This is a genomic window from Staphylococcus massiliensis, from assembly GCF_043186315.1.
Lineage (GTDB): Bacteria > Bacillota > Bacilli > Staphylococcales > Staphylococcaceae > Staphylococcus > Staphylococcus massiliensis.
In genome coordinates this window covers 1,153,429-1,210,959 of the sequence record NZ_CP171119.1, presented here as the reverse complement: position 1 = coordinate 1,210,959, position 57,531 = coordinate 1,153,429, and the positions used below count along the sequence as shown (strand labels likewise).

At 37.4% G+C, this 57,531-nt stretch carries 62 protein-coding genes, 2 tRNA genes and 3 rRNA genes (2 of these 67 cut by a window edge); 21 read left to right on the top strand and 46 right to left on the bottom strand.

Annotation, left to right across the window (positions count from 1 at the left end; genetic code table 11):
- A protein-coding gene (locus ACF3N8_RS05815; protein WP_238102087.1) for an HAAS signaling domain-containing protein crosses the window boundary here: on the bottom strand, position 1 shows a 1-nt sliver of it. Its footprint begins 560 nt before the window's first position; only 1 of the gene's 561 nt is visible here; its start codon straddles the left edge of the window (only 1 of its three bases is visible, at position 1); its stop codon lies beyond the left edge, outside the window.
- Positions 2-465: 464 nt separating this feature from the next.
- Here ACF3N8_RS05815 and ACF3N8_RS05810 point away from each other — a divergent pair, with 464 nt between their 5' ends.
- Positions 466-1,023, top strand: a complete 558-nt coding sequence (locus tag ACF3N8_RS05810; RefSeq protein ID WP_009385033.1) for a thioredoxin family protein — start codon at positions 466-468, stop codon at positions 1,021-1,023.
- A gap of 90 nt (positions 1,024-1,113) precedes the next feature.
- Here the strand turns inward: ACF3N8_RS05810 and pmtD are convergent, their stop codons facing one another.
- The 8 genes from pmtD to ACF3N8_RS05770 form a co-directional block, all read right to left on the bottom strand.
- A complete protein-coding gene (pmtD, locus tag ACF3N8_RS05805; RefSeq protein ID WP_238094230.1) occupies positions 1,114-1,845 on the bottom strand; it encodes a phenol-soluble modulin export ABC transporter permease subunit PmtD in 732 nt (243 codons plus the stop codon).
- The gene (pmtC, locus tag ACF3N8_RS05800; RefSeq protein ID WP_009385030.1) at positions 1,842-2,717 is read right to left on the bottom strand and encodes a phenol-soluble modulin export ABC transporter ATP-binding protein PmtC; all 876 of its coding nucleotides are present in this window, start codon (positions 2,715-2,717) and stop codon (positions 1,842-1,844) included. Before pmtC ends, pmtD begins: the two co-directional genes overlap by 4 nt.
- 14 nt (positions 2,718-2,731) lie before the next feature.
- Positions 2,732-3,316, bottom strand: a complete 585-nt coding sequence (gene pmtB / locus ACF3N8_RS05795; protein ID WP_238101035.1) for a phenol-soluble modulin export ABC transporter permease subunit PmtB — start codon at positions 3,314-3,316, stop codon at positions 2,732-2,734.
- A gap of 40 nt (positions 3,317-3,356) precedes the next feature.
- Complete coding sequence (locus ACF3N8_RS05790) at positions 3,357-3,995, bottom strand: hypothetical protein (protein WP_238094228.1); 639 nt, start codon at positions 3,993-3,995, stop codon at positions 3,357-3,359.
- A complete protein-coding gene (pmtA, locus tag ACF3N8_RS05785) occupies positions 3,976-4,872 on the bottom strand; it encodes a phenol-soluble modulin export ABC transporter ATP-binding protein PmtA (RefSeq protein WP_009385025.1) in 897 nt (298 codons plus the stop codon). Before pmtA ends, ACF3N8_RS05790 begins: the two co-directional genes overlap by 20 nt.
- Entirely contained in the window at positions 4,869-5,249 is a 381-nt protein-coding gene (pmtR, locus tag ACF3N8_RS05780; protein ID WP_009385023.1) for a PSM export ABC transporter transcriptional regulator PmtR, read from the bottom strand. The genes pmtA and pmtR overlap by 4 nt, the downstream gene beginning before the upstream one ends.
- Before the next feature lie 212 nt (positions 5,250-5,461).
- Complete coding sequence (locus ACF3N8_RS05775) at positions 5,462-5,638, bottom strand: SE1626 family protein (protein ID WP_009385021.1); 177 nt, start codon at positions 5,636-5,638, stop codon at positions 5,462-5,464.
- Between the two features lie 173 nt (positions 5,639-5,811).
- Complete coding sequence (locus tag ACF3N8_RS05770) at positions 5,812-5,907, bottom strand: Trp-rich small protein (RefSeq protein WP_009385019.1); 96 nt, start codon at positions 5,905-5,907, stop codon at positions 5,812-5,814.
- 198 nt (positions 5,908-6,105) lie between these two features.
- Between ACF3N8_RS05770 and ACF3N8_RS05765 the strand changes: the two genes are divergently transcribed.
- Positions 6,106-7,395 carry an aminotransferase class I/II-fold pyridoxal phosphate-dependent enzyme gene (locus ACF3N8_RS05765; protein WP_009385018.1) on the top strand — a complete coding sequence of 430 codons (1,290 nt, stop codon included), beginning with the start codon at positions 6,106-6,108 and terminating at the stop codon, positions 7,393-7,395.
- A 334-nt stretch (positions 7,396-7,729) separates the two neighbouring features.
- Here the strand turns inward: ACF3N8_RS05765 and ACF3N8_RS05760 are convergent, their stop codons facing one another.
- Positions 7,730-8,197, bottom strand: coding sequence for a DinB family protein (locus ACF3N8_RS05760; RefSeq protein ID WP_009385016.1), 468 nt, complete (start codon positions 8,195-8,197; stop codon positions 7,730-7,732).
- 58 nt (positions 8,198-8,255) lie between these two features.
- Here ACF3N8_RS05760 and ACF3N8_RS05755 point away from each other — a divergent pair, with 58 nt between their 5' ends.
- The gene (locus ACF3N8_RS05755; RefSeq protein WP_009385014.1) at positions 8,256-8,762 is read left to right on the top strand and encodes a methylated-DNA--[protein]-cysteine S-methyltransferase; all 507 of its coding nucleotides are present in this window, start codon (positions 8,256-8,258) and stop codon (positions 8,760-8,762) included.
- 129 nt (positions 8,763-8,891) lie between these two features.
- Here the strand turns inward: ACF3N8_RS05755 and ACF3N8_RS05750 are convergent, their stop codons facing one another.
- The gene (locus tag ACF3N8_RS05750) at positions 8,892-9,005 is read right to left on the bottom strand and encodes a type I toxin-antitoxin system Fst family toxin (RefSeq protein ID WP_274515707.1); all 114 of its coding nucleotides are present in this window, start codon (positions 9,003-9,005) and stop codon (positions 8,892-8,894) included.
- A 94-nt stretch (positions 9,006-9,099) separates the two neighbouring features.
- On the opposite strand from ACF3N8_RS05750, the gene ACF3N8_RS05745 reads away from it, so the two are divergent.
- Positions 9,100-9,273: a hypothetical protein gene (locus tag ACF3N8_RS05745; RefSeq protein ID WP_156093042.1), complete on the top strand. Its 174-nt coding sequence runs from the start codon at positions 9,100-9,102 to the stop codon at positions 9,271-9,273.
- Between the two features lie 612 nt (positions 9,274-9,885).
- Here ACF3N8_RS05745 and ACF3N8_RS05740 read toward each other — a convergent pair.
- The 3 genes from ACF3N8_RS05740 to groES form a co-directional block, all read right to left on the bottom strand.
- Positions 9,886-10,962 (bottom strand): Fic family protein, encoded by a 1,077-nt coding sequence (locus tag ACF3N8_RS05740; RefSeq protein WP_392450406.1) that lies wholly within the window; start codon positions 10,960-10,962, stop codon positions 9,886-9,888.
- A gap of 481 nt (positions 10,963-11,443) precedes the next feature.
- Positions 11,444-13,066, bottom strand: a complete 1,623-nt coding sequence (gene groL / locus ACF3N8_RS05735; RefSeq protein ID WP_238094207.1) for a chaperonin GroEL — start codon at positions 13,064-13,066, stop codon at positions 11,444-11,446.
- 48 nt (positions 13,067-13,114) lie between these two features.
- Positions 13,115-13,399 (bottom strand): co-chaperone GroES, encoded by a 285-nt coding sequence (groES, locus tag ACF3N8_RS05730; RefSeq protein WP_392450404.1) that lies wholly within the window; start codon positions 13,397-13,399, stop codon positions 13,115-13,117.
- A 178-nt stretch (positions 13,400-13,577) separates the two neighbouring features.
- On the opposite strand from groES, the gene mroQ reads away from it, so the two are divergent.
- Both mroQ and ACF3N8_RS05720 read left to right on the top strand, forming a co-directional pair.
- The gene (mroQ, locus tag ACF3N8_RS05725; protein WP_009384245.1) at positions 13,578-14,324 is read left to right on the top strand and encodes an intramembrane glutamic endopeptidase MroQ; all 747 of its coding nucleotides are present in this window, start codon (positions 13,578-13,580) and stop codon (positions 14,322-14,324) included.
- Positions 14,325-14,500: 176 nt separating this feature from the next.
- A complete protein-coding gene (locus ACF3N8_RS05720; protein ID WP_017176855.1) occupies positions 14,501-15,280 on the top strand; it encodes a carbon-nitrogen family hydrolase in 780 nt (259 codons plus the stop codon).
- Positions 15,281-15,677: 397 nt separating this feature from the next.
- Here the strand turns inward: ACF3N8_RS05720 and ACF3N8_RS05715 are convergent, their stop codons facing one another.
- From ACF3N8_RS05715 to ACF3N8_RS05695, 5 genes are read right to left on the bottom strand one after another with little or no spacing between them, the layout of a single operon-like run.
- A complete protein-coding gene (locus ACF3N8_RS05715; protein WP_142382114.1) occupies positions 15,678-15,755 on the bottom strand; it encodes a delta-lysin family phenol-soluble modulin in 78 nt (25 codons plus the stop codon).
- A gap of 55 nt (positions 15,756-15,810) precedes the next feature.
- The gene (locus ACF3N8_RS05710) at positions 15,811-15,888 is read right to left on the bottom strand and encodes a delta-lysin family phenol-soluble modulin (protein ID WP_142382114.1); all 78 of its coding nucleotides are present in this window, start codon (positions 15,886-15,888) and stop codon (positions 15,811-15,813) included.
- A 56-nt stretch (positions 15,889-15,944) separates the two neighbouring features.
- Positions 15,945-16,022 carry a delta-lysin family phenol-soluble modulin gene (locus tag ACF3N8_RS05705; protein WP_142382114.1) on the bottom strand — a complete coding sequence of 26 codons (78 nt, stop codon included), beginning with the start codon at positions 16,020-16,022 and terminating at the stop codon, positions 15,945-15,947.
- Between the two features lie 56 nt (positions 16,023-16,078).
- Positions 16,079-16,156 (bottom strand): delta-lysin family phenol-soluble modulin, encoded by a 78-nt coding sequence (locus ACF3N8_RS05700; RefSeq protein WP_009384249.1) that lies wholly within the window; start codon positions 16,154-16,156, stop codon positions 16,079-16,081.
- Positions 16,157-16,213: 57 nt separating this feature from the next.
- Positions 16,214-16,291 (bottom strand): delta-lysin family phenol-soluble modulin, encoded by a 78-nt coding sequence (locus ACF3N8_RS05695; protein ID WP_100223791.1) that lies wholly within the window; start codon positions 16,289-16,291, stop codon positions 16,214-16,216.
- A 481-nt stretch (positions 16,292-16,772) separates the two neighbouring features.
- Here ACF3N8_RS05695 and ACF3N8_RS05690 point away from each other — a divergent pair, with 481 nt between their 5' ends.
- Genes ACF3N8_RS05690 through agrA form a run of 4 tightly spaced genes read left to right on the top strand, consistent with a single transcriptional unit; the run spans position 16,773 to position 19,531 of the window.
- Positions 16,773-17,342: an accessory gene regulator AgrB gene (locus ACF3N8_RS05690; protein ID WP_238101019.1), complete on the top strand. Its 570-nt coding sequence runs from the start codon at positions 16,773-16,775 to the stop codon at positions 17,340-17,342.
- 2 nt (positions 17,343-17,344) lie between these two features.
- Positions 17,345-17,485 carry a cyclic lactone autoinducer peptide AgrD gene (gene agrD, locus ACF3N8_RS05685; protein ID WP_009384253.1) on the top strand — a complete coding sequence of 47 codons (141 nt, stop codon included), beginning with the start codon at positions 17,345-17,347 and terminating at the stop codon, positions 17,483-17,485.
- 24 nt (positions 17,486-17,509) lie between these two features.
- Positions 17,510-18,802 carry a quorum-sensing sensor histidine kinase AgrC gene (gene agrC, locus ACF3N8_RS05680; protein WP_026049014.1) on the top strand — a complete coding sequence of 431 codons (1,293 nt, stop codon included), beginning with the start codon at positions 17,510-17,512 and terminating at the stop codon, positions 18,800-18,802.
- A 12-nt stretch (positions 18,803-18,814) separates the two neighbouring features.
- Positions 18,815-19,531, top strand: a complete 717-nt coding sequence (gene agrA / locus ACF3N8_RS05675) for a quorum-sensing response regulator AgrA (protein ID WP_009384258.1) — start codon at positions 18,815-18,817, stop codon at positions 19,529-19,531.
- Positions 19,532-19,574: 43 nt separating this feature from the next.
- Here the strand turns inward: agrA and ACF3N8_RS05670 are convergent, their stop codons facing one another.
- The 4 genes from ACF3N8_RS05670 to ACF3N8_RS05655 all read right to left on the bottom strand — a co-directional run bounded on the left by ACF3N8_RS05670 (position 19,575) and on the right by ACF3N8_RS05655 (position 23,658).
- Positions 19,575-21,068: a GH32 C-terminal domain-containing protein gene (locus ACF3N8_RS05670; protein WP_238101034.1), complete on the bottom strand. Its 1,494-nt coding sequence runs from the start codon at positions 21,066-21,068 to the stop codon at positions 19,575-19,577.
- A gap of 474 nt (positions 21,069-21,542) precedes the next feature.
- A complete protein-coding gene (locus tag ACF3N8_RS05665) occupies positions 21,543-21,767 on the bottom strand; it encodes a sulfurtransferase TusA family protein (protein WP_009384262.1) in 225 nt (74 codons plus the stop codon).
- Positions 21,768-21,781: 14 nt separating this feature from the next.
- A complete protein-coding gene (locus ACF3N8_RS05660; RefSeq protein WP_009384264.1) occupies positions 21,782-22,870 on the bottom strand; it encodes a YeeE/YedE family protein in 1,089 nt (362 codons plus the stop codon).
- Between the two features lie 131 nt (positions 22,871-23,001).
- Positions 23,002-23,658, bottom strand: coding sequence for a redox-sensing transcriptional repressor Rex (locus ACF3N8_RS05655; RefSeq protein ID WP_238101017.1), 657 nt, complete (start codon positions 23,656-23,658; stop codon positions 23,002-23,004).
- Between the two features lie 128 nt (positions 23,659-23,786).
- On the opposite strand from ACF3N8_RS05655, the gene ACF3N8_RS05650 reads away from it, so the two are divergent.
- Positions 23,787-25,724, top strand: a complete 1,938-nt coding sequence (locus ACF3N8_RS05650) for an ABC-F family ATP-binding cassette domain-containing protein (protein WP_238102084.1) — start codon at positions 23,787-23,789, stop codon at positions 25,722-25,724.
- A 320-nt stretch (positions 25,725-26,044) separates the two neighbouring features.
- Positions 26,045-27,628: a DNA mismatch repair protein MutS gene (locus ACF3N8_RS05645; RefSeq protein WP_009384269.1), complete on the top strand. Its 1,584-nt coding sequence runs from the start codon at positions 26,045-26,047 to the stop codon at positions 27,626-27,628.
- A gap of 204 nt (positions 27,629-27,832) precedes the next feature.
- On the opposite strand, the gene ACF3N8_RS05640 is transcribed toward ACF3N8_RS05645, so the two are convergent.
- Genes ACF3N8_RS05640 through tsaE form a run of 5 tightly spaced genes read right to left on the bottom strand, consistent with a single transcriptional unit; the run spans position 27,833 to position 30,861 of the window.
- Positions 27,833-28,258: a VOC family protein gene (locus ACF3N8_RS05640; RefSeq protein ID WP_009384271.1), complete on the bottom strand. Its 426-nt coding sequence runs from the start codon at positions 28,256-28,258 to the stop codon at positions 27,833-27,835.
- Between the two features lie 52 nt (positions 28,259-28,310).
- A complete protein-coding gene (gene tsaD / locus ACF3N8_RS05635; protein ID WP_009384273.1) occupies positions 28,311-29,324 on the bottom strand; it encodes a tRNA (adenosine(37)-N6)-threonylcarbamoyltransferase complex transferase subunit TsaD in 1,014 nt (337 codons plus the stop codon).
- A complete protein-coding gene (gene rimI, locus ACF3N8_RS05630; protein WP_392450432.1) occupies positions 29,317-29,745 on the bottom strand; it encodes a ribosomal protein S18-alanine N-acetyltransferase in 429 nt (142 codons plus the stop codon). Before rimI ends, tsaD begins: the two co-directional genes overlap by 8 nt.
- An 11-nt stretch (positions 29,746-29,756) precedes the next feature.
- The gene (gene tsaB / locus ACF3N8_RS05625; protein WP_009384277.1) at positions 29,757-30,419 is read right to left on the bottom strand and encodes a tRNA (adenosine(37)-N6)-threonylcarbamoyltransferase complex dimerization subunit type 1 TsaB; all 663 of its coding nucleotides are present in this window, start codon (positions 30,417-30,419) and stop codon (positions 29,757-29,759) included.
- Positions 30,400-30,861, bottom strand: a complete 462-nt coding sequence (tsaE, locus tag ACF3N8_RS05620; RefSeq protein ID WP_017176854.1) for a tRNA (adenosine(37)-N6)-threonylcarbamoyltransferase complex ATPase subunit type 1 TsaE — start codon at positions 30,859-30,861, stop codon at positions 30,400-30,402. The genes tsaB and tsaE overlap by 20 nt, the downstream gene beginning before the upstream one ends.
- 431 nt (positions 30,862-31,292) lie before the next feature.
- Here tsaE and ilvD point away from each other — a divergent pair, with 431 nt between their 5' ends.
- The 9 genes from ilvD to ilvA all read left to right on the top strand — a co-directional run bounded on the left by ilvD (position 31,293) and on the right by ilvA (position 42,078).
- On the top strand, positions 31,293-32,981 hold the full coding sequence (ilvD, locus tag ACF3N8_RS05615; RefSeq protein WP_238101015.1) for a dihydroxy-acid dehydratase: 1,689 nt from the start codon (positions 31,293-31,295) through the stop codon (positions 32,979-32,981).
- Between the two features lie 79 nt (positions 32,982-33,060).
- Positions 33,061-34,734 (top strand): biosynthetic-type acetolactate synthase large subunit, encoded by a 1,674-nt coding sequence (ilvB, locus tag ACF3N8_RS05610; protein ID WP_392450431.1) that lies wholly within the window; start codon positions 33,061-33,063, stop codon positions 34,732-34,734.
- Positions 34,731-35,201 carry an acetolactate synthase small subunit gene (ilvN, locus tag ACF3N8_RS05605; protein WP_009384285.1) on the top strand — a complete coding sequence of 157 codons (471 nt, stop codon included), beginning with the start codon at positions 34,731-34,733 and terminating at the stop codon, positions 35,199-35,201. The genes ilvB and ilvN overlap by 4 nt, the downstream gene beginning before the upstream one ends.
- 46 nt (positions 35,202-35,247) lie before the next feature.
- The gene (gene ilvC / locus ACF3N8_RS05600; RefSeq protein ID WP_238094307.1) at positions 35,248-36,252 is read left to right on the top strand and encodes a ketol-acid reductoisomerase; all 1,005 of its coding nucleotides are present in this window, start codon (positions 35,248-35,250) and stop codon (positions 36,250-36,252) included.
- A gap of 21 nt (positions 36,253-36,273) precedes the next feature.
- Positions 36,274-37,809 (top strand): 2-isopropylmalate synthase, encoded by a 1,536-nt coding sequence (locus tag ACF3N8_RS05595; RefSeq protein ID WP_392450397.1) that lies wholly within the window; start codon positions 36,274-36,276, stop codon positions 37,807-37,809.
- Positions 37,806-38,846 carry a 3-isopropylmalate dehydrogenase gene (gene leuB, locus ACF3N8_RS05590; protein ID WP_009384291.1) on the top strand — a complete coding sequence of 347 codons (1,041 nt, stop codon included), beginning with the start codon at positions 37,806-37,808 and terminating at the stop codon, positions 38,844-38,846. Before ACF3N8_RS05595 ends, leuB begins: the two co-directional genes overlap by 4 nt.
- A gap of 12 nt (positions 38,847-38,858) precedes the next feature.
- Positions 38,859-40,229, top strand: coding sequence for a 3-isopropylmalate dehydratase large subunit (leuC, locus tag ACF3N8_RS05585; RefSeq protein ID WP_238101012.1), 1,371 nt, complete (start codon positions 38,859-38,861; stop codon positions 40,227-40,229).
- Complete coding sequence (gene leuD / locus ACF3N8_RS05580; protein ID WP_238101011.1) at positions 40,230-40,799, top strand: 3-isopropylmalate dehydratase small subunit; 570 nt, start codon at positions 40,230-40,232, stop codon at positions 40,797-40,799.
- 13 nt (positions 40,800-40,812) lie between these two features.
- A complete protein-coding gene (gene ilvA, locus ACF3N8_RS05575; protein ID WP_238102080.1) occupies positions 40,813-42,078 on the top strand; it encodes a threonine ammonia-lyase IlvA in 1,266 nt (421 codons plus the stop codon).
- An 83-nt stretch (positions 42,079-42,161) separates the two neighbouring features.
- Here ilvA and rrf read toward each other — a convergent pair.
- The 18 genes from rrf to ACF3N8_RS05485 form a co-directional block, all read right to left on the bottom strand.
- Positions 42,162-42,276 (bottom strand): 5S ribosomal RNA (rrf, locus tag ACF3N8_RS05570).
- 116 nt (positions 42,277-42,392) lie between these two features.
- Positions 42,393-45,316, bottom strand: a 23S ribosomal RNA gene (locus ACF3N8_RS05565).
- Between the two features lie 236 nt (positions 45,317-45,552).
- A 16S ribosomal RNA gene (locus ACF3N8_RS05560) occupies positions 45,553-47,102 on the bottom strand.
- The 16S, 23S and 5S rRNA genes sit together here with 2 tRNA genes alongside, the layout of an rRNA operon.
- Before the next feature lie 138 nt (positions 47,103-47,240).
- Positions 47,241-47,314 (bottom strand) — tRNA-Gly (locus ACF3N8_RS05555).
- 16 nt (positions 47,315-47,330) lie between these two features.
- Positions 47,331-47,416: transfer RNA gene (locus ACF3N8_RS05550), tRNA-Leu, on the bottom strand.
- Between the two features lie 285 nt (positions 47,417-47,701).
- The gene (locus ACF3N8_RS05545) at positions 47,702-48,160 is read right to left on the bottom strand and encodes a SprT family protein (protein ID WP_026049021.1); all 459 of its coding nucleotides are present in this window, start codon (positions 48,158-48,160) and stop codon (positions 47,702-47,704) included.
- Positions 48,153-50,303 (bottom strand): Tex family protein, encoded by a 2,151-nt coding sequence (locus ACF3N8_RS05540; RefSeq protein ID WP_009383888.1) that lies wholly within the window; start codon positions 50,301-50,303, stop codon positions 48,153-48,155. Before ACF3N8_RS05540 ends, ACF3N8_RS05545 begins: the two co-directional genes overlap by 8 nt.
- A 113-nt stretch (positions 50,304-50,416) precedes the next feature.
- Complete coding sequence (gene sigB, locus ACF3N8_RS05535; protein WP_009383889.1) at positions 50,417-51,187, bottom strand: RNA polymerase sigma factor SigB; 771 nt, start codon at positions 51,185-51,187, stop codon at positions 50,417-50,419.
- On the bottom strand, positions 51,162-51,638 hold the full coding sequence (gene rsbW, locus ACF3N8_RS05530; protein WP_009383890.1) for an anti-sigma B factor RsbW: 477 nt from the start codon (positions 51,636-51,638) through the stop codon (positions 51,162-51,164). The genes sigB and rsbW overlap by 26 nt, the downstream gene beginning before the upstream one ends.
- Position 51,639: 1 nt before the next feature.
- Positions 51,640-51,966, bottom strand: coding sequence for an anti-sigma factor antagonist (locus ACF3N8_RS05525; RefSeq protein ID WP_009383891.1), 327 nt, complete (start codon positions 51,964-51,966; stop codon positions 51,640-51,642).
- A gap of 74 nt (positions 51,967-52,040) precedes the next feature.
- Positions 52,041-53,045, bottom strand: coding sequence for a PP2C family protein-serine/threonine phosphatase (locus ACF3N8_RS05520; RefSeq protein WP_009383892.1), 1,005 nt, complete (start codon positions 53,043-53,045; stop codon positions 52,041-52,043).
- Between the two features lie 59 nt (positions 53,046-53,104).
- Positions 53,105-53,458, bottom strand: a complete 354-nt coding sequence (locus ACF3N8_RS05515) for a type II toxin-antitoxin system PemK/MazF family toxin (RefSeq protein WP_193765466.1) — start codon at positions 53,456-53,458, stop codon at positions 53,105-53,107.
- The gene (gene mazE, locus ACF3N8_RS05510) at positions 53,455-53,625 is read right to left on the bottom strand and encodes a type II toxin-antitoxin system antitoxin MazE (protein ID WP_009383894.1); all 171 of its coding nucleotides are present in this window, start codon (positions 53,623-53,625) and stop codon (positions 53,455-53,457) included. Before mazE ends, ACF3N8_RS05515 begins: the two co-directional genes overlap by 4 nt.
- An 86-nt stretch (positions 53,626-53,711) precedes the next feature.
- Positions 53,712-54,860 carry an alanine racemase gene (alr, locus tag ACF3N8_RS05505; protein WP_238094255.1) on the bottom strand — a complete coding sequence of 383 codons (1,149 nt, stop codon included), beginning with the start codon at positions 54,858-54,860 and terminating at the stop codon, positions 53,712-53,714.
- Positions 54,861-54,908: 48 nt separating this feature from the next.
- Positions 54,909-55,259, bottom strand: a complete 351-nt coding sequence (acpS, locus tag ACF3N8_RS05500; RefSeq protein ID WP_009383896.1) for a holo-ACP synthase — start codon at positions 55,257-55,259, stop codon at positions 54,909-54,911.
- The gene (locus tag ACF3N8_RS05495) at positions 55,256-55,747 is read right to left on the bottom strand and encodes a PH domain-containing protein (RefSeq protein WP_009383897.1); all 492 of its coding nucleotides are present in this window, start codon (positions 55,745-55,747) and stop codon (positions 55,256-55,258) included. The genes acpS and ACF3N8_RS05495 overlap by 4 nt, the downstream gene beginning before the upstream one ends.
- Positions 55,740-57,230, bottom strand: coding sequence for a PH domain-containing protein (locus ACF3N8_RS05490; RefSeq protein WP_392450392.1), 1,491 nt, complete (start codon positions 57,228-57,230; stop codon positions 55,740-55,742). The genes ACF3N8_RS05495 and ACF3N8_RS05490 overlap by 8 nt, the downstream gene beginning before the upstream one ends.
- Positions 57,223-57,531, bottom strand: the 3' portion of a protein-coding gene (locus tag ACF3N8_RS05485; protein WP_392450390.1) for a PH domain-containing protein. 159 nt of this gene lie beyond the right edge of the window; only the last 309 of its 468 coding nucleotides appear in the window; its start codon lies off the right edge, out of view — the gene reads right to left on this strand; its stop codon occupies positions 57,223-57,225. The genes ACF3N8_RS05490 and ACF3N8_RS05485 overlap by 8 nt, the downstream gene beginning before the upstream one ends.

Genomic DNA, 57,531 nt, shown 5'->3' with positions numbered 1-57,531 from the left:
TTAACGCGCTCACCACCTTATCTTATAATGATTAATCCATGTCTATAGAATTGATTCTATCTTTTATTCATTAGTTATTTACGTTATAAGTTTAATTTTAAACATAAAATTAAATAACACAAGTATACAAATTAACTTACAATCGTTTATATCATTTTATAATCACTTTTTACCCGTTTTCTAAAGATACGTTGCATGAAATTTAAGTAAAGTCCGCGTAAATTACCTATACCTATTACTATATAGCCTACTCATCGAAATAAAAATACGTAAAATCAACTTTTAAACGATACTTAATGTTTTAGTAATTTAAAAACATGTTAATGTAATTAGTGTCACTTTAATTACATTTTCTATTTTATCCTAAAATAAATCAACAAGCATGAATTCGTCAAAGTATTTAAAATTTTCTTTCAATTTAATTTATTGATATAATATGAATAATACATTTAGGAGGTAATCGACATGGCTAAATTAGAACATTATTTCGAACAAGCGCAACCGCTTGATCAATATATTAACAATATGACAGATCACAAAGATAATTTACTATCTATTTATCAATCGCTGGAATTACCTGACCAAGATGAACGATTAGATCAAATTAAACAGGGCCCTATCGATAAAGTGCTCATGATATCTGAAGATTGGTGCGGTGACGCTATGATGAATAACGCTATTTTAAAATACATCGTAGAGCAAACTGATATCGAAGCTAAAGTGTTTAAACGTGATGATGATACTGACCTTATCGACCAATATTTAACGAATGGAAAATCTCGTTCTATCCCTATTTATATCTTCTTAAATAAACAATACGAACAAGTTGCCGTATGGGGGCCACGTGCTAAACAAGTTCAAGCATTCGTTGATAAAACTAAAGCTTCATTACCAGATCAAGAAGATCCTTCATTCCAAGATAAGAAGAAAGAAATGCTTGCCATATTTACGCAACGTTTCAAAACAGATTCAACATTTTGGAAAGACGTATACGAATCAATACTCGACAAAATAGCTAAATAGATATCATAAACAGGCTATGACATTAGCTTTGAAATCGTCTAAATAGATATGTAAAAGCCGGGCGCATTATGCTATGCGGCCCGGCATTTTTTAATTATCCTTTTTAGAAATATAAACGAGATTTAATACAAACAATACTATGATACTGCCTAAAGCAATCCATATTTGATAATCTTTAAGCTCAAATTGAGCTTGGAAGACCTTTTCAATGATGTAACTAAACGGAATGTATTTAAGTACATCTTTAATGTCATCACCGTACTCTGGAATCATCGGAATCATTTGAATCGCGATTGGCGCTATTAAAATACAAAAGATACCTAGTGTAAAGATTACGGCTGGCTTTTGTATCGCAATGTTAATGAGAAATAGTAATAAGCCATATGTTACAAATAAAAGCATATAAAGTTGGACGAAATGCCATATAACATCGTTACCTACTGGGTCGCCGTTTAACATGGATTCGATAAGTTTAACTAAACCAACGACTAATCCTGAGAAAAGTAAACCAATAATGACGATTGAAATAAATTTGCCCATGAAATACGAAATACGATTTCGAGTGCTATTTAAGAATAATTGGATGGTACCATGTGACATGTCACGTGTAATCGTCTTGATGATAAATAGTAAACCGAGTACAGCTGTAAACCAAGAAAAGATACCTAATATCGTTTTACCTTCAATCTTACCGTCCATACCATTGTAATACATCGTAATAATACCGGCGATAGGAAGTAATGTGAGTAACAGCCCAAGATATGAAAGCGGACTTCTAAAAACGCTTAATATGTCATATTTTACAAGTTGTAATGCCTTCATGCTTGTTCACCTCTCTTATTGATATTGAAGTACGTATCGCGTAGTGAGTTCTTACGCGTTTCGATACGGTTTGGAAATACATCGACTGACGCTAGGGCTTTTAACATGGGTGCTAAATCGGCCTGCTCTTGTAAGATGATTTCGCCAGTATCTTTATGAGATTGGATGACTCTAAACTTCGCTGTAAGTAATTCAAGTGATGCATTGAATTGATCGGTAGGTACATGTAGCAACGTTACAACGCTTGCCTCTTGCTCATCCATATTCACGTCTTGTACAAAGTTGCCGTCTCTTAAAAATACGGCACGATCGCAAATGAGCTCGATATCTTCTAACTTATGGCTTGAAATTAAGATCTTCATATCAAACTCTTTAACAAGCTTTTGAATGGTTTCAAGTACATCAATCGAACCATCCGGGTCCATACCGTTTGTAGGCTCGTCTAATATCAGATACTTCGGTTTGTTCATTAATGATACCGCGATCGCTAACTTCTGCTTCATACCCATCGAGTATTTTTTAACCTTCTTCTTAATATATGGCCCCATGCCAAACGCTTCTATAATACGATTGGTATAGTCCTTATCAAAGCCTTTTCCTAGAACTTTACTAAAGAATTTCAAATTATACATGCCTGATTTATTCGCATAAAGCTTAGGATGTTCGATTAAGTAACCGATATTTTCATCATCACTTGTTATAACGTCACCTTGATAATTGATAATATTTCCGTTCATTACTTTCATTAACGTTGTCTTACCGACACCGTTCTTACCGATTAAACCGACGATACGGCTGTCATCGAATTTATAATCAATCTGGTCTAAAACAGTGTTTTGATTATATGTCTTACTAACTTGTTTTAACTCCATTGAATGCCCTCCTATTATTTTGTCCTTACGATTTGAACGACGTACGTGATGACCATCGCGATAATGCTTAATATAAACGCACTCCATAGCACGGTTGGTATATGAATGAAATGCCAATTTAACATTCTTTCACATATGAAAAGCACAATTAGTGCCACGAGTGGCAAGATGAAATTCACGATAATGATAAACAAGATATATGGTATTGATAGTGTCTTTTCCTCACCAAACTTATTAAACACAAAGATTAAGGTAACCATATTTGAAAAGATAAACATCATAGGTCCATCGACTTTCACTTGATTAACGGTTACGAATGAAAGGTTGACGTTATAGTTGTTGTATAACATCAGTACGACGGCTGCATATAATGTCAAAATGATTGTGGTTAAAAAGTTAGCATTGATTAAATCTCTTCGACTTACAGGTAAACTTTGGTAGAAGGTTAAAGCGCCTCTTTTACCAAGGTTGCTTAAAGTAACAAAGCTTTGACCTGAATGAAGTAATGCGATGAGTACTAAGAGGCCGCTAATTATCATTTTTATGATGAAAGTGCTTTTAAAAAATAAATAATAAATAGGAAAGAATAACAACAGCATGGTGTATAGTAGTAACGACCATTTGCGTAATTCGAAATTCCTATATAACAATGCCTTCAATAAGGTCACCTCCGCTTCGATGTCGTTTGATAAAATGATTCGCGAATAGGTAAGAGCCGATGAATAGTACGGTCGTTACCGCAAAGAACGCGTATCCGAAATAGTCAAAGTACGGCATTCGGAATGTCAAATTGCTCATAGGTGCGATATGGAAGAAGAGTACCACATAGGCAATGATAAAATAAATGATTGAACTTATAAGTTTGTGCCAATGTTGTTCAAAACATATCGGGGCCAACATGATATTCGTTAGGAATGTTAGCCCTATGATGACAAGTAAAATTTCAAGTGTGTAAACAGTCTTTATCATAGGTAGTGATATGAGATATAGTACGATTTGAATGAGCGCGATATATAGCGAATATAAATACGTACTATTGATAAAAGCTGCATCAGTTAATGGTAAACTTCGGTATGTGATATGCATGTTATTATGGTGAATGCGTTTCTTGATAAAGATAAATGACGTACTTAAACATCCAATAAAGGTTAACATTACTAGGCTTAAGAAACCGCGAACACTATCTAGAAACTGAGCAAGCACCAGCCCTATTAGTAATGCCAATGCATAGTACTTAATAATATCGAGCTTCAAGTTTCTAAGAAAGAGTGCTTTCATAACGCTCACCCTCAATCGACGTATCCTTGTCCTTTTCAAAATGAACCATAATGTCTTCAATCGACGCATCATCAATCACTACTTTAGGTCCAAACAATTCTTTAAAGACTGCGCTGTCTTTCGTTAACGCTTCGTAGCCTGTGTGATTAACAGTCTTGTGAATCAAGAGTTGATCAAGTTCGGCATCTAAATCCTTATCATCACCGCGAACGATCTTGTACGTATTTAAGAGGTCATCTTTAGATGTTTCAAATTGAATCTGACCTTGCTTTAAATACACAATGTAGTCCGCTATGCGTTCTAAGTCTGAAATGATATGCGTTGAGAAAAAGACTGTCTTATCCTCGTTAATCAGCTCCTCTTGAATAATCGATAAGACTTCAGAACGAACGACCGGGTCAAGTCCTGCAGTAGGTTCATCTAATACAAAGAGTTCTGCTTCATGGCTAAAAGCAATGGTAATGGATAGTTTCATCTTCATACCCGTTGAGAAATTTTTAATCTTTTCATTATGAGGTAACTTGAAATAATTAAGGTAATGTTCAAACGTGTTTTCATTCCAATTTCGGTAAAACTTCGATAGCATGCGTGACACTTTCTTAACATGCCAATTGTCGTTTAAGTAAAGCTCCGAGTATACAAAGCCAATTTTATTCTTTATCTCAACAGGATCTGCTTTCATTCCCTTACCAAATAAATGAATCGTACCTGACTTAGGTCTAAGTAAGTCCATCAGCAGGCGAATTGTCGTTGTCTTACCAGACCCATTTGCGCCAATAAACCCCGTCACATAGCCTTTAGGAATCGAGAAATTCAAGTTTTCAAGTTCAAACGCTTTCCGCTGGTAACTCACATCTTTAAATTCAACTACATTCATTCATCTTCCTCCTCGTATATGAGGGCAATAATGTCTTGCAATTCCTCAAGCGACATATCGATTGTCTTAGCTTCCTTCGTTATTTGCTTCGACAACGATTCAATCACCATAAATTGTTTTTCCCTTAAGATAGCCGTATCTTGACCTTTCACAAAGGTGCCCTTTCCTCTGATTGTTGTCACAAAGCCATCTTGCTCTAAATCTTCATAAGCACGTTTCGTCGTGATGACGCTAACACTTAAATCTTTAGCGAGTTCCCGCATGGAAGGTAAATGTTCTCCATGATATAACTTCCCTTTAAGGATTTGCGTCTTAATCTGCCGCTTAATTTGTTCATATATCGGCTGATCACTACTACTATTCAACAATATCTTCATGGCTGTCCTCCTTCGCTTGTGTATATACATAATATATACAATATATACAGATTTGTAAACCCCTCTTTTTTGAAAAGTCCTTTAATTACCTTTGTTTAAGTACTTTAGATTTCGTAAGTGTATATAAACAGTATATACACATAAATAAAGCGCTCAAACAATTTCGATTGTCTAAGCGCATTTTCATAAAAATGATCATGAATGAAGATGATTTATTTATTTCGTTTATTACGTTCATTATGTCGATTAATGAAAGCGCAAATAATAAATAAAATACTTGCGATTAAGATTTTTATGCCAGATCCCTCTTCGCCTACTGTTTGTAAAATGATGCCTACTATAAATAGTACAATAGCCAACGTTACAAATATCTTCGTTAAGTGTTTCATGCTTTCACCTCATATTTTTTTATCACTATAACGTTAACATATCATGCGGTATGAAGTATGGAACATTCTTAAGATTGCGGCTTATAATACAACGTGGTACAATTTAATTGTATCCACGGATTAATTACACTTCCCCATATCTGTTGCAGCAGATGTGGGGATTTTTCATGTAATTATTTCTTATTTTTCCAATTGATTTCTAACCAACAACGGAAAATAATGAGTAAGCCACCTGTAATTAAAGTCATTATAAAATTCTCCCACGGCATAATTACACCTCCATACGCTTTGTGATACTTATATGTTAAGTGGCCTGTTTGTATTCTAACACAAAAACTAGAACATATGTTCGTATATGTGTTCTTTTTTTGTAAATTATTTTTAAAATGGGTGACATGACTTTAAATTTTGGGCTTTTCAATATAAAATTAGTATTAAACGACTAAAAGAAAGAGGATGAACAATTAATGAATCCAATCGCATTAGAACTCAACGAAAAATTAAAAAAATCTTCTCCTAAATTATTGGACATGTTCTCTGACCTAGGTTCTAGTATGTATTATCCGAAGGGCATTCTTTCTCAATCTGCAGACGCTAAAGCGACTAAATATAACGCAACTATAGGCATGGCGACAAACGATAAAGGTATGATGTACGCGGATGACTTATACGACGTCTTCAACCACTTGCCAGAAAACCAAGTATTCCCTTACGCGCCGCCACAAGGATTAGAATCACTTCGCACTTTATGGTTAAATAAATTCCTTAAAGAAAATCCAGACTTAAACGAATCTCAAATTACGAAACCAATTGCTACTAATGCATTAACGCACGGACTATCTCTTGTTGGTGACTTATTTGTTGATCACCATGATATGGTCCTACTTCCAGAACACAACTGGGGTAACTATAATTTAATCTTCGGTGTTCGCCATAATGCGAATATGGAGACGTTTCCTATCTTTAACGAAGATGGTAGCTTTACTACAGAACACTTTTTAAACTGTGTTCAAAAGTTAGACGAATCGAAAGTTATTTTACTATTAAACTATCCAAACAACCCTACAGGTTACACACCTACTAAAGAACAAGTCGACGAACTTGTCGAAGGTGTTCGTATCCTAGCTGATAGAGGTACTTGTGTCATAACGGTCGTTGATGACGCATATTACGGATTATTCTACGAAGATGTATATAAGCAATCTATCTTCACAGCACTTACGCAACTTAATCACGAAAACGTATTACCAATTCGCTTAGATGGTGCGACGAAAGAATTCTTTGCTTGGGGCTTCCGAGTTGGATTTATAACATTTGGCTTAGAGAATCAAGATGCGAAAGACGTTATGGAAGCTAAAGTAAAAGGCCTAATCCGTAGTAATATCTCAAGTGGTCCGATGCCGTCTCAAGCTGCGATTACACACGTACTTGAAAACAATGAACAATTTGATAAGCAAATTGAAGCTAATGTTGAGACACTTAGAGAACGTTACGAAGTGACGAAAGAAGTCGTATATCGCGACGCATATAAAGAATTATGGCAGCCATATGACTTCAATTCAGGCTACTTCATGGCACTTCGTGTTCACGGCGTTAAACCTGAAACACTTCGTAATCACCTCATTGAAAAGTACAGCATTGGTATTATCGCTTTAAATAAGAAAGACATTCGAATCGCGTTCAGTTGCATTGAAAAAGATGATATCGAGTACGTGTTCGAAACTATCGCAAAAGCAATTAAAGAACTACAAGAATAGACTTTATATAAAGAAAGCTATAGGTGATACGACCTGAGTCGTATTACCTATAGCTTTTTTGTTTAAGTTGGCGGTTGGTAGTGTGTTGCGGCTACTATTAGCGTTGAAACTTGATGACAGTTTCGCCATCACGTTTCAAGTGTGTTGAGACTTGATTAGGGATCGCTAATCAAGTTTCAAGGGCTCTGAAACTTGATCACGGTTTCACCATCAAGTTTCAAACGCCTTGAGACTTGATGACAAATCATTCTTGATAAACCGTACGACCTTCCACCCTTAAATAAGGAAACGCGAGGCCCTTAACAAGCCTCGCGTCTCATATATCAACTCCGAATTATGCTTCTGCACGGATAATTCGAGCCATTTCTTCAATTTTACCTGTATGAAGTGGAATATGCATTGTATTTAGGATGAGTAAACCTCGAACCGTCTCTTGACCTACAATCGGTTCAGGTAATTCAGTCTCTAAATCTTCATCTGTAAGCGTATCTAATCTTTCAGGAATTGTACCTAGTAACTCTACAATTTCATTAACAGATGGAATTTCTTTGCCATCCCAATCTTCAGGCTTCGTGCCATTACCAAAGTTCTTATTATAAGCTTCAATATCTACTTTGTTTTTATCTACAAATGATAACGATAACTCAAATACCGTTAATATATGTCCGAGTTGCCAGTGGATGTTATTTGGAAAATGTTGATAATTTAATTCAGCAATTGGTTCCCATTCAAACTTTTCATATTTCTTAATTAAAAAATCCGTACTCATTTTTAATGAATCAAAAATATATTGCTTATTCATCTTATTTTCCCCCTATAAAAGTATATGATATTCTTTACTATGAAAGGAGAGCTTCCACATGTATTTTCGTCAAAACATTGAAACACCACTAGGCAAAATGATCGCCATAGCGGACCATCATTCAATCGTAGCTTTATATTTTGAAGACGCTACGTTTAAATTTGACTTCGTTCATAAATTAGCCCAATCTCATAGAATCGTTGATGAGGCTAATCCAATCATTGAAAAGACTAAACATCAAGTCAATGCATTCATTAACGGCGAACTTAGAACATTTACTATCCCTTTTTCAGTAGAGTTTGGCACGCCTTTTCAGCAAAAGGTTTGGCATACAGTTAAATCCATCCCTTATGGTTCCACTGTAACATACCAAGATATTGCAAATCGCATTCAAAAGGTTGATGCCTCTAAAGCAGTTATCACTGCAACCAACCAAAATCATCTACAAATATTAATTCCTAGTCATCGCGTGACAAATCTAGATGGAGATTTAAACACGTTTAATGGTGGTATAGATAAGCAAAGTGCTTTAATACAAATTGAACAAAATCCTAGTGAGGCCTAGCGGTAGAGAGACATTTGTACTATGTAACATTACATGTTATACTTTAGTTAACAAAGATGAGTAGTAAAAACCACCAATCCCCAACCTACGGCCATAGGTTGGGGATTTTTTTGGTGGGGTTATCGTCGCCTATTTATTGTCACGTTTTGATAACCAATGTTTAAATAACGCGACAACGCACCCTGAAATTATGGGTGCTATTAGTGAAACAAAGATGAATAGCAAAAAACCACCTCCTCTCATGCGGTATTATCGCCACATAGAGAGTATAGGCGACCTAATAAGTATATCATTTAAAGACTTTTTAACAAATACGATTAACCACGGAGGCGATTATATGCGTAAATTTTTTAATCCAATTATTTTATCTGTTATAACGTTACTAAATATCATTTGGTTTATTGTAATTATTTCTCTAAAGGATCTTTCTTTAAGGGAAAAGCTACTTATCATCGCACCAGCTTTCTTAGGTGGTACAGCCTACATCAAATCATATAAAGACTTTATGTAATACCATCCAAGCATTGAGGCTAATTAAGCCTTAATGCCTTTTTGTTTACTACTTTCCTAGTTGGTTTTAATGAAGCTAATAACGATACCATGTACTTAGTCAACAATTTTTATACTTCAATAAATCCTTATCATAGAATCTCCTAACTTCTCATTCTTTATTTAGCCCTAATCACGTAAATAATCATTAAAGTATGCCTAACTGTCTCATATATTTCTTAACTGTAAATGTTATTGCTTTAATGTGACAATTATTACCATACGAATACAGTTAGGAACTCAATAAGGACACCTAGGCAATTACCAAATATTTTATAAAAAAATATTTCCACAATACTCGTTTTCAAATACGATATTGTACTAAAATACCCCACCTTAATTGGTGGGGCGATTAATCTTACTTTCATACAAGTAGCTTAATGAAAACTACAACTGTTAAGGTCACTACTCCTTATACAGAGCTACTATTTTTGAGCAAGTAGTTCTTCTACAAACTTATCATCGATTTCATAAACAACTGGATTACTTTTTATCTTAATAAGCTTAGTATCATATTCCTTTATAACTTTGTTTATTTTATTTCTCGAAAAACCTGTAATTTCTTGAACACTTTTTAGGCTAATTCGAGCGTATTTGCTTCCAAATATTTTATCTTGCAATAGAACAAATAGAATACCGAAATCATAATTATCTTTTGATATTTTTTTAATGCTAGGCCCAATTTATCGATAATGCGAATATTCTTTTCAAAACTTTCAATAATATTATTTTGTCTTATGATTAGTAAGTCTAGCATTTCTTTAATAAATGTAGTTAATTCACCTTTATTATAGTAATTAGATGCCTCTTCAAAAGCTTTATAGTATTTACTTTTATGGTTATTAACAGTATAAGAAAATGTAAGAGCGGTAAAACGATCTAAGCTATCATTCAACATTTTAGCTATCATACATCTTCCTACCCTGCCATTTCCATCGTAGAATGGGTGTAAGTATTCAAATATAAAATGACTGGCCATAATCTTAAATATCTGAGGCGCATCAAAATTTTTAACAAACTCCAACATTAGCGTTAAGTTTTCAAAAAGCTCAGGTTCAGAACATTCATTTCTGTGAATCCATTTGTTTTTAGATTCGTCATAAACCCCTATACCTTGTCTCCTAAACAAATCACCATCCGGTAAGTCTTTGTCTTTAATTTCACCTGAAACAATTGAATCAAAAATTTTTCTTATGTCTGAAATAGAGTTAATCCCAATATTATAATCTTCAATCATTAGATATTGGTTAACTAGCCCATCAAATCTTTTATGATACCCTTTTGTATTATTAATAGATTCTGCTATTTCTTCTTTAGTACTTTTAATATTTTCTATTTCATTCGTGCTTTGTAATTCATTAATAAGCAAGTGATTTATATATGAATGATTAGCTACTTCTGGCAACATAGATGACAATAGCTTAATTTTTTTTGTATTAGTCAAAACACTTTCTAAATTTGAAGCTAGTTCTTTATTTAATACAAAGAACAATGGATAACAAGTTTCAGACTTTTGTTTCCCGTCTTGAATTGGATGAATATGTATGTTCATTAAATAAGAGGCAAAGCTATCTCTTCTCGTTTCGTATTCTAATTCAAACTTTTTCCAATCATACATATGAAATAATATTTTTAAAGGCTTATATTCCATTCAATCACACCTTTATTAGGCATATTTTGTAAATATGACTTTTATCTTTTTGATTATAACTAATTTTTTTTAATAAAATAAAGGATTTTCAAGTTCAATATCTATATAGGTGGTTAAATATACGAGTTATACATCATTAATACCTCTAAGCTTTTCAAGCGTATCATTAGTGAAAAGGCCAAAAATATATTTTACAGCTTAAGCGAATGACGCGATAACATATCAATAGACTGTCATAATTCATCGAAATCATCTTCCAATAATGATTCGAGAATCTCAGGCTTGCTTATCAAAGAGACACAGGAACGACTGCCCCATAAGGAAATTTAAACAGCTAAACTTAAACAAACGTTGCATAAAGTTATAAAAAGACGCCTCCCACTTCAAAACATGGAAAGCGTCTCAACACCATAATATTTGATATATTTTTATTTATATTCGACCAAAAGTAACCACTTAAATTCAGTGCTTACGGCCTATCTTACATCATACCTGGCATGCCGCCCATTGATGGACCTTCATTACCACCGTTCTCTTCTGGTAAGTTAGCTACAACCGCTTCAGTTGTTAAGAACATTGCAGCCACGCTTGCCGCATGTTGTAAAGCAGAACGTGTAACTTTAGTTGGGTCTACAATACCTGCTTCTAACATGTTAACCCATTCGTCAGTAGCAGCGTTATAACCTACACCGAGTTCAGCATTTTTCAGACGTTCTACAATGATAGAACCTTCTAAGCCAGCATTTTCAGCGATTTGACGCACTGGTGCTTGAAGGGCTTTTAACACGATATTAATACCTGTTTCAATGTCGCCATCAGCTTCAATTTCGCTAACTTTCTTGTAGATATTTAATAATGCAGTTCCACCACCTGCTACAATACCTTCTTCAACTGCAGCACGTGTTGAGTTTAATGCATCTTCAATACGTAATTTACGTTCTTTTAATTCAGTTTCTGATGCAGCACCAACTTTAATAACTGCTACACCGCCAGCTAATTTAGCTAAGCGTTCTTGAAGTTTTTCACGATCGAAGTCTGAATCTGTTTCTTCGATTTGTGCTTTTAATTGATTAACACGTGCATCGATGTTTGTGATATCGCCATCACCATCTACAACAGTCGTGTTATCTTTCGTAACTTCAACTTTATTAGCTGAACCTAACATATCGATTGAAGCATCTTTTAATTCTAAACCTAACTCATCTGTAATTACTTGAGCACCTGTAAGAATAGCTAAGTCTTCTAACATAGCTTTACGACGATCACCGAAACCAGGTGCTTTAACCGCTACTGCAGTGAATGTGCCGCGCATACGGTTTAATACTAAGTTTGTTAATGCATCGCCTTCAACTTCATCCGCAACGATTAAAATTGGACGGTTAGATTGAACAACTTGTTCAAGTAACGGTAGAATGTCTTGGAATGAAGAGATTTTCTTATCTGTAATTAAGATATATGGTCTTTCAAGCTCCGCTACCATCTTGTCAGAGTCAGTAACCATGTATGGTGATTGGTAACCACGATCAAATTGCATACCTTCAACAACTTCTAATTCTGTATTGAAACCATTAGATTCTTCTATCGAAATAACACCGTCGTTACCAACTTTTTCCATAGCTTCAGAAATGTAGCGACCTACTTCTTCGTCGTTCGCTGAAATTGAACCAACTTGTGCAATTTCTTCTTTATTTTCAACTTTTTGAGAAATTTCGTGTAACGCTTCAATCGCTACGGCTACAGCTTTATCGATACCTTGACGCAGACCAACTGGATTTGCACCACTTGTTACGTTTTTTAAACCTTCTTGAATCATTGCTTGTGCAAGTACTGTCGCAGTTGTAGTACCGTCACCAGCGATTTCATTTGTTTTATTCGCAACTTCTTGAACAAGTTTAGCACCCATATTTTCATAAGGGTCTTCTAATTCAATTTCTTTAGCAATTGTTACACCATCGTTCGTGATTAATGGTGCTGTATATGTTTTATCTAATACAACGTTGCGCCCTTTTGGACCAATTGTTACTTTAACTGCGTTTGCAAGTTTATCAACACCACGTAGCATTGCTTGTCTTGCATCTTCTGAGAATTTAAGTTCTTTCGCCATGAATCATGACCTCCTAAAATTTCGTATTACGATGTATATCAGTCTATTTTATTCGATTACTGCAAGTACTTCTTCTTCTGATAAGACAAGATATTTCTCGTCTCCTTGCTTAATTTCAGTGCCAGAATATTGTTGATAGACAACATGATCACCAACACTTACTTCAGGTTTAACACGCTCACCATTGTCTAATAAACGTCCTGGTCCTACAGCGACGATTTCACCTTCATTGGTCTTCTCTTTAGCAGTATCAGTTAACACAATACCACTTTTAGTTGTTTGCTCTTGTTCTTTCTTTTGAATAATCACTCGATTTGCTAATGGTTTAAGCATGATGTTTCCTCCTTCAGGTTCACATAATTTAGCACTTTCAAGTTATGAGTGCTAATATAATTTTATAATAATCAAAATTGGTCAACAATTCAAGTCATACGATTCGACAGAAACTTTGTTAAATGAATCTTTCTACGATAAAATGAAAACGTTAACCAAAATCTTATGGAGGTCTTTTATGAGAAGAGGCATCGTGGCACTACTCACTGTCGCAATATATTTATGCGCGCAATTTATACCAGGCTTATTAGTCGGTTCAGGTCTATTTGGAGATATGAATAAGATGGAACTGTCTAAATTAGCTATCTTTATGCAACTAGGCTTATTTGTGATTTCTATCCTAGCTGTTATTTTCTTACATAAAATGGTGAAGAACAGATTACCACTTGAAACTGAGGCATCAAGGTTAAAGCCAGCCTACATCGTGCTTGTAATCGTGCTTGGTTTCATCACCGTAATCTTTTTCCAAATTATCGCAAGTTTAATCAATACATTCGTATTCCAAATTGAACCTTCAAACCAGAATACACAAAAACTTATGGAAGTAGCGAAACAAATTCCATTATTCATCTTCTTAATTGCGGTTATTGGCCCAATATTCGAAGAATATGTATTTAGAAAGGTCATTTTTGGCGAATTGTACAGCCGAATGAAAGCACCTAGAATCGTTAAAATCATAATTGCTACAATTATAAGTTCTGTCATATTCGCAATTGCACATCAAGATTTACCTAACTTCTTAAATTACTTCGGCATGGGTGTAATTTTCTCATTATTATACGCGTACACAAGACGCTTAATCATTCCTATCGCCGTACACATTTTAATGAACTCAATCGTCGTTCTGATTCAACTGAACATGCCAGAAAGCCTTAAACAAGAGGCTATGGAGAAGACGTCATTCATTATAAATTTCTTATTTTAATATGATAACGAGACTGAGATGCACACATGAGTGTGATGCATGTCAGTCTTTTTTATGTCTCATCATTTCGGTACCTTATCGAAAGGCCTTTTCCATTATGAAAAGCCCTATCCCAATGCCAACACTTTGAAAGTTGAGATGTAATTTTATACAGTAAGCTTAAGAGGTGAACATATATGAAGGTACAATTATTTCAATTTAAAATAGAAGCAGCACAATTTGAACTTAACAAAGAGAAAATTAAAGATTTATTTGAGTCGAAACTAGATGCTCAAACAGAAGTCGTGGTGCTACCTGAAATGTGGAATAACGGTTACGCACTTGAGGCGTTAGACGAACTCGCAGATGAAAACTTACAAGAGAGTAAAGCGTTTATTGCGCAACTTGCGCAAATGCATAACGTAACTATTGTAGCAGGATCAGTAGCCAATAAGGTTGACGGACATATTTACAACACGAGTTTCACCGTTAATTCAGATGGCGAGATATTAAATCAATATGACAAAATTCATCTCGTACCAATGCTTGATGAACCAAAATTCTTAACGGGCGGTACAAAGATGCCTCAAACCTTTCAACTTAAAGAAGACGTGCGCGCATCACAAATTGTTTGCTATGACTTAAGATTTCCTGAACTCAATCGTTCCGTCGCGCAACATGCAGCGATTACATTCTACGTCGCTCAATGGCCACTAGCCCGTATCGACCATTGGATTAAGTTACTTCAAGCACGCGCAATTGAAAATAATATGTACGTTGTAGGTTGTAATGCATGCGGTGAAGCATTAGGTACGACGTATGGCGGTAATTCTTGTATCATCAATCCAAATGGAGATATCGTGAAATCACTAGATACAAACGAAGGTCATATTGTCGAGACACTTAACCTATCTGAAGTCGAACGTCAGCGCCAACAAATCCCAGTATTAGACAATCTTCGAAACGACCTCTATTAGCATAAAAAAAATAAACCCGAGCTTGGGAGGGACTCGGGTTTTTATTATTAAGGGAATGTTTATTTACAGTTATTACTCTATCTATTTTGGGGATGTTTTATTTAATTATGAAAAAATTTAGTGAATTTACCGATTGTTTAATGATAAATTGAATGATGCTTACGATAGCTTTTATAACTACTTGCTAAACTTTACGGCATTAGCTTCCAAATGATACATATCAAATATTATCATAGGGTAACCCTATGCTTTTAAAAGGATGAATTATTTTTTGAATTTTTTAACCATGTCTGCGATGAAACGACCTAATTCGATTAAAGCTTTGAAGATATCGCCTGCCATTATAAGTGCCTCCCTTCTCAATTGAGATAAATTAAGATTAGATATTCAAGACTAATTATTTTTTGTATTTTTCAACTGTGTCGATGATCCATTTGATTAAACCGTTGATTGTGTTCATGATATCGCCTGCCATTATGAGTCACTCCTTTCGTGTATTATTTTAGAAAAATGAAATAATTAAGTTTCAATTATTTTTTGTATTTTTCTACTGTGTCGATGATCCATTTGATTAAACCGTTGATTGTGTTCATGATATCGCCTGCCATTATAAGTCACTCCTTTCGTTTGTTTATTTAGGAAAAGTTAAATCTTTAATCTTCAATTATTTTTTGTATTTTTCAACTGTGTCGATGATCCATTTGATTAAACCGTTGATTGTGTTCATGATATCGCCTGCCATTATGAGTCACTCCTTTCATGTGTTTATTTAGGAAAAGTTAAATCTTTAAGCTTCAATTATTTTTTATATTTTTCTACTGTGTCAGCGATCCATTTGATTAAATCGTTGATTGTACCGATGATATCTCCTGCCATGATAAGTCACTCCTTTCTCAATTGAGATGAATCTTAAAAATTAATTTAAAAGACTAATTATTTTTTATATTTTTCAACTGTTTCAGCGATCCATTTGATTAAGTCTGTGATTGTACCCATGATATCTCCAGCCATGTTAATTCACTCCTTTTATATTTGTTGTTGAAATTAAGAACATTCTAAAATACCTTCAAAATAATAATGACTTATTATTTTTGAGTGTATTTGTCGATAGTTTCACCTAACCATTTGAAAAAGTCCATGATAGTTTTACCGATATCGCCTGCCATTATAATGCCCTCCTTCCTACAATTTGTTTCAGGAATAACACCTACAAATTGTTTCACAACAATAATAAACGTAGTAGTTACCTCAAAAATAATCCTTTGATTTTGTATCACTTATCTGTGATATGTCTATATTGAAACATAGAAATTCAAAATAAAAAGAGTTAGTGCCTAACTCGAAATTTTAAGTTCTTACTTGTCATGATTTTTATGTTAAAATGTATTTATCATCATCAAGATGACAGTTTAGAATTAAATGTTAACAGTTAGGCAATAAATACACAGTTTGTACTTTTTTCTATATAATAAGAATTAAGGAGAGTGGTGCAATGCAAAAGCTATTAGATACATGGATTGATAAATTTGCATTGACCCTGCAAAAGAAAAACAATTTAGATCGTATTTCATATCTGAAAATACGTTTAGGCATCCAGATAGTACTGGGGAATTTGTTTAAAGGAATTGTTGTTTACGGACTCGCTCTCCTATTGAGTATATTCTTTTACACACTAACTGTTCATTTATTTTATTTCGTATTGCGCTTTTTCGCGCATGGAGCTCATGCAAAATCATCATTTCTGTGTCATGTACAGAATCTTTTAATTTTCATTCTGTTGCCATGGCTAATTGTACATTTTGAAATACCTTATACTTTCTTTTTCGTATTGAGTTTGATTTCTTTAATAATGGTTATTCTATTAGCACCAGCTGCTACAAGAAAGCTACCTATTAAAGAAAGTCGTAAGAAAGGGAAAAAAGTTAGAGCAATTATAACTACTATAGTAGTTATTGCGCTTTCATTTTTTGTGCAAGAGCCGTACCAACAGTTAATGTTAACTGGAATTGTTATTGAAGCCATAACGCTATTACCAATATTTTTTCCTAAGGAGGACAAATAATTATGAATATCTTTTCTATCTTCGCAAAAGTATTAGCTGACGTATTTTCTAAAATTGGAACTTTCGGTTCAATCCGTATCTGCTACGGTTTCTTCGATGAAGCTGAAGTACCTCAAGAATTAATCGACGAAGCAAATAAATAAAAGTTAGAAAGTGTGTAAAATTATATGGCAGTTTTATCGACATTTCTATTAGCTTTATTTCAAGCAGCTATTTTGTTCATAGTTGCCAATATAATTTTAAGTATTGATTATTCTAGAAGGGATTATATTTCTATTGTATTAGGGGTAATAGTCCCTTCTACTATTTTATTCATCTTCTTAAAGCAATATACGCTTATACTCCTTATAGTCCTCTTTATTATTTTCTTTTATAAAAGAGCAAGTATTATAGGCGTTATATCTGCCCTATCAAGTATACTTATTTTATATTTGAGTAACGTCCTAACTGTTGTATTAACTGTAGAATTTGAAGAATATTTTCATGTCAAATGGCTATCATACATAATGTATGGTTTTTGTTACTTAACCATGTCTATCGTACTAGCGTTTTTAATACGATTTATCATTTATAAATTTAAAGCATCAATCTTGTATATTAATAAATATTATTTATTTGCGATGTGCTTCCTTTTAGCTATTACAATATTTTTAATATATAGATTTATGCCTGATACAGTATCTACTATCGAGCAATTTGATAATATAACTTTTGTATTTTTAGGTTTTATTATAATAATGCTTGTCATCATCGTTATTATTACTATTAATGTAGCCAGAGAACTAAAATATAGACACTACAAAGAAGAGTTAGAAACATATTATAAATACACACTTAAAATCGAAAGTGTTAATAATGATATGCGTAAATTCCGTCACGATTACATCAATATTTTAGCTACACTCTCAGACTTCATTCGCGAAGATGACATGGAAGGTTTAAGAGATTACTTTAACAATCATATTTCTCCTCTACAAGATAGCTTTCAACAGAAGAACTTTAAATTAAATGGTGTCGAAAACCTCCAAGTTAGAGGTATTAAAGGTTTACTTACAACCAAGGTTTTACAGGCTCAAGAAAAAGATATTCAAATCAGCGTGGAAGTTGCAGATCCTATTGATTATATTAATATGAATATGGTTGATTTAAGTCGAATACTTGGTATTATCATGGACAACGCGATTGAAGCATCAGAGCAAATTAAAAAACCTATCATTCAAATCGCATTTATCAAAACGGATAGTTCTATCATAATAATCGTGATGAATAAATGTTCTAGTGACACCCCTCGTGTACACCAATTATTTAAAAAGGATTTCTCTACTAAAGGGAAAAACAGAGGTGTCGGCCTTTATACACTTAAAGAGATTACAGATTCAACTTCAAATGTACTACTCGATACAACGATTGAAGGCCAATACTTTATACAAAAATTAGACATTTTAAATGAAGATGTATAAGGAAGTGTTGAGATGAAAATTTTAATTTGTGAAGATGATGAGCGTCAACGTGAACGCATGGTTTCAATCATTGAGAATTACATCATGATTGAAGATAAACCTATGGAAATCGAAATTGCCACAAATGATCCTTACGAGTTACTCGAACACTCTAAAAACATGACTGATATTGGATGTTACTTTTTAGACATTCAACTCGAATCAGATATTAATGGAATAAAATTAGGTAGCGAGATCCGTAAACATGACCCAATTGGCAACATCGTATTTGTTACAAGTCATAGTGAGCTCACGTATCTCACTTTCGTTTATAAGGTTTCAGCAATGGACTTTATTTTCAAAGATGATATTGATGAACTTAAGACGCGTGTTATAGATTGTATCGAAACTGCACACTCTCGATTAGACTTATTATCTAAAGAAAGTAACGTTGAAACAATTGAATTAAAACGCGGCAGTAATTCAGTATATGTGCAATATGACGATATTATGTTCTTTGAATCATCAACCAAATCACATCGTTTAATTGCTCACTTAGACAATCGTCAACTTGAATTTTACGGTAATCTAAAGGAACTCGCTCAAATCGATGACCGCTTCTTTAGATGCCATAACAGCTTCGTGCTTAACCGTAATAATATAGAACGTATTGATTCTAAAGAACGTATTGTCTACTTCAAGAACGAAGAATATTGTTACGCTTCGGTTCGTAACATCAAAAAAATATAGGTATTATATAGATGCCTTGAACACACTTAAAGCCAAGATGAACTTAGGATTCATCTTGGCTTTCTTCTTGTTCAGGTTCTTCAATAATCGATTTTAAATCATATTTTGTTAACTTCATGTACACTTGTCCAGATTCTGTTGAAGTACGTATGTACTTCGAATCTTTCGATGGGAAGATACGACTACTTAGCACACGCTCACCATCATTGCAGAATATTTCAATACTTGATGCATCAACAAAAATACGTAATTGTTTAAGTTCTTCCTTAAGCGTGGTTGACGTTCTTGTTTCACACGGTTCAGGCAATGGACCACTTTCAGAACGGTCTAACGTTAATTGATTTAAACGTTTGTTATAAATAATATGCGTTGCTTCGAATTTTGAAGCACGTAATTCAAAGTACAATTCTGTCGCATCATTTTCTAAAATATCTACAATGAGTTCATACTCTGTACCTTCAAATGGGTGTAATTGGCGATTAAATTTCGTTGCATAACCTAATGCGGTTTCTTCGTTATATCTCAGTGATTTTAAATCCTCTAAAGGACGCTGTTTGAGATCCCCATTTTCAATCGTTAACACTCTAGGGACTGTTAAGCAATTACGCCATTGGTCTTTATCTGAAGGATATGTGACGTCAGGCATAGACATATTCGCAAATAAAACGCGCGCTTTATGTTCATTTAAGAATGTTTTCGGTGCGTAAAAATCAAAGCCATCATCTAACGTTTTAAAGTCACTATGGGTAAATGTCATATCGTTAAATTCAAGCATACCCTTCGCATAACCCGTTAAGTAGCGCGTAGACGCTTGGTGCTTTTCCTCGAAGCCATAAATAATGAAGTCGAGATGATTCAGTCTAAAATAATCTGGTGCGACACGTCTTATACTCTCATCAACGAACGACGTTTGAACTTCACCAACATACGTCCATTGAAACGGATGTACTGCCTTGTAAACAATAATTGTACCTTTGCCCTCTTGATTCTGACCACCAAGAAATGCATACATACGACCTTCATGCATCACGACATTCGGATCTCTAACCATATTGAAATCGCCTTGATCATGCGTAATCACAACTTCTTGTTGCTTTAAAATCGAGCCATCATTCGTAAGCTTAGCAACGTGTTGTTTATAAATTGGTTCGTCATCATTAGATACAGTTGTGAACATCATATATAAATCATTATCATAAATAAATGATGAACCGTCTCCTAAGCGACGATCTTGGTCGATGATTTCAGGTGTCATATATGTATGATGCGGTTTAAGATGCGTAAGTTGATCACCTTTGAAATGGTACCAATATGGTAACTGATGATCTGTGCCATTAGGGAAATTAACCGTTTGAATGAAATAAGTATGGTTATAGAATATTAAGCCAGACATCTGCTGCATAACGCCTGTAGGTGGTTGAATATGGTAGGTTTGTCTATAAATAGAGGTATTCACTTTCTCTTTTAATGCTTCTACTTCTTCAGGTGTTAAATCTTCGTAATGTTGAAATTGTTCTTTTTCTGTCCATGTGCGCATTGTCAAAACATCCCCTCTTTAAAAGTCCAGTCAAACCTATTTCTCATTCCGATTGAAATAGTACGTTTATCCTTATTTTATCACATCAACAGGAATGTAATCATTATTTCACGTATATTAAATCAAAAAGCATTAATATATCGTGATTAAAATTAGCGTCAACACAATTTCTAAAATTAGAAGGGTCTGAAACATAAGTCGTGAAATAAAGCATTTAAGCTTTATTTCATACAATTCTCAAAACAGCTGACTCAGAGGGCGGGGCCCCGGCAAAGAAATTTGCGTAGCAAATTAACAAGCTATGCAAGCTGGGGCTCTTTATTATGAACAAAGAAGCCTGAGCTTCTTTGTAAGTCCAACTATCGTATTGAAAATACGAGTTGGACTTTAGAAGACTACAGGCTCCGGCCATGCCCCAGGAAAGCATGCTGTTTAAGGGAATTGTAAATTATGTCCCAGACCCCCATTTAGCTATTAAGCTTTTTGAATTGTAATCGTCCAAGAAGCATCTCCTAATTGCTCGTAGTTCGTAACGGGATAGCCGTTCTCAGCTGCGAAGTTAGGTAAAGCTTCTGTTGCCTGTGTACAATCGAAATCTATTTTAAGTTCGTCACCATTTTCGAGCTCATTCATTTTTTTCTGAGCTTCAATTAATGGAAACGGACATACCATTCCTACTGTTCCTAATTCATATAACATAACAAATCCTCCTATTAAGCCGTTTGTGTACCACGACTTGAAGTCGCTGTAGATGATTGGTGCTGTACTTTCTTCATAGGTCTTACAAACATGAAGTAACTCATAAACCATGATCCTACAATCATTGAAGCAAGTCCAATCCAACCTTGCCAAGACATAGCAGCTGTTGCAACTAAACCGTTACCAATCGAGCAACCGCCTGCAACTGCTGCACCAAAGCCCATACATACACCGCCAATCACACTATTACGGATGGTCTTTTTATCGGGTAAACGCCATTTAAATTCACGTGAACCTTTAGCTGCGATGTATGAACCAATAAAGATACCTAATACTAAGGAGACACCCCAATCAAGCGCGCTCATATCACCTGACACAAGGAATGTAACGATATTTGATGATGGTGTCGTAATACCAAGTCCACCCTCACGACCAGTAGACGTACTCATCGGCCACGCGATAAACGCGATTAAGCCAACTCCTATTGCCGCAACAAATGGGTGGAAGCGCTTTTCAAAGAGAATATGTCTGAAACCAGTATACTTTTGCTTCAGTTTAGGCATCGGTATCTTAGGTTTCGGTTTACGTAACGTCTTAACGACAAAGAATAATGTGATTAGCGTTAAGAGTAGCACAAATACCCACATTGGCACACCTGTAGACGAAGCCATATCTGCGTTCGCTACGGTATGCGTATTAATCTTATCCATTAAAGGCTTTAAAACACCATGTTTCGTGGCTGCTGCACTTAATGCGTAAAAGACAAGTGCGACAAAGCTCCCTATGAGACCTTCGCCAGCTCGGTACCAAGTACCTGTAGCACAACCGCCTGCTAGGATAATACCTACTCCAAAAATAAACGATCCAATAATCGTTCCTATAATTGGAAATGTTTCATTATGAATCGTAAGTAAGCCTGTGCGAGTGAGAATAAGTAATCCGATACTTTGTATCGTAATCGCAATCAGTAGTGCATAAAACATCTTATTATTTCGTTGAACGTACATATCTCGAAAGCCGCCAGTTAAGCAAAAGCGCGTTCGCTGCATGACGAATCCTAGTAAGATACCAACGATCAACCCACTTATAATGATCCAAGTCATAACTTATCTCCTTTATATCCGACTTATATGATAAGTTTAATAATAATAGAGACTTGAAGAAACTTCAACCCTAAATTTAAGACACGACATAAATGGTTTTCACCACTTACCTCGTGTCTTAAAATCGCGCTTTATTTACCATAATTCTTCATAAAGAATAGTAAGGATTGTAATTCGATACCTAAATCAATTTGATGTACTTGTACCTTTGTTGAAGTTGTAATACGTCTTGGCGTGAAGTTTAAGATACCTCTTACACCTGCTTTAGACGCATAATCCGCTACCTCTTGGGCAGCCTTTTCAGGTGTAGTAATAATAACCACTTCAATACCTTCTTCTTTAATAACCTTTGGTAAGTCATCTAAATGCTTAACATTCACATTACCGATATCACTACCAACAACCGCTTCATCTATATCGAAAGCTTCTGTAATCGTCATTTCATCATGAATTGAAAAGTTATATGTAAGTAACGCACGTCCTAAGTTACCCACACCAATTAAACCTATTTTAATTTCGTCGCTTTCACTCAGTTCAGATTTAAAAAACTCAAGTAAGCTATCTATGTTGTATCCGTATCCCTTTTTACCAAGTTCACCAAAATATGAAAAATCACGACGAATTGTTGCGGAATCTATATTTAAACCTTCACTTATAATTTTCGAATTTACACGCTCTACACCTTTAGATTTTAGCGTGTTCACAAAACGATAATACAAAGAAAGTCGCTTTAAAGTCGCACGTGGAATTTTTACTGAATCATGTTCCACCGTATAAAATCCCTCCATTAGTAGTTTATGTGATGTCTTTCACAGAATATACCTAATTATAACTGATAGTTCACTCAAAATAAACAGTTACTATTTCAACTTATATCTTTATCATGTAAAATAATCATATTGCGAGGTGCGGAATAATGATTTTATTACAATTAAACAATATAACAAAATCATTTGATGGAGAAGATATTTTTCAAGATGTAAACTTTGAAGTTAAAACTGGCGAACGTATTGGTATTGTTGGTCGTAATGGCGCAGGAAAGTCAACACTTATGAAGATTATAGCAGGCGTTGAAAATTACGATGCCGGCCATATCTCTAAAGTTAAGAATCTCAAACTAGGTTACTTAACACAACAAATGATGTTAAATTCTAATAAGACCGTCTTCGAAGAAATGTCTGAACCTTTCAACCATTTAAAGGAAATGGAAGCAAAGATGCAGCAAGAAACGAATTGGTTAAGTGTGCATGCTGATGAATATGATACGGAAACTTATCGAGAGCACATCGCGCGATACGAAACATTATCTAATCAGTTTGAACAACTTGAAGGTTATCAATATGAAAGTAAAATTAAGACCGTGCTTCATGGACTTAATTTTAAAGAAGCTGATTTCGATCGCCCTATTAATGACTTTAGTGGTGGACAAAAAACGCGCTTATCTCTTGCTCAAATGTTATTGAAAGAGCCTGACCTACTGTTACTTGACGAACCGACCAACCATTTAGACATGGAAACGACTGAGTGGCTTGAAGATTACTTAAAATTCTTTAAAGGCGCCATTATCATCATCAGCCATGATAGATTCTTCCTAGATAAAATTGTTAAACAAGTATACGATGTGGCTTTAGGTGAAGTTAAACATTACATCGGGAACTATGGTCAGTTTATCAAACAACGTGATCAATATTATCAAAAACGTATGCGTGAATTTGAACGTCAACAAGACGAAATTAAACGCTTAGAAACCTTTGTTGATAAAAACATCGCTAGAGCATCGACGAGTGGTATGGCGAAAAGTCGTCGTAAAACACTTGAGAAGATTGAACGTATTGATAAACCAATGTTGGATGCGAAACAAGCTAATATCCAATTTGATTTCGACCGTAATACTGGAAACGATGTGATGCATGTTAAAGACTTATCTATTGGCTACAACGATGTCATCACAGAAGGCATTCATTTTGATGTGACTAAAGGTGACCACATCGCGATTATAGGTCCTAATGGTATTGGTAAATCCACATTAATTAAGACGCTATCTAATGATTTACCTGCTTTAAATGGTCATGTTCAATACGGTGCTAATCTAAAAATTGGCTATTATGACCAAAAACAAGCCGAGTTTAAATCATCTAAAATAATCCTCGATTACATTTGGGATCAATACATGCATCTCCCTGAAAAGGAAGTTCGAGCTATACTCGGACGCTTTCTATTTGTACAAGATGATGTGAAAAAGGTCATTAACGATTTATCTGGTGGTGAGAAAGCGCGACTACAACTTGCTTTATTAATGCTTGAACGTAATAACGTGCTTATTCTAGATGAGCCTACTAACCATTTAGATATCGATTCCAAAGAGATGTTAGAACAAGCACTTAAAAACTTCGAAGGCACGATCATCTTTGTTTCTCACGACCGTTATTTTATTAACGAGATTGCGACGAAGGTCTTTTCAATGCAGAAAGGCCACCATCGTATGTACATCGGTAACTACCAATATTATCTTGATAAATCAGAAGAAGAACGTGCACTGAATGCGATAGAAGAAGCGTCAGACGGCGCTGATTCTAAAGTTGATACAAGTGATGTGTCGTATCAAGATCATAAGGAAGCTAAGAAGCAGATTCGTAAATTAGAGCGAGAAATAGCCTCTATTGAACAAGAAATTTCGTCACTTGAAGCTCATATCGAATCTATTGATGAACAATTAACCGACCCCGAGGTATTTAACGATCCTGAAAAAGCAGCAGCATTTGCTGATGAAAAAGAACAAACCGAACAAGAATTAGAACAGATTATGGAAAACTGGGAAATATTACAAGAAAAGTTATCAGAGTATCAAAGTTAGAATTGTGTGGTAAGTAGAATTTTTCACTTACCACATTTTTTATTCACCACACATTCAACCTTTATTCACACTAAAAGACCTTATTTACCAACTATCCACAGAGTTATTCCAGTTATCCACAGGTAAATTGTAACTACCCACAAATTTCATACACATTTTTCAAATGCTTATACACACCATTATGCCTAAGTTATCCCCAAGTTGTTCACAAATTGTTGATAAGTACGCATGTTCCCTATTGACACCGTACAAATTGAAACAGTTAAAAATGTTATAAAAATTTGATACAATATACTTAACTTTTGAAGAAAGGTGTTTCTATGACTGCTTTTAGCTTTTTCGGATTGCTCATCGTTGTGTTTATCATTGTTATCATAGTTACGATCGTTAACGAACGTATCAGGCTCAAGCAAAAACTCAGAACTTTGTGGGATAGACAGGAACCTTATGAAGATTTTGAGCGTAAGAATGCCTCGTACGATGATTACTTTAGACTTCGTTCACCTCATTACAACGCTCATTTACTCATTGATGATAAGACGTGGTCTGATGTGAATATGGATCAAATCTTTAGACAAATGAACTATTGTTTCAGTTCTATTGGTGAAATGCATCTATACGCAACCTTACGAAACATGTTTCAAGTGAAGGATAATAAGGTTTTAAGGGCTTTTAAAGAGGATTCTACATTTAGATTAAACGTTTCATCACTACTTTCAAAGATTGGTAAACGTACCTACCCGACTTACAAGCAAACGCGCGTGATCAATACATATCATAAAAGCTTTATCTTTCTATGCTTATTACCGCTACTTAGTATCGCGTTATGGTTCGTGTCACCGATGTTTATCTTCGTCACAATCTTGTCTATGGTTATTAATTTGGCATTGAGCTATAAATATTTAATGGTAATCAGTAAGGATTTAGGTGATTTATTCTTTGCAGGACGTGTTATTGAGACTGCACACAAATTAGCTACGCTTGATGTTCTTAAGGACCAACATGATATCGATTTCTCTAAGTTTAGTAAACTTTTTAAGTATCGCTTTCTACTTGCCCAAGATAGTTCGATTATGGGGCAGGTATTCGCATTCTTTAAACAATTATTCTTAATCGATTATCATATTTATAATTTACTTAAGGAAAAGCTTTTAAATAACGAGGACGAAATGTTTAAGTGTATCGAATTTGTAGGCGATATCGATACAGCATATGCCGTTTCACTTTGGCAAGAGACATTACCTTATTATATCGAACCTACGATTACGAATAATCAAGTAGCGTTTGAAGATTTATATCATCCACTATTATCTTACCCAGTGGCAAATGACTTCGAATTTGATAAAGACGCGTTAATTACAGGTTCTAACGCTTCTGGTAAATCTACATTTATGAAGTCTATCGCGATTAACTTGATACTTGCTCAATCCGTACGAACGGTTACGGCTGAGGCATTTACGTATCGACCAGGAATCATTCGGACAGCAATGGCAAATGCAGACGATGTCATGAGTGGCGATAGTTATTTCATGGCTGAAATTAAATCAATCAAGCGATTGGTTGATATACAGACTAAGCATCCTTATTACTTATTCATTGATGAAATCTTTAAAGGGACCAATACTAAAGAACGCGTAGCAGCGTCAGAGGCAGTATTACGCCATATTCATAACCTTCCTACTACGAAGTTAATGGCTGCGACACATGATATTGAATTGACGCAATTACTTGATGATATGTGTGATAATTATCACTTTAATGAAAAGATCGAAGATGACGAAATTTTATTTGATTATACAATTAAAGAAGGACCTGCAGATACACGTAATGCGATAGAGTTATTACGTATCACAGGATTTCCTAAAACGGTTTACAACAAAGCCATTCAAAATGTCAAAACATGACGTGAGAGCTAAATTAATATAAATAAAAAAACAGGCTAGGATATAAGTCGAGAAATAAAGCTAATTAGCTTTATATAAAGCAATTTCCAAAACAGCTGACTCCTAGGGGAGTAGCATGAGTCCGGAGACTACAGGCTCCGGCCACGCCCCAGGAAAGCATGCTGTTTAAGGAAATTGAATTTATTATCCTAGCCTGGTTTTATTTTATTGATATGCGTTAATCATCCAAGTTATGCCAAACGGGTCTTCAAACATACCATAAAGTGGTGACCAAGGTATGCGGCCTAATGGCATACTCGCTTCACAACCACCTTCTATCGCTTTATTAAAGAAAGCTTCAGCTGCTTGTCGATCCGCTTCATCTTCATATTTAAATTGAAAGGCAATGTTGACACCGGAATTATTGATATCTTCATCACCTTGTACGTCACTACACATGAATGTTTTACCTAAAATCTTAAATGATGCATTCATTGTGAAATCTTCTGGTAATCGCTTATCTTCGTCTGCTTCTTGAAACATTTCATGGTCGCCTGGAACACGTTTAATATCCGTAGCACCTAAATATTTTTCATAGAACTCGAGCGCTTCAATACTATTTTTAAAGGTAAAGTATGTGATTGCTTCCACTTTTCCATCTCCTTCGTTAAGATACTCATATCGTAAACGTTTTTGATGGAAATTAAAAGGATTCGATATCGAGCCCACTTTTACCGTTAAGTGACATATCTGCACGTACACCATCTAAGTATAAAAAATGTGCCACAGAGCCGATCATCGCTGCGTTATCTGTACATAGTTTCATACTAGGAATAGCAAGTTGAATCTGTTTAGCAGTTGCTTCTTCTTTAAGCTTTTGACGTAAGCCTTGGTTACTAGCGACTCCACCTGCAACGATTAAATGGTCAACATTAAAATCTTCACATGCTTTGATGGCTTTTCCTACAAGAACCTCTACAACGCTATTTTGGAAACTAGCCGCGACGTTTTCTTTAAAAATTGGATTGTTCTTCTGACGTTCGTTGTGTAATTTATTAATGACTGCACTCTTAAGACCGCTAAAACTAAAGTCATAGCTATCCTTTTCAAGCCAAACGCGAGGGAAATCATACGTATCTTCCCCAACTTGCGCAAGCTTATCAACAAGCGGTCCGCCTGGATAAGGTAAGCCAATTGTACGTGCTACCTTGTCATATGCTTCTCCCACTGCATCATCGCGTGTTTCACCAATCACTTTGAAGTTTAAGTGATCTTCCATATAAATCAATTCTGTGTGACCACCTGAAACGATTAGTGCAATAAGTGGGAATGTTAAAGGTTCTTCGAGATGGTTCGCATAAATATGTCCCATAATATGATGTACTGGAATTAATGGTTTTTGATGTGCGAATGCGAGCGCTTTAGCTGCATTAACACCAATTAATAAGGCACCGATTAATCCTGGACCTTCCGTAACGGCAACGGCATCAATGTCATCCATCGTAACGTCTGCTTCTTGAAGTGATGTTTCAATTGTCGTCGTGATACCTTCAACATGATGACGACTCGCAACTTCTGGTACTACACCACCGAAACGCTTATGACTTTCAATCTGACTTAATACCGTATTACTCAATATCATCGTACCGTTCTCAATGACACTTACACTCGTTTCATCACAACTGGTCTCGATTGCTAAAATCTTTGTATTATTCATCGTTTAAATTCACCCACATAACATATGCATCCTCTCCATTGCCATAATAATTTTTACGTTTGCCACCGTATTGGAATCCGAACTTCTGGTAGACATGTTGTGCGACCGTATTATCGACACGCACTTCTAAACTCATAACTGAACAAGAATAGCTCGCATATTGCATCACATATTTTAAAAGCAACTGACCTAAGCCATAGCCACGATATTTAGTGTCAATCGCAACTGTCGTAATTTGAGCTTGATCGATTACAATCCATAAACCTAGATAACCTATTATTTCACCGTCATATTCTAAGACAAAATACTGTGCAAAGTTGTTTTCTTCTAATTCATGATAAAAGGCATCAATTGTCCAAGAGCTATCATTAAAACTCACGCGCTCGATGTCATAAACGTTCGGGACATCGAGCTTGGACATCTTTCGAATATTTAAGTCTTTTGGTTTTGGTTGATCCAATTTTGTTCCGCCTCTGATAATTTTAAATACGTCGGTTTAAAGGTATGGGTATCTTCAGGTGTGTGAATTAAAGGCTTCATAGCTATCGCGCGTGGTAATTGATGCAAGGTTGGTCCGTCTAATAAGTCTTCTAAATCAGTTGTATCATGACCTACAAAGATATAGTCGTCGTTAAGTGATTGAAGTTTGTCGTTCAGATCTTTAATCGCAATGTACTGATCTTCAATAATCGTTTCAAAGTGACCGTCTTTAAATTGATATGCACCTGCGTAGACATGTTCACGTCTTGCATTGAAGACAGGTACAATGACGCGTGTTTCATGCGTTAGCGTGTGTGCAAGGGCTTTTAAAGAAGAGACCCCATATAAAGGAATATGAAGCGTATAAGCTAATGTCTTGGCTGTTGTAACACCAATACGTAAACCTGTATAAGAACCTGGACCTTGCGCAACTACAATCGCGTCAAGTTGCTGCGGGGTCATATTATGTTCGTTCATCATATGTTCAATAGCTGGCATGAGTTGAACAGAATGATTCTTCTTTATATTTGTCGTGTAATCGTCAATCACGTCGTCATCGTTCATTAAGCCAATCGATAATGGTTGATTGGATGTATCAATTAAAAGATACTTCACGTTCGATACCCTCCTTCATGTCTTGATAGTGACGCCCTTTTGCGTGAATCGTAATGTCTCTAGTCGTTTCATCAATGACTTTGATATTGATTTCTAGAAAAGCATTCGGTAAGAATGTCTCAATGAACTGGCTCCATTCGATAATTGTAACCGCTTCTTCGTCTAGAAAATATTCATCAAAGCCTAAATCTTCTTCAGATTCTTCAAGTCTATAGCAATCCATGTGGTGTAATTGAAGCTTGTCACCTTGATAAGATTTAATAATATTAAATGTTGGAGAATTAATGACACGTTTAACGCCTAGTGCTTTACCAATAAGTTGCGTGAGCGTTGTTTTACCTGCACCTAAGTCACCATTTAATAAAATGAGATCTTGTCCTTTAAGTCGACTTGCAAGGACGTGCGCAAATTGTTCAAGTTCATCTAAATTTTTAATTCTCATTTTAAGAACTCCTATTATAATTTTTATCCTATACATTGTAACAAATTTTGCATCGATTTACTTTGAAATGCGGTACATCGTCATCAAAATTAAATTTTCAAAAAATTCTTTAAAAAAGAGTTGACACTTAATACGTCGATATAGTAAATTTAATTCAACAAATTTTTAGATAATTCTCACTATTGATTGAAACCATTTAATTAGGAAGGAGCATAATAAGATGACTTTTAATACAAGCGCATATACGAAACCACTAAGACAACAAAATATTATTATCATTTTATTATGCATGTTAGGACTCGAACATCAGTAAACAAATTTTTGTTACTGCTCGTTTAAGTCCTATTTCTAGTTGAATGGGACTTATCTAACGTCCCAATTTTTATCAATTGGGACGTTTTTTTATTTTCAAATATTCGGGGGGAATCAAAATGAGAAGCGATAAGATCAAAAAAGGAGATCATCAAGCACCGGCTAGAAGCTTGTTACACGCAACAGGACAAATCAAAAGTCCAACTGACATGAATAAACCTTTCATAGCAATATGTAATTCATATATAGACATTGTTCCAGGACATGTACATTTAAGAGAGCTGGCAGATATTGCGAAAGAAGCAATCAGAGAAGCAGGTGGCATTCCTTTTGAATTTAATACAATCGGCGTAGATGACGGCATCGCAATGGGACACATTGGCATGCGTTATTCGTTACCAAGTCGAGAAATTATCGCGGATGCAGCTGAAACAGTTATCAACGCACATTGGTTCGATGGTGTCTTCTACATTCCGAACTGTGACAAAATCACGCCTGGTATGATTTTAGCAGCCATGCGTACGAATGTACCGGCTATCTTTTGTTCAGGTGGGCCTATGAAAGCTGGTTTATCGTCTCAAGGTAAAGCTTTAACATTATCATCTATGTTTGAAGCGGTTGGTGCTTTTAAAGAAGGATCAATGTCAAAAGAAGAATTCTTAGAAATGGAAGAAAATGCCTGCCCTACTTGCGGTTCTTGTGCAGGGATGTTCACAGCAAATTCCATGAACTGTTTAATGGAAGTGTTAGGGTTAGCACTACCATATAACGGCACAGCACTCGCAGTAAGTGAACAAAGACGTGAAATGATTCGAGAAGCTGCTTTTAAATTAGTAGATAATATCAAAAATGACTTAAAACCACGAGACATCGTTACGGAAGAAGCGTTAGATGACGCATTTGCATTAGACATGGCGATGGGTGGTTCTACAAATACAGTCCTTCACACACTCGCAATTGCGAAGGAAGCGGGTATCGACTACGACTTAGCACGCATTAATGAAATCGCTAAGAAGACACCTTATTTATCTAAAATCGCACCTAGTTCGTCGTATTCAATGCACGATGTTCATGAAGCTGGTGGGGTTCCAGCAATCATCAATGAACTTATGAAGAAAGAAGGCACATTACATCCTGACCGCATCACAGCAACTGGTCAAACACTTAGAGAAAATAATGAAGGTAAAGCAATAACGAATGATAAAGTTATCCGCCACTTAGATAATCCTTATGACTCTGAAGGTGGCTTATCCGTCTTATTCGGTAACTTAGCTCCTAATGGCGCGGTTATCAAAGTTGGCGGAGTCGACCCATCTATCAAAGTCTTTAAAGGTAAAGCAATTTGTTTTGATACGCATGATGACGCAGTTGAAGCTATCGATAATCATACTGTCCGCGAAGGGCACGTTGTCGTGATTCGATATGAAGGTCCCAAGGGTGGTCCAGGCATGCCAGAGATGCTTGCCCCTACTTCATCAATTGTTGGTCGCGGCTTAGGTAAGGACGTCGCATTAATTACAGATGGTCGTTTCTCTGGTGCCACAAGAGGTATTGCAGTTGGTCACATTTCACCTGAAGCTGCATCTGGCGGCCCTATCGCACTTGTAGAAGATGGTGATGACATCACAATCGATTTAACGAACCGAACTTTAGATGTCGATGTTTCAGATGACACATTAGAAGCACGTAAACAAGCATTAAAACCATTTAAAGCAAAAGTTAAAACTGGTTACTTAGCACGCTACACAGCACTTGTTACAAGCGCTAATACAGGCGGTGTGATGCAAGTACCTGAAAATCTTATTTAAGGAGTGAATGGATATGTCTAAAACAGAAGAACCTCTCGAAACAGTAACGTATGAAGAAGTTGAGGGACCTGTTGAAACTATGAAAACGGGGTCAGAACTTTTAGTAGAATCCTTTTTAAAGGAAGATGTTGATTTCATATTTGGTTATCCAGGCGGTGCGGTATTGCCGCTATATGATAAATTTTATGATAAAGATATTACACATATCCTTGCACGACATGAACAAGGTGCTACACACGCAGCTGAAGGATATGCACGCGTTACAGGTAAACCGGGCGTTGTCGTTGTGACAAGCGGCCCTGGTGCTACTAACGCAATCACCGGTATAGCTGATGCTTATAGCGATTCATTACCATTAATCGTTATCACTGGTCAGGTGCATACACCAGGTATCGGTAAAGATGCTTTCCAAGAAGCAGATTTACTCTCTATGACTACACCGATAACGAAGCATAATTACCAAGTTAAAGATGTGAACGATATCCCGAGAATTATACATGAGGCGTTTCACATCGCGAATACAGGTCGTAAAGGTCCTGTTGTCATCGACTTCCCGAAAGACATGGGCATATTATCAACGAATCATCCTAAACCACGTGAACTTGATTTACCTGGTTATACGGTAAAAACAACGCCTGAGAAAGAAGATATTCAACGTCTTAGAGAGCTTTTAAAAGCATCTAAAAAACCACTTATCTTAGCTGGAGCTGGCGTCAATCATTCAAAGTCGAATCACATGCTAACAACATTTGCGACAAGACATCAAATACCAGTAGTTACAACATTACTTGGTTTAGGCGCCCTACCATACGAACATGACTTATTCTTAGGCATGGGCGGTATGCATGGTTCTTACGCAAGTAACATGTCACTTACAGAATGCGATTTACTCATCAACTTTGGTAGTCGTTTTGATGATCGCCTAGCAAGTAAGCCAGATGAATTCGCTAAAGACGCTAAAATCGTGCACGTAGATATCGATCCAGTTGAAATCGGTAAAGTTATCAAGACAGACTTAGGTATTGTAGCAGACGTTAAAGAGGTACTGAGCGAGTTACTCATGTTTAACCAATTGACCTTTAAACATGAAGCATGGTTAGACACGTGTTTAACAAATAAGGCAGAACACCCATTTAAATATGAAAAAACAGATGATGGCTTTTCTAAACCGCAAAAACTTATCGAAACAATCGGTAAGATTACAAATGGCGATGCGATCGTCACAACTGACGTTGGACAACATCAAATGTGGGTTGCACAGTATTACCCATTCAATCGACACGGTCAATTACTTACAAGTGGTGGCCTTGGCACAATGGGATATGGTATACCTGCAGCAATCGGTGCGCAACTAGCAAGACCAAATGACACAGTAGTCGCGTTTGTCGGCGATGGTGGGTTCCAAATGACGAACCAAGAAATGGCATTACTGAATGAGTTTAACCTTAACGTTAAGATCGTGCTCATCAATAACGGTACGCTTGGCATGGTTAAACAATGGCAAGATAAATTCTTTAATCAGCGCTTTAGTCATTCCGTATTTAACGATCAACCTGACTTTATGAAACTCTCAGAAAGTTATGGTGTTCATAGTTACTTAATCGATGACCCTGAAGCAATGGAACGTTCACTTGAAGAGGCCTTTCAATATGAGGGTCCAGCATTAATTGAAGTTAGAATCTCACCTGTCGAACCTGTATTACCTATGGTTCCAAGTGGAAAAGCCAATCACGAAATGGAGGGTGTGCTATGAGACGAACATTCAAAGTCCAAGTTGTAGATGAAGCGGGTACGTTAAATCGACTCACGAGTATCTTTGTTCGTCGTCAATTTAACATTATCACCCTCTCAGCTACACCAACTACACAAGAAAAAATTACAGAAATTACATTTGTCGCTGAAATTGAAGATGAAAATGTACGCACACTGATTCTACAGTTAGAGAAACAAATCAATGTATTGAAAGTTGAAGATATCACAGACACAAATACTTATAACAGAGAATTGTTATTAGTTAAATTAAACACACCTAAAGACAAAGAGGCATTCTATAAAGTGATTAAACCGTATGATGCGCTAGTTTCAATCTTGAAAGATGACCAGACGCACTTGTATTTACAAGCGTTTGGTCCACCATATACGATGAACAACCTTTTAGATGATCTAACATCATTTGATATCGAACAAGTTTCTCGAACAGGTTCAGCAGGCTTAATTTAATAACAAGCTAAAATTTCAAAATTTTCAAATTAATGGAGGTATTCACATGACACAAGTTTATTATGATGAATCAGTAACAAAGGACGCTTTGAAAGGTAAAAAGATCGCAGTTATCGGTTATGGCTCTCAAGGTCACGCGCACGCGCAAAACTTAAAGGATAATGGCTATGATGTTGTTATCGGTATCCGTCCAGGTAAATCGTTCGACCAAGCTAAAGAAGATGGCTTTGAAGTATTAACTGTTAGTGAAGCAAGTGAAGCTTCGGACGTTATCATGGTGTTACTACCTGATGAAGTTCAAGGTCAAGTTTATGAAAAGGAAATTCAACCGTACTTAACTAAAGGAAAAGCGTTAGCCTTTGCACACGGATTTAACGTTCATTTCAAAGTCATCGTACCACCTTCAGATGTAGACGTATTCTTAGTAGCGCCTAAAGGACCTGGTCACTTAGTACGCCGTACATTTACAGAAGGTAGCGCTGTTCCAGCATTATTCGCAGTTGAACAAGACGCTACAAATGAAGCACGAGATATCGCGTTAAGTTATGCGAAAGGTATCGGTGCAACTCGTGCAGGCGTCATCGAAACATCATACAAAGAAGAAACTGAAACAGATTTATTTGGTGAACAAGCTGTTCTTTGCGGTGGTGTTACACGCTTAATCCAAGCAGGATATGAAACTCTAACTGAAGCGGGTTATCAACCTGAAATCGCCTACTTTGAAGTATTACATGAGATGAAGTTAATCGTTGACCTCATGTATGAAGGCGGCATGGAAAATATGCGTTATTCAATCTCTAACACAGCAGAATTTGGTGATTATGTATCAGGTCCACGCGTTATCACAGATGAAACTAAAGCAAATATGAAGAAAGTACTTGAAGATATCCAAAACGGTTCATTCAGTGACCGCTTCATCAAAGACAATCAAAATGGATTTAAAGAATTTAAAGCACTACGTGAAACACAACACGGTCACCCTATTGAAGCAGTAGGTCGTGATCTTCGTGACATGATGCCATTTGTTAAATCGAAATCGATTCAAAAATAACGTTTAAAGGGGTTGAGGACTATGTCTCATCATATCCAAATTTTTGATACTACACTTCGTGATGGTGAACAAACACCAGGCGTTAGCTTTTCATTTGATGAACGCTTAACAATAGCTAAGCAACTTGAAAAATGGGGCGTTGACATTATTGAAGCAGGCTTCCCTGCTTCAAGCCCTGGTAGTTTTAAATCAGTGGAAGCTATCTCGAAAGCATTAACAAAGACAGCCGTTTGTGGCCTCGCACGATGTAAAAAGTCAGACATTGACGCAGTATACGAAGCAACGAAAGAAGCACAATTACCTAGAATTCATGTATTTATTGCAACAAGTCCGATTCACTTAGAACATAAACTGAAAATGACTGAAGACGAAGTCTTAAGCGCTATTACTGAGAATGTGCGTTATGCGAAACAATATTTTGACGTCGTTCAATTCTCACCAGAAGATGCGACAAGAACCCCTTTACCATTTTTAATTCAATGTGTACAAACAGCGGTAGATGCCGGTGCAACTGTCATTAACATTCCAGATACTGTAGGTTATAGCTACCCTACTGAATATGGGAATATCTTTAAAACTTTACATGAAGAGATTCAAACAGATCAAGACGTCATTTACAGTGCACATTGCCATGACGACTTAGGTTTAGCTGTAGCAAATAGTATAGCAGCGATTCAAAACGGTGCGAAACGTATTGAAGGTACAATTAACGGTATCGGTGAACGTGCTGGTAACACTGCTTTAGAAGAAGTTGCGCTAGGACTTTATGTAAGAAACGATTATTATCAAAATCAAACTAAGCTTAACCTAGCTGAAACGAAAGTTACATCTGACCTGATTTCGAGATATGCTGGAATTCGTGTTCCTAGAAACAAAGCTATCGTAGGTCAGAATGCATTTAGCCATGAGTCTGGTATCCATCAAGACGGTGTCCTTAAGAACCCTGAAACTTATGAAATTATGACACCTAATCTTGTCGGCGTTAAGAAAAACGATTTACCACTTGGAAAACTTTCAGGTAAACATGCCTTTAATGAAAAACTTAAAGCACTAGGTTATGAAATTGATGACGAAGGTAAAAAACAATTATTTAAACAATTTAAAGATATCGCTGATAAGAAAAAACATGTTACAGATCGTGATATTCACGCTTTAATACAAGGTACGAATCACGAACAACGTGCACTCTATCAGGTCGATGCACTTCAACTTCAATTGGTATCTAACGGACTTCAAAGTGCAGTCGTTGTACTCAAAGATAAAGCTGGCAAAACATACCAAGATTCAAGCATTGGAACAGGTTCAATTGTATCTATTTATAATGCGGTTGACCGTATTTTTGATGTATCGCCAGAACTACTTGACTATACCATTGATTCCGTGACTGAAGGTCTTGATGCTCAAGGTGAAGTTCACGTACAAATCAATGTAGGTGGACAAACATTTACGGGTATCGGTATCGACCACGATATTCTATACGCTTCATGTAAAGCATACGTTGAAGCACATGCGAAATATCAACTTGAAATTCAATCGGAAGAAGGCGTTACGTCATGACATATAGAATCGTAGCATTACCAGGAGACGGGATTGGTCCCGAAATAATGGAAGGCACTTTAAGCGTATTAAAACGTTTAAGTGAGAAATACCAATTTGAATATTCTTTATCAGTTCACGATTTTGGTGGCGTTGCTATAGACAACTATGGCACGCCTTTTCCAGAATCAACACAACTTGCGTGTAATGATGCAGATGCAATATTACTAGGTGCTGTAGGTGGACCTAAATGGACAGATCCCGATAATCGTCCTGAACATGGGCTGTTAAAATTACGAAAATCCTTACAATTATTTGCTAATATTCGCCCGATTAAGGTCGTTAAGGGGACAAGCCATTTATCACCACTTAAAGAAAGTATCGTTGACGATGCGGATTTTATAATCGTGCGTGAACTAACTGGCGGCATTTACTTTGGTGAACCAAGCTATGTAGAGAAGACGCATGCACTTGATTCATTGACTTATACGAAAGACGAAATCACGCGAATTGCGCATGTGGCTTTTAAATTAGCTCAATCGAGACGCAAAATTTTAACGAGCGTCGACAAGGAAAATGTGCTCGCTTCTAGTAAATTATGGCGCAGCGTAATCAACGAAGTAAGTCAAGATTATCCTGAAGTTACAGTTAATCACTTACTTGTAGATGCATGTAGTATGCATTTAATTACGAATCCAAAGCAATTTGACGTTATTGTAACGGAGAATTTATTTGGCGACATCCTAAGTGATGAAGCATCCGTTATTCCAGGTTCACTCGGCTTATCACCTTCCGCAAGCTTTAGTGAAAATGGTCCGCGCTTATATGAACCTATTCACGGCTCAGCTCCAGATATTCAAGGGAAAGATCTCGCAAACCCATTTGCGATGCTACGATCATTATCTATGTGTCTTAAAGAAAGTTTCGATGAGTCAAAAGCAAGTCACGAACTTGATCACTTAATAGACCACCTCATTCAAGAAGGCATTACGACTAAAGATTTAGGTGGCACATACCATACATCTCAAATTTTTGAATATATTTTAAAAAGCATTTAAGGAGGAATGACGATGGCTCAAACACTATTTGATAAAGTTTGGGATAAACATGTTATCACAGGTAAAAAAGGAGAACCTGAACTTTTATATATCGATTTACACTTAATCCATGAAGTCACGTCTCCTCAAGCTTTTGAAGGATTAAGAATCCAAAAAAGGCAGCTCAGACGTCCAGATTTAACGTTTGCTACATTAGATCATAACGTTCCTACAGTGGACATCTATAACATTAAAGATGAGATTGCGAATAAACAAATCACGACACTTCAACAAAACTGTAAAGACTTCGGCGTAACATTATTTGATGTCGGGTCTAAAGAACAAGGCATTGTGCATATGGTTGGACCAGAAACAGGTCTAACGCAGCCCGGTAAAACAATCGTATGTGGTGATTCACATACGGCAACTCACGGTGCTTTCGGGGCAATCGCATTTGGAATTGGCACAAGTGAAGTTGAACATGTATTCGCAACGCAAACACTTTGGCAGACAAAGCCTAAGAATTTAAAGATTGAAGTAACAGGTACCCTTCCTAAAGGTATTTATGCGAAAGATATTATTTTACATCTGATCAGTCAGCATGGTGTTGATTTCGGTACAGGTTATGCCCTCGAGTTTACAGGTGAAACCATTCGTAACTTAAGCATGGAAGGTCGCATGACGATTTGTAATATGGCGATTGAAGCGGGTGCTAAGTTCGGTATGATGGCCCCTGATGAAAAGACCTTTGAATATGTAAAGAATCGTCCTTACAGTCAGGACATTGAAGCTAAAATCGATGAATGGAAAACGTTATACAGCGATGAAGATGCTACGTTTGATAAAGTCATCACACTTGATGTATCAGAACTTGAACCTCAAGTAACTTGGGGTACAAGTCCAGAGATGGGCGTAAGTTTCTACACGCCTTTTCCAGAAATCAAAGACGTCAACGATGAACGCGCATATAACTACATGGGACTTAAACCAGGTCAGTATGCTGAAGACATTAAACTTGGATATGTCTTCCTAGGTTCGTGTACGAATGCGCGACTTTCTGATTTAAAAGAAGCTAGTGAAATCGTGAAAGGTCATCAGGTGCACCCTGACATTACTGCAATTGTCGTACCTGGATCGAGGACCGTTAAACTTGAAGCCGAGTCTTTAGGTCTTGATCAAATCTTTAAAGATGCCGGCTTTGAATGGCGTGAACCTGGATGTTCTATGTGTTTAGGTATGAACCCAGACCAAGTGCCGAGCGGTGTCCATTGTGCTTCAACAAGTAACCGTAACTTTGAAGGCAGACAAGGTAAAGGTGCAAGAACACATCTTGTTTCCCCTGCTATGGCAGCGGCTGCCGCAATTAACGGTCACTTTGTAGACGTTAGAAAGGTGGTTAAGTAAATGGAAATTAAACCAATTGAAGTTATTAAAGGTAAACCAGTGCCACTTTTTCATGACAATATCGATACCGACCAAATCATACCTAAAGTTCATTTAAAACGTGTTACAAAAACAGGCTTTGGTCCCTTCTTGTTTGATGAATGGCGTTACCTAGATGATGGGTCTGACAATCCTGACTTCACTTTAAACCAGCCACAATACAAAGACGCCTCAATTTTAATTACAGGCGATAATTTCGGTTGTGGTTCTAGCCGTGAACATGCCGCTTGGGCACTGAAAGACTATGGTTTCAAAGTTATTATTGCCGAAAGCTATAGCGACATCTTTTACATGAATTGCACAAAGAACGCGCTCTTACCGATACGTTTACCGAAGGCAGCGCGTACACATTTAGCAACATTTGATGAAATTACCATTGATTTACCTAACCAAGTTGTGAAAAGCCCTGAGCAAACCTTCGAATTTGAAATCGATGAAACTTGGAAGAATAAACTCGTAAATGGCCTTGATGATATCGCCATTACGTTACAATATGAATCATTAATTGAAAACTACGAAAAGAATAACTAGAGGAGTGAATAGTATGACCAACACGACAAGTGTTACAGCAAGAGAAATAGATGAAGCATTTTTATCATTAGAAAATGTAGCTAAACGTACCCCTTTAGAACGTGATCATTATCTATCTCTCAAATATGATTGTAACGTTTATTTAAAAAGAGAAGACCTTCAATGGGTACGTTCGTTTAAACTAAGAGGCGCTTTTAACGCGATTAACGCCCTATCTAAAGAAGCGCAACAACTCGGTATTACATGTGCGAGCGCTGGTAACCATGCGCAGGGTGTCGCTTTTACAGCAAAAGAAATGGATTTAAAAGCGGTCATCTTCATGCCTGTTACAACACCTAATCAGAAGATTTCACAAGTTCAATTCTTTGGTGGAGATAATGTTGAAATCGTACTGACTGGAGATACGTTCGACGCATGTTTACAAGAAGCGTTAGCCTACACGAAAGCACATGATATGAACTTTATCGATCCTTTCAACAACGTCAACACGATTGCTGGACAAGGTACAGTCGCTAAAGAAATCTTAGAACAATCTCAATCACTTGATGTAGAATTCGACTACCTTTTCTCAGCTATTGGCGGTGGCGGTTTAATATCAGGTGTAGGGACTTACTTCCATGAAAAGTCTCCTAAGACCAACGTGATTGGTGTCGAGCCTTTAGGTGCTGCAAGTATGCATGCTTCAATACAAAAAGGAGAAGTTGTTACCTTAGAAAGCCTTGATAAATTTGTTGATGGCGCTTCAGTTGGACGTGTTGGTGATATTACATTTAATATTGCTCAGAAAGTGATTCATGATTATATTCAAGTCGACGAAGGTGCAGTGTGTTCAACAATTCTAGATATGTATTCAAAACTAGCTATTGTAGCTGAACCAGCTGGTGCCCTATCCGTATCAGCACTTGAACAATATAAAGATCAAATTAAAGGTAAAAACGTGGTATGTATTATCAGTGGTGGTAATAATGATATCAACCGTATGAAAGAAATTGAGGAACGTTCGTTATTATATGAAGAAATGAAACACTACTTCATTCTAAACTTCCCTCAACGCCCTGGTGCGTTAAGACAATTTGTTAATGATGTTTTAGGACCTAAAGATGATATCACTAAATTTGAATACCTTAAGAAGTCATCTCAAAATACGGGTACTGTTATCATTGGTATCCAGTTAAAAGACCACAATGATTTAGAACAGCTACTTGAAAATGTAAATGCGTTTGATAATCGAAACATTTATATTAATGAAAACAAAATGCTATATTCGTTACTGATTTAAATCATAATCTAACCTACGTGAAGTCGCGTAGGTTTTTTTCGTGCATAAAAAAAGACTGAAACCAAAAGGTTTCAGTCTCAAGTGCTTGGCAACGTCCTACTCTTGCGGAACGTAAGTCCGACTACCATCGGCGCTAAAGAGCTTAACTTCTGTGTTCGGCATGGGAACAGGTGTGGCCTCTTTGCTATTGTCACCAAACTATTTTTAACTTATGAGAAGTGTTCATTAAAAAGCTTCAAAAGTTAATGAATGTAGATTATACATTCAAAACTAGATAGTAAGTAAATGATAGAACCAAGACAAAACATTTAAAATTGATTAAGTCTTCGATCGATTAGTATTCGTCAGCTCCACGTATCGCTACGCTTCCACCTCGAACCTATTAACCTCATCATCTTTGAGGGATCTTATAACCGAAGTTGGGAAATCTCATCTTGAGGGGGGCTTCATGCTTAGATGCTTTCAGCACTTATCCCGTCCATACATAGCTACCCAGCTATGCCGTTGGCACGACAACTGGTACACCAGAGGTATGTCCATCCCGGTCCTCTCGTACTAAGGACAGCTCCTCTCAAATTTCCTACGCCCACGACGGATAGGGACCGAACTGTCTCACGACGTTCTGAACCCAGCTCGCGTACCGCTTTAATGGGCGAACAGCCCAACCCTTGGGACCGACTACAGCCCCAGGATGCGATGAGCCGACATCGAGGTGCCAAACCTCCCCGTCGATGTGAACTCTTGGGGGAGATAAGCCTGTTATCCCCGGGGTAGCTTTTATCCGTTGAGCGATGGCCCTTCCATGCGGAACCACCGGATCACTAAGTCCGTCTTTCGACCCTGCTCGACTTGTAGGTCTCGCAGTCAAGCTCCCTTATGCCTTTACACTCTATGAATGATTTCCAACCATTCTGAGGGAACCTTTGAGCGCCTCCGTTACACTTTGGGAGGCGACCGCCCCAGTCAAACTGCCCGCCTGACACTGTCTCCCACCATGATAAATGGTGCGGGTTAGAAAGCCAACACAGCTAGGGTAGTATCCCACCAACGCCTCCACGTAAGCTAGCGCTCACGTTTCTAAGGCTCCTACCTATCCTGTACAAGCTGTGCCGAATTTCAATATCAGGCTACAGTAAAGCTCCACGGGGTCTTTCCGTCCTGTCGCGGGTAACCTGCATCTTCACAGGTACTATGATTTCACCGAGTCTCTCGTTGAGACAGTGCCCAAATCGTTACGCCTTTCGTGCGGGTCGGAACTTACCCGACAAGGAATTTCGCTACCTTAGGACCGTTATAGTTACGGCCGCCGTTTACTGGGGCTTCGATTCGTGGCTTCGCAGAAGCTAACCACTCCTCTTAACCTTCCAGCACCGGGCAGGCGTCAGCCCCTATACATCACCTTACGGTTTAGCAGAGACCTGTGTTTTTGATAAACAGTCGCTTGGGCCTATTCACTGCGGCTCTTCCGGGCATACACCCCAAAGAGCACCCCTTCTCCCGAAGTTACGGGGTCATTTTGCCGAGTTCCTTAACGAGAGTTCGCTCGCTCACCTTAGAATTCTCATCTTGACTACCTGTGTCGGTTTGCGGTACGGGCACCAAGTATCTAGCTAGAGGCTTTTCTTGGCAGTGTGAAATCAACGACTCGAGGAAACGTATTTCCTCTCCCCATCACAGCTCAACCTTATGAGTGCCGGATTTGCCTAACACTCAGTCTTACTGCTTGGACGTGCACTCCAACAGCACGCTTCGCCTATCCTACTGCGTCCCCCCATCGCTTAAAACGATAATAGGTGGTACAGGAATATCAACCTGTTATCCATCGCCTACGCCTGTCGGCCTCAGCTTAGGACCCGACTAACCCAGAGCGGACGAGCCTTCCTCTGGAAACCTTAGTCAATCGGTGGACGGGATTCTCACCCGTCTTTCGCTACTCACACCGGCATTCTCACTTCTAAGCGCTCCACATGTCCTTGCGATCATGCTTCACCGCCCTTAGAACGCTCTCCTACCATTGTCCGAAGGACAATCCACAGCTTCGGTAATATGTTTAGCCCCGGTACATTTTCGGCGCAGTGTCACTCGACTAGTGAGCTATTACGCACTCTTTAAATGATGGCTGCTTCTAAGCCAACATCCTAGTTGTCTGGGCAACGCCACATCCTTTTCCACTTAACATATATTTTGGGACCTTAGCTGGTGGTCTGGGCTCTTTCCCTTTCGAACATGGACCTTATCACCCACGTTCTGACTCCCAAGTTAAATTATTTGGCATTCGGAGTTTGTCTGAATTCGGTAACCCGAGAGGGGCCCCTCGTCCAAACAGTGCTCTACCTCCAATAATCATCACTTGAGGCTAGCCCTAAAGCTATTTCGGAGAGAACCAGCTATCTCCAAGTTCGATTGGAATTTCTCCGCTACCCACAGCTCATCCGCTCACTTTTCAACGTAAGTCGGTTCGGCCCTCCATTCAGTGTTACCTGAACTTCAGCCTGGCCATGGGTAGATCACCTGGTTTCGGGTCTACGACCAAATACTATCTCGCCCTATTCAGACTCGCTTTCGCTACGGCTCCACATTTGCTGCTTAACCTTGCATCAGATCGTAACTCGCCGGTTCATTCTACAAAAGGCACGCCATCACCCATTAACGGGCTCTGACTATTTGTAAGCACACGGTTTCAAGTTCTCTTTCACTCCCCTTCCGGGGTACTTTTCACCTTTCCCTCACGGTACTGGTTCACTATCGGTCACTAGAGAGTATTTAGCCTTAGGAGATGGTCCTCCTAGATTCCGACGGAATTTCACGTGCTCCGTCGTACTCAGGATCCACTCAAGAGAGAAAACATTTTCGACTACAGGATTATTACCTTCTTTGATTCATCTTTCCAGATGATTCGTCTAACATTTTCCTTTGTAACTCCGTATAGAGTGTCCTACAACCCCAATAGGCAAGCCTATTGGTTTGGGCTCTTCCCGTTTCGCTCGCCGCTACTCAGGGAATCGATTTTTCTTTCTCTTCCTCCGGGTACTAAGATGTTTCAGTTCTCCGGGTCTGCCTTCTGACATGCTATGAATTCACATGTCGATAACACAACATAACTTGTGCTGGGTTCCCCCATTCGGAAATCTCTGGATCACAGCTTACTTACAGCTCCCCAAAGCATATCGTCGTTAGTAACGTCCTTCATCGGCTTCTAGTGCCAAGGCATCCACCGTGCGCCCTTAATAACTTAATCTGTTATTAATCATGTGTGTTACTGACCATCGGTCAATAACTAGCGATTATTTTTTGAATTCAAGCTTAATTAAACTCTTATTCACTCGGTTTTGCTTGGTAAAATCTATTTTACTTACTTATCTAGTTTTCAATGTACAACTTGAATGTTCTAAAAACATTCAAAACTGAATACAATATGTCACGCTTTCTTGTTTATATTTCAACTTCTTAGAAGTTGTTCCGTTATATCCTTAGAAAGGAGGTGATCCAGCCGCACCTTCCGATACGGCTACCTTGTTACGACTTCACCCCAATCATTTGTCCCACCTTCGACGGCTAGCTCCAAAGGTTACTCCACCGGCTTCGGGTGTTACAAACTCTCGTGGTGTGACGGGCGGTGTGTACAAGACCCGGGAACGTATTCACCGTAGCATGCTGATCTACGATTACTAGCGATTCCAGCTTCATGTAGTCGAGTTGCAGACTACAATCCGAACTGAGAACGGCTTTATGGGATTTGCTTGACCTCGCGGTTTAGCGACCCTTTGTACCGTCCATTGTAGCACGTGTGTAGCCCAAATCATAAGGGGCATGATGATTTGACGTCATCCCCACCTTCCTCCGGTTTGTCACCGGCAGTCAACTTAGAGTGCCCAACTTAATGATGGCAACTAAGCTTAAGGGTTGCGCTCGTTGCGGGACTTAACCCAACATCTCACGACACGAGCTGACGACAACCATGCACCACCTGTCACTTTGTCCCCCGAAGGGGAAAACTCTATCTCTAGAGCGATCAAAGGATGTCAAGATTTGGTAAGGTTCTTCGCGTTGCTTCGAATTAAACCACATGCTCCACCGCTTGTGCGGGTCCCCGTCAATTCCTTTGAGTTTCAATCTTGCGATCGTACTCCCCAGGCGGAGTGCTTAATGCGTTAGCTGCAGCACTAAGGGGCGGAAACCCCCTAACACTTAGCACTCATCGTTTACGGCGTGGACTACCAGGGTATCTAATCCTGTTTGATCCCCACGCTTTCGCACATCAGCGTCAGTTACAGACCAGAAAGTCGCCTTCGCCACTGGTGTTCCTCCATATCTCTGCGCATTTCACCGCTACACATGGAATTCCACTTTCCTCTTCTGCACTCAAGTTCCCCAGTTTCCAATGACCATCCACGGTTGAGCCGTGGGCTTTCACATCAGACTTAAGAAACCGCCTACGCGCGCTTTACGCCCAATAATTCCGGATAACGCTTGCCACCTACGTATTACCGCGGCTGCTGGCACGTAGTTAGCCGTGGCTTTCTGATTAGGTACCGTCAAGGTGCGCATAGTTACCTACGCACTTGTTCTTCCCTAATAACAGAGCTTTACGATCCGAAAACCTTCATCACTCACGCGGCGTTGCTCCGTCAGACTTTCGTCCATTGCGGAAGATTCCCTACTGCTGCCTCCCGTAGGAGTCTGGACCGTGTCTCAGTTCCAGTGTGGCCGATCACCCTCTCAGGTCGGCTACGTATCGTCGCCTTGGTAAGCCATTACCTCACCAACTAGCTAATACGGCGCAGGTCCATCTATAAGTGACAGCAAAACCGCCTTTCAATGTTGAACCATGCGGTTCAACATGTTATCCGGCATTAGCCCCGGTTTCCCGGAGTTATTCCAGTCTTATAGGTAGGTTACCCACGTGTTACTCACCCGTCCGCCGCTAACGTCAAAGGAGCAAGCTCCTCGTCAGTTCGCTCGACTTGCATGTATTAGGCACGCCGCCAGCGTTCATCCTGAGCCAGGATCAAACTCTCCATAAAAATGTTTGTTTGATTGACTCTAAAATTTAAGCAATTGATTGCTTGGTTTGTTGTGTGACTATCTGTCACAACAACGTTTATCAAGAATTAACGTTGACATATTGTCATTCAGTTTTCAATGTTCTTAGTATATCTAAATGGAGCGGGTGATGGGAATCGAACCCACAACATCAGCTTGGAAGGCTGAGGTTTTGCCATTAAACTACACCCGCATTTATGAAATTTATTTGGTGCGGCCGAGAGGACTTGAACCTCCACGGGATCTCTCCCACTAGGCCCTCAACCTAGCGCGTCTGCCATTCCGCCACGACCGCTTACGTCGTTTGTTTTCTTAACTGCAACACAACTTATTGTAATATATTCTTAACGGAATGTCAACACTAAATTAATAATTTTAAAAATGCGTTAATGTTTCGTCGTTAATTTACTATATTATTTTTGCGACGCTATCTATACTACACCCTCGTCTATATAAAGTCAATAGGTCATTTCAACTTTTTTTAGAAAAAGTCTATATGATTGGATAAAAAGAGAGAACTATACGCATCATGCATATAGTTCTCCAAAAGAGCTCATCGAATTAACGTTAAGCACATCACTTATCGATGAACATGTTCCTTTATAATAAGTTTTCCTTTACACCTGCCGCATCTCATTTTTCTTGTATTAACCTTACGTATACGTTTAAAGGTTCGTTTACAATTTAAACATTGATAAATGTAATTAACACGGTCTTCATATTCTTCAGTGGGTTTACAATGTCGTTTAGCGCCAACTTTCTTGCATAATTGCTTAAAATCTTGGTCTCGATGTTGGTACCCCTTACCTTCTAAATGAAGATGATAATGACATAATTCATGTAGCACGATCTCTTTAACAGCTTGTTCTTTATAGACCTGATATTGTTTCGGATTGATTTCAATGTTGTGAGACTTTAGCAAATATCGACCTCCTGTGGTACGTAACCTAGCGTTAAAGTACGCTTTATGTTTAAAGGGCTTTTCAAAGAGTTGCAAGGAAAGTTGCTCAGTTAACGTTTGCAACGCTTGATCATTCATTAGGATCGACCATTGTTAGTGCGACTTTCTCTTTATCCTTATCAATATCAAGAATCCACACATCTACAATATCGCCCACGCTCACGATATCCATTGGTGACTTAACGAATTTCTTAGATAACTTAGAAACGTGAACGAGTCCATCTTGTTTAACGCCAATGTCGACGAAAGCACCAAAGTCTACCACATTGCGAACGGTACCACTTAATTTCATGCCTTTAGATAAATCTTCTAATGACAGCACATCTGATTTAAGGATTGGTGTATCGAATGCATCACGTGGATCACGGTTCGGTGCCTTTAAAGAGGCAATAATGTCTTCAAGAGTAGGCACGCCTACATCAAGCGTGTTACTCATTTCTTCAACATTCACATCACTTAACTTCTGCTTGATGTCTTCTGAACCGATATCCTCGATTGATAGCGACAGTTTGTCGAGTAACGCGTAGGTGATGTCGTAACTTTCAGGGTGAATAGATGTGTTATCTAGCGGTTCTTTACCATCAATAATACGCAAGAACCCGATACTTTGTTCAAAGGTTTTGTTTCCTAAACGCTTAATTTTACTGATTTCTTTATGATGCGTTATCGAACCATTTTCAATACGGTACGCGATAATGTTCTTAGCGATTTGTTTTGAGAGACCTGATACGTGTTGTAGAAGTGACTCTGAGGCTGTGTTAACGTTAACGCCAACTTGGTTAACGGCTGTTTCTACAACGAAATCAAGCGCTGATGTTAATGATTTTTGATTGACATCATGTTGATATTGGCCTACACCAATAGATTTAGGATCGATTTTAACGAGTTCACTTAATGGGTCTAACACGCGACGCCCAATTGAAACGGCACTTCTCTCTTCAACTTGAAAGTCTGGAAATTCTTGGCGTGCAATTTCAGATGCCGAATAAACTGACGCACCCGCTTCATTAACGATAATGAACTTAGCATCTAAGTTTTCTGCTTTGATTACTTCAGCTACGAATTGTTCTGTTTCACGACTCGCTGTACCGTTACCGATTGCAACGAGATCGATATCGTAGTCCTTAATGAATGACGTTAGAATCTTCGCTGCTTCTTGCTTCTTCTTAACTGGTGGGTGTGGATACATCACACTTTTAGCAACGAAAGTCCCAAGCGCGTCAATGACAGCTAACTTGCAACCTGTACGAAAGGCAGGATCGACACCAAGGATACGCTTTCCTTTTAACGGTGATTGTAAAAGTAAGTGTCTTAAATTCTCACTAAACACGTGTATCGCTTGTTCTTCAGCACGTTTCGTTAAATCTCCACGTACTTCTCTTTCAATTGACGGCCAAATTAAGCGTTTAATACTATCTTTAATCGCTTCCTGAATGAGTTCTGGCGCTTCATGATTTCGTTTAATTACATCTCGCTCAATGAAAGATTGAAAGCGTGTTAAATCCATTTCAAGTTTGACGTTCAGAACCTTTTCCTTTTCACCACGATTCATCGCGAGGATACGGTGGTTCGCTACATTCTTTATCGTTTCGCTGTAATCGTAATACATTTCATAGACTTTCTTCTCGTCATCAGCATTTTTCTTCACTTTACTTGTTATAAGTCCATGCTTGAACATATTTTGAAGCAGATTTTGACGATACTTAGATGTGTCAGAAATTTGCTCAGCGATGATATCTTCAGCACCTTTGATCGCATCTTCAACCGTTTTAACTTCGTCATTTAAGAATGCGTTTGCCTTCGTTTCAATCGCTTCATTTATTTTCCCTTTTAAAAGCCATTCGGCTAACGGTGCTAATCCGCGACGTTTAGCTTCTGTAGCACGCGTCTTTTTCTTTTGCTTATAAGGGCGATATAAATCTTCAACACGTTGAAGTTTCGATTGTTTTAAAATATCTTGTTTAAGTTCGTCTGTTAGCAAACCTTGTTGGTCAATATTTTTAATTACCTCATCTTTACGCTTTTGAAGTTGCACGGCGTATTGGTAATCATCTGCAATTTGTTTAATTTCAACTTCATCTAAACCACCTGTTTGTTCTTTACGATATCTCGCGATAAACGGTACCGTATTATTTTCTTCAAGTAGTTTTAAAGTTGATTCGATTTGTTTCGTTGTAAAATTGTAGTTTTGTTCGATTGTATGTATTAATTGACTATCCATAATGACCTCCACTTTCTTACTCTCCATTTTATCACAATCATTATGCGTGCTAAATGACTGTCACAGTCTCCTCACATATAAAAAATCAGCTAAGTCACCTTAGCTGATTCCAATTATTTATATGCTGCTTCTTGTAATTTTTTGATTGCAATGCGTTGTAAACGTGAAACATGCATTTGACTTAATCCAATACGTTCGCCAGTTTCCTTTTGACTAAGTCCTTCAATGAATGTGCATTGAATAATTTCACGTTCTCTATCAGATAGAATTGGTAGGATGCGTTCAAGAATCATACGCTTTTCAGTTAAGTCATAACCACCATCAGATTTACCCATGATATCTAGTAGGGTAACTGTTGAGCCATCTTTATCCGCTTCAATCGAATGGTCAACACTTAACGCATTGTAACTTTGACCCATTTCCATGGCTTCAAGTACTTCTTCATCGCTAACTTCAAGTTTTTGTGCGATTTCTGAAATTGATGGTGAGCGTTCTAGTTCATTTGTAAGCTCATCACTTACTTTTTTAATTCTTGGACCAATTTCTTTGATACGTCTTGGAACATGTACACTCCAAGTTTTATCACGTAAATAACGTTTGATTTCACCAATTACAGTAGGTACTAAAAATGCTTCAAATTTTCTCTCAAAAGATATATCAAAACGGTTAATTGCACCAATTAAACCAACCATTCCGACCTGAACTAAATCTTCATGATGAGATTGACCCTTTGAGTATTTGTACGCGAGGGATTCAATTAGCTTTTCATAATGCCTAACTAATTTCTCTTGCGCCTCAGGATTTCGTTCTTGTTGATGTTGTTTAATCCATTCATTTATTTGCTCAGGTGTTATTTCATTAACTGATTTCGACTCTTTCGCCATTATTTCGCACCTGCTCTTTTCTAATATACTTTATCATACTGATTGTCACGCCTCTATCTTTATCAACCGTCACTTCATCCATTAAAGATTCAATAAGAAATAATCCTAATCCACCTTCACGTAAGAAATCAATATTTTCATCATCAGTATATGGGCCAAGCATTTCCTTCGTTTCTTGGTAATCAAAGCTTTCGCCTTGGTCAGAAACGATGATTTTAATTTTATCATCAAATATTTCGAAACACAGATTAATTGTACCATCTCGTACGTCATCTGAATACGCATGTTTTACAGCATTTGTTACTGCTTCACTAACGGCAATTTTTGCATCTTCGATATCATCATATGTCGCACCAGCTCGTGAAAATACGCCTGAAAGCGTTAAGCGTATTAGGCTCACGTATTCAGCAGATGCTGGTAATCTCATTTCAATAAAATCTTTTTGTTGCATGCTAATCAACCTCCGTTCCTTCATTAACATGCATCAAATCACTCAAACCTGTTATTTCAAACAAGCGTTTGATACGATCAGATACACCTAAAATGTATAATTCTTTATCATTTTTATTGAGTGCTTTTAACGTTCCTACAAATAGTCCTAGGCCTGTGGAATCCATATAGCTTACCTTTTCAAGATTAACATGGATATCACGGTCGCCTTCTTGTCGCATAGGAACAAGAACTTCTTCGAGTTGTGGTGCTGTATATACGTCTAGCTCGCCTTCTACAAAAATTTCATAATGGTCTTCAAATTTATTCGTATCTATATTTAAGTTCATGTTAATAACACTCCTACCTAAGTTGTTTTCAAACGTTAAATACCCTTTTAATCAATCGATTAATCAAAAATGAATTAATTGACACGTTTAATTATTAAAATCGTTAAATCATCTTTTTTACCAGGATCTTGTAGCGTAAGTAATTCTTCATATAACAACTGTACAATATCTTGAGGATGCATGTGTTTATAAGCATGTATTATATTTAGTAAATACTTCTTATCAATAAATTCGCCATCAGGCTTTCTAATTTCTGTAACACCATCTGTGAAAATGATAACCATATCTTCAATATGTATCTTAATTTCATCTTGCTGGTATCTCGTCTGCTGACTAACTCCTAGTACACGACCTCGTACATTAATCTCTTCAAAGTCATCGTCTTCTGCTCTGAAAATGTAACCAGGTTCATGTCCAGCTGAACTACAGTATAAAATGTGATTCATTTCTTCATATAAGCCATAAAACATTGTAACGAACATATTGGTATTAACGTTCTTTTCAACAACGCGGTTTAAACGCTTGAGACCATCACTTGGTAATTGAGAATGACCATAAGAGTCCATTCCGAACTTAATCATACTCATGGCTAGCGCCGCTGGAATACCCTTACCAATGACGTCCGCAACAGCGAAACTCATCGTACCATCTTTATGGTCGATTAAGTTGAAGTAATCCCCGCTTACACGTTGTGCCGCGACTGAAATCACACCGATTTGAATACTATCAAACTGCGGAATTTCAGTTTTAAGCATCGTTTGTTGTAAACGTGCTGCTAAATCGACCTCTTTATCATGAACTTCAACACGGTCGATTAACTTTTTATAATCACGGTAACTATAACCGAAATATTTTACAATTTCATGTAAAATGTCGAAACTACGCTTAATGTCTGTTTCACTCAATTCACGCTCATCTACATATTCTCTATGTAATTTAACAATCTCTTCGGGTGGGATATCATCTTGTATTACATTATTTGCGAATTTTTTACAATCATCATAAATGCTTAAACCTGGATGATTGTTCAAATAATTATCTAATAACGCATGATAATAATCGACTAATTGAATACTCATATATCAACACCCTCCTTTCTTAACATTCAAAAAGGCTTTAGGTTATATCCTAAAGCCTATTAATGATGATTAGCGTGTAATCCTAAGCTGATTCTCAAAGCGTTATTAACTTCTTTCATTTTTTCATCTGAAAGATATGTTAATTTTTCCTTTAATCGTTTCTTATCGACTGTTCTGATTTGCTCTAGTAAGATGACTGAATCTTTATCAAGCTTGTATTTCCCCTTATCAATTTCCACGTGAGTGGGAATTTTAGCTTTGTTGATTCTACCTGTTATTGCTGCAACAATAACTGTTGGACTATATTTATTACCAGTATCATTTTGAATGATTACAACAGGCCTTACTCCCCCTTGTTCAGAGCCCTGAACTGGTGATAAATCAGCTAAGTAGACGTCGCCTCTTCTCATTATTCATCCTTATTTTCAGGAATCAAATATGATTCATTACAATCACATGCTTCACATTCCACAGGGAAGGCTTCAGTTGCTAGGGAGAGATTTAAATCCGCCATTTGGGCGTAACCTTCCTTAAGTGATTGTTCTAAGCTATGGTTTCTACTATGATTAAATGCTGACATAATTTAACCTCCATATCGAGCGAATCATTGAACATTTCATCTTCAATTTAACTTAATAATAACAAATCTTGTAAACGAAAACCATACTATTTTAACAATTCGTTATAAATTTCAAAGGTGTCACCAGTATGGTAAACCCGTGGGATTCTGCGTGATAAGTTACAAAGAATTTCGTAGTTAATCGTATTCTGAATGTCAGCTAGATGCTCTGCAGATTGCTTATTATTAGCGTGATGATCAAGCAGTATCGCTTCGTCGCCTGCTTTCACATTTTCTGAAACGCGCACTACAATTTGATCCATACAAACGCGTCCAACAACTTCACATTGTTCACCATTAATATTGACATAAGCACCTTGCATACATCTTAGGTAACCATCTGCGTAGCCAACTGGTAAGATGGCAATACGCATATCTTCTTCAGCTTCATATGTATGTCCGTAACTTACACGTTCACCCTGTTTAAGGTCTTTCGTTTGTAATACACCTGCTACCCATTGTGCACTAGGTCTTAAACGTAATGATGTATTTTCTTCGATGAATTTAGATGGATAGTATCCGTAAAGTGATAGGCCAACACGTACGGCATTACAAATAGGCGCATCGAAGCGTAAAGTACCTGCTGAGTTTTGAGCGTGAATGTATTCTGGCGTCTCATCTTGCTCGATGACTTTCTTAAAGCGTTTATATTGCTTCTTCGCTGAATCATCGTCTTCATCCGCACAAGCAAAATGCGTAAAGACACCTTCAAATATGAATCGGTCGTTCTTTTTAATCATTTTAATAACGTCATGATATGTATCAGGCTCTTTAATACCTAAACGATTCATACCAGAATCAATTTTAATATGCATCCATAATTTCTTTTTCTTCTTTTCATTGAGATGCGTGATCGCTTCTTCGAGCCACTCTTTTGAAGCAACTGTAATCGCAACGCGATGTTGAATCGCTTTATTAATAGATTCAGGTGGAATTACACCTAGAATTAATATTTTAGACTTAATACCGTGCATTCTTAGTTCTATAGCTTCATCTAGTGTTGCTACAGCTATAAATTCGGCGCCTTTATTTACAAGATGCTTCGCAACTTCAACACTACCTAATCCATAGGCGTTTGCTTTTACAACAGGCATCACAATTTTATTTGGATGTAGTCGTCCCAATGCTTGATAATTTGAATGAATCGCATCCAAATCTACATTCAAATAATTGGGTCTATAAAATTTTTGTGACAAATAAAGCACCTCCATAATATTTCAATTTCTATTATAAATCAGATACAACTATTTTTCTAATACGACCTGACTCATCGCGTAATGTTTCGTATGCGTAATCGAAACATGTACCTTAAAACCTTTAAACTTAATGACCGGTTTACCACGGTCATCATTTTCACAATGAATGTCCTTAAAGGCTACTTCTTTACCTATACCAGTACCATACGCTTTACTAAAAGCTTCCTTACAAGCGAAGCGCCCAGCTAAAAATTCAACTTGACGCTTTTCACTCGTAAACTTTAAAAAGCGTTCTAATTCCGCTTCAGACAATATGCGTTCTGGCAACCGTTTTTGACGCTTTAAGGTTTGTTTAATTTGATCAATTTCAACAAGATCTATGCCAATGCCATATATCACGATTCGTTACCATCCGTTTCATCTTTAGTGTCATTGATATACCCTTTTATTGTATTTTGTATACGTTTTGCTTCTTTTTTATTAAGGTAAATCAACTGCGTATTGCCGCCTGCTGTCGATAATGTAATATGTGCAACATCATATTTGCGCATGATAAATCCTTCATTAATATGCACGTTTTGAATTCGAAATGTTGGAATTTCAGCTTCTTTAATTTCGATAAAGCCTTTTCTTGAAAGAATCGTTCGTGGATTCACTTCATATAAGTTGACGTGATACTGAAACTTAGGATTTATAAAAAATGTCACTATAAAATAAAGTGCTATCGCTACAGAAATTAAAACTATGACTAATGTTGAGAAGAAAGGTGCTAAAAAGATGTGAAGACTAAGTAGTCCCCCAAATACAATGAGCATCAATAAAGTCTGTATAACTGATGTCACACGCATTACTTTAATTCCATTTCGATCCATCTTACCGCTATACATTGTGCTCACCTCGCTTTAAATACCATGCTTCGTAATGCTTAACTTTATCCGCATCTTCAAATCTCAATCCAGCAGTACTTAAGCCCATGCCATCAGCAATCAAGAATTGATAGTTGATTAATCCGGCACGCTTTAAGAATGGATGTTGGATTTGATTCATCTCTAGAATCTTATCGCGCTTGATATACGTTGTTTCTACACTGAATGCTTTAACATCTTGAATCGTAATTTCATCGTCTTCGATGGCTGAACCTGAATGCTTATTTGATATGAACGCATGAAATATTATCCATATACCTAAAACTAATGTTAATAACCAAAACCATGGTGACACAAAATAATGTAAAACAGCACATACTACGATCACCAATAATAAAGGTATTACTATACGGCGCGGTAGTGCCTTTCCTGGCATCCCCCTATTAGCAGCCTTAAATTGATAATTCGGCACGAGCGATTGACGAATTACTTCCATGTCCTTCTTCTTAATAAAAGGAAGGATTGGCACCTTACTCATATCTTGATTCACATCATTGATATCCATATCCGATGTAATGACGAATGATAAACTCGTATACCCCATTAGACTTCGAATGAATGAGCGTTCAACCTTCACTGCCTGAAGACGTTCTAATGGGACGGTTACCTGACGTACTTTAAACAGCCCATACTTCACAAAGAGGTGTGTGTCATCACGACGTAGCCTAAACCTAAAATATCTAACAAACGTAATCATTGAGCCTAGCACATAACTCGCAATTATGATTACAGCGACAATCATGAGAAGCGGAATGATAGGTAATATATGCGCGAGTACGCCAAATTGCTCAAATACTTTATCAACCATGTCATCTGGTAGCACATTGAAAAGCGTTCCCAGAATCGGAGATAAAGCAGCTAACGCTACTCCAATTGCACCGCTAGTTAACGACATATAAATAAGATCTTTCTGACTTAAATGGTACACTTCTGTTTGCTTGACCTCATTGCGAGGTTCTTCTGAGGAAATTTCTGTCGATGGTGCCTCGCCTGTTAGACTGTCCTTTTGAGATTGAATAGCCTTTTGTATCGCTTGACTTTGCGACTTCGTAACCGTATCCAACGTGATTCCATCACTTGGTGTCTTAATTGATAGTCTTACGCCACCAACAATCTGATGAACCAAGTCTTGCGTCGTATCCATTGATTGAATACGTTTGATATTAAGTTCAGTGCGTGATTTATTCAACACACCCTCAGTTAATATAAAATATGAATCCTCAATCCAGTATCTCGTTTTGTACACTTTAAAGCCGTTGTAAATAAAAGAGACAAGTACTACGATGCTGTAAACGATAGGGATAATAAAGTCTGTCCAATCCTCCGGCCTTAATGATTGCGGATTAAGTACCATAAGTAAAATGAACGGGAAGAGATTCGATTTAATTGTTTTGAATAATCGAGATAAATACGAAATCCAATGTAATTTACCTGGCTTAGACATCACTATCCACTCCTTCCAAATATGCGATAGTCGCTTCTTGAATGCGTTTCGCCTCATCTTGATGAACTAGTGGAAATTTCACTTCGTGACCCGCTGTATAAATTGTGACCTTTCTAAGCTTGAAATAGCGCATCAAAGGCTTTGACGTCACTTTAATATACTGGATACGGTCTTGTTTCATAACTTGGTACTTTCGAAACCATAAATTCGAACGCACATAAATATTCTGAGCGTCCAATTGATATGTATGATAGACGTAATGCCGAATTGAATCGATACCAAGAAAAATTAAATCAATGAT

Bases quoted from the DNA above. Each gene is read 5' to 3' on its own strand.
- ACF3N8_RS05810 (WP_009385033.1), top strand. From the start codon at position 466: ATGGCTAAATTAGAACATTATTTCGAACAAGCGCAACCGCTTGATCAA.
- pmtD (WP_238094230.1), bottom strand. From the start codon at position 1,845: ATGAAGGCATTACAACTTGTAAAATATGACATATTAAGCGTTTTTAGA.
- pmtC (WP_009385030.1), bottom strand. From the start codon at position 2,717: ATGGAGTTAAAACAAGTTAGTAAGACATATAATCAAAACACTGTTTTA.
- pmtB (WP_238101035.1), bottom strand. From the start codon at position 3,316: ATGCTGTTGTTATTCTTTCCTATTTATTATTTATTTTTTAAAAGCACT.
- ACF3N8_RS05790 (WP_238094228.1), bottom strand. From the start codon at position 3,995: ATGAAAGCACTCTTTCTTAGAAACTTGAAGCTCGATATTATTAAGTAC.
- pmtA (WP_009385025.1), bottom strand. From the start codon at position 4,872: ATGAATGTAGTTGAATTTAAAGATGTGAGTTACCAGCGGAAAGCGTTT.
- pmtR (WP_009385023.1), bottom strand. From the start codon at position 5,249: ATGAAGATATTGTTGAATAGTAGTAGTGATCAGCCGATATATGAACAA.
- ACF3N8_RS05775 (WP_009385021.1), bottom strand. From the start codon at position 5,638: ATGAAACACTTAACGAAGATATTTGTAACGTTGGCTATTGTACTATTT.
- ACF3N8_RS05770 (WP_009385019.1), bottom strand. From the start codon at position 5,907: ATGCCGTGGGAGAATTTTATAATGACTTTAATTACAGGTGGCTTACTC.
- ACF3N8_RS05765 (WP_009385018.1), top strand. From the start codon at position 6,106: ATGAATCCAATCGCATTAGAACTCAACGAAAAATTAAAAAAATCTTCT.
- ACF3N8_RS05760 (WP_009385016.1), bottom strand. From the start codon at position 8,197: ATGAATAAGCAATATATTTTTGATTCATTAAAAATGAGTACGGATTTT.
- ACF3N8_RS05755 (WP_009385014.1), top strand. From the start codon at position 8,256: ATGTATTTTCGTCAAAACATTGAAACACCACTAGGCAAAATGATCGCC.
- ACF3N8_RS05750 (WP_274515707.1), bottom strand. From the start codon at position 9,005: ATGAGAGGAGGTGGTTTTTTGCTATTCATCTTTGTTTCACTAATAGCA.
- ACF3N8_RS05745 (WP_156093042.1), top strand. From the start codon at position 9,100: ATGCGTAAATTTTTTAATCCAATTATTTTATCTGTTATAACGTTACTA.
- ACF3N8_RS05740 (WP_392450406.1), bottom strand. From the start codon at position 10,962: ATGGAATATAAGCCTTTAAAAATATTATTTCATATGTATGATTGGAAA.
- groL (WP_238094207.1), bottom strand. From the start codon at position 13,066: ATGGCGAAAGAACTTAAATTCTCAGAAGATGCAAGACAAGCAATGCTA.
- groES (WP_392450404.1), bottom strand. From the start codon at position 13,399: ATGCTTAAACCATTAGCAAATCGAGTGATTATTCAAAAGAAAGAACAA.
- mroQ (WP_009384245.1), top strand. From the start codon at position 13,578: ATGAGAAGAGGCATCGTGGCACTACTCACTGTCGCAATATATTTATGC.
- ACF3N8_RS05720 (WP_017176855.1), top strand. From the start codon at position 14,501: ATGAAGGTACAATTATTTCAATTTAAAATAGAAGCAGCACAATTTGAA.
- ACF3N8_RS05715 (WP_142382114.1), bottom strand. From the start codon at position 15,755: ATGGCAGGCGATATCATGAACACAATCAACGGTTTAATCAAATGGATC.
- ACF3N8_RS05710 (WP_142382114.1), bottom strand. From the start codon at position 15,888: ATGGCAGGCGATATCATGAACACAATCAACGGTTTAATCAAATGGATC.
- ACF3N8_RS05705 (WP_142382114.1), bottom strand. From the start codon at position 16,022: ATGGCAGGCGATATCATGAACACAATCAACGGTTTAATCAAATGGATC.
- ACF3N8_RS05700 (WP_009384249.1), bottom strand. From the start codon at position 16,156: ATGGCAGGAGATATCATCGGTACAATCAACGATTTAATCAAATGGATC.
- ACF3N8_RS05695 (WP_100223791.1), bottom strand. From the start codon at position 16,291: ATGGCTGGAGATATCATGGGTACAATCACAGACTTAATCAAATGGATC.
- ACF3N8_RS05690 (WP_238101019.1), top strand. From the start codon at position 16,773: ATGCAAAAGCTATTAGATACATGGATTGATAAATTTGCATTGACCCTG.
- agrD (WP_009384253.1), top strand. From the start codon at position 17,345: ATGAATATCTTTTCTATCTTCGCAAAAGTATTAGCTGACGTATTTTCT.
- agrC (WP_026049014.1), top strand. From the start codon at position 17,510: ATGGCAGTTTTATCGACATTTCTATTAGCTTTATTTCAAGCAGCTATT.
- agrA (WP_009384258.1), top strand. From the start codon at position 18,815: ATGAAAATTTTAATTTGTGAAGATGATGAGCGTCAACGTGAACGCATG.
- ACF3N8_RS05670 (WP_238101034.1), bottom strand. From the start codon at position 21,068: ATGCGCACATGGACAGAAAAAGAACAATTTCAACATTACGAAGATTTA.
- ACF3N8_RS05665 (WP_009384262.1), bottom strand. From the start codon at position 21,767: ATGTTATATGAATTAGGAACAGTAGGAATGGTATGTCCGTTTCCATTA.
- ACF3N8_RS05660 (WP_009384264.1), bottom strand. From the start codon at position 22,870: ATGACTTGGATCATTATAAGTGGGTTGATCGTTGGTATCTTACTAGGA.
- ACF3N8_RS05655 (WP_238101017.1), bottom strand. From the start codon at position 23,658: ATGGAGGGATTTTATACGGTGGAACATGATTCAGTAAAAATTCCACGT.
- ACF3N8_RS05650 (WP_238102084.1), top strand. From the start codon at position 23,787: ATGATTTTATTACAATTAAACAATATAACAAAATCATTTGATGGAGAA.
- ACF3N8_RS05645 (WP_009384269.1), top strand. From the start codon at position 26,045: ATGACTGCTTTTAGCTTTTTCGGATTGCTCATCGTTGTGTTTATCATT.
- tsaD (WP_009384273.1), bottom strand. From the start codon at position 29,324: ATGAATAATACAAAGATTTTAGCAATCGAGACCAGTTGTGATGAAACG.
- rimI (WP_392450432.1), bottom strand. From the start codon at position 29,745: ATGTCCAAGCTCGATGTCCCGAACGTTTATGACATCGAGCGCGTGAGT.
- tsaE (WP_017176854.1), bottom strand. From the start codon at position 30,861: ATGAGAATTAAAAATTTAGATGAACTTGAACAATTTGCGCACGTCCTT.
- ilvD (WP_238101015.1), top strand. From the start codon at position 31,293: ATGAGAAGCGATAAGATCAAAAAAGGAGATCATCAAGCACCGGCTAGA.
- ilvB (WP_392450431.1), top strand. From the start codon at position 33,061: ATGAAAACGGGGTCAGAACTTTTAGTAGAATCCTTTTTAAAGGAAGAT.
- ilvN (WP_009384285.1), top strand. From the start codon at position 34,731: ATGAGACGAACATTCAAAGTCCAAGTTGTAGATGAAGCGGGTACGTTA.
- ilvC (WP_238094307.1), top strand. From the start codon at position 35,248: ATGACACAAGTTTATTATGATGAATCAGTAACAAAGGACGCTTTGAAA.
- ACF3N8_RS05595 (WP_392450397.1), top strand. From the start codon at position 36,274: ATGTCTCATCATATCCAAATTTTTGATACTACACTTCGTGATGGTGAA.
- leuB (WP_009384291.1), top strand. From the start codon at position 37,806: ATGACATATAGAATCGTAGCATTACCAGGAGACGGGATTGGTCCCGAA.
- leuC (WP_238101012.1), top strand. From the start codon at position 38,859: ATGGCTCAAACACTATTTGATAAAGTTTGGGATAAACATGTTATCACA.
- leuD (WP_238101011.1), top strand. From the start codon at position 40,230: ATGGAAATTAAACCAATTGAAGTTATTAAAGGTAAACCAGTGCCACTT.
- ilvA (WP_238102080.1), top strand. From the start codon at position 40,813: ATGACCAACACGACAAGTGTTACAGCAAGAGAAATAGATGAAGCATTT.
- ACF3N8_RS05545 (WP_026049021.1), bottom strand. From the start codon at position 48,160: ATGAATGATCAAGCGTTGCAAACGTTAACTGAGCAACTTTCCTTGCAA.
- ACF3N8_RS05540 (WP_009383888.1), bottom strand. From the start codon at position 50,303: ATGGATAGTCAATTAATACATACAATCGAACAAAACTACAATTTTACA.
- sigB (WP_009383889.1), bottom strand. From the start codon at position 51,187: ATGGCGAAAGAGTCGAAATCAGTTAATGAAATAACACCTGAGCAAATA.
- rsbW (WP_009383890.1), bottom strand. From the start codon at position 51,638: ATGCAACAAAAAGATTTTATTGAAATGAGATTACCAGCATCTGCTGAA.
- ACF3N8_RS05525 (WP_009383891.1), bottom strand. From the start codon at position 51,966: ATGAACTTAAATATAGATACGAATAAATTTGAAGACCATTATGAAATT.
- ACF3N8_RS05520 (WP_009383892.1), bottom strand. From the start codon at position 53,045: ATGAGTATTCAATTAGTCGATTATTATCATGCGTTATTAGATAATTAT.
- mazE (WP_009383894.1), bottom strand. From the start codon at position 53,625: ATGTCAGCATTTAATCATAGTAGAAACCATAGCTTAGAACAATCACTT.
- ACF3N8_RS05495 (WP_009383897.1), bottom strand. From the start codon at position 55,747: ATGTATAGCGGTAAGATGGATCGAAATGGAATTAAAGTAATGCGTGTG.
- ACF3N8_RS05490 (WP_392450392.1), bottom strand. From the start codon at position 57,230: ATGTCTAAGCCAGGTAAATTACATTGGATTTCGTATTTATCTCGATTA.